The 56,531-nt window shown below is 63.5% G+C and carries 51 protein-coding genes; 22 read left to right on the forward strand and 29 right to left on the reverse strand.

Translation table 11 applies throughout. The annotated features are described in order from the left end of the window. Window positions 1-306: 306 nt before the first annotated feature. Window positions 307-1,518 carry a tyrosine--tRNA ligase gene (gene tyrS, locus OUZ45_RS03655; protein ID WP_266168570.1) on the reverse strand — a complete coding sequence of 404 codons (1,212 nt, stop codon included), beginning with the start codon at window positions 1,516-1,518 and terminating at the stop codon, window positions 307-309. Between the two features lie 180 nt (window positions 1,519-1,698). On the opposite strand from tyrS, the gene OUZ45_RS03660 reads away from it, so the two are divergent. Beyond that, window positions 1,699-3,141 (forward strand): OapA family protein, encoded by a 1,443-nt coding sequence (locus OUZ45_RS03660; protein ID WP_266168571.1) that lies wholly within the window; start codon window positions 1,699-1,701, stop codon window positions 3,139-3,141. 13 nt (window positions 3,142-3,154) lie between these two features. Next, window positions 3,155-4,273 (forward strand): anhydro-N-acetylmuramic acid kinase, encoded by a 1,119-nt coding sequence (locus OUZ45_RS03665; protein WP_266168572.1) that lies wholly within the window; start codon window positions 3,155-3,157, stop codon window positions 4,271-4,273. Here the strand turns inward: OUZ45_RS03665 and OUZ45_RS03670 are convergent. From OUZ45_RS03670 to OUZ45_RS03680, 3 genes are all read right to left on the reverse strand, one after another. Beyond that, window positions 4,265-4,531: a hypothetical protein gene (locus OUZ45_RS03670; protein ID WP_266168573.1), complete on the reverse strand. Its 267-nt coding sequence runs from the start codon at window positions 4,529-4,531 to the stop codon at window positions 4,265-4,267. The two genes, OUZ45_RS03665 and OUZ45_RS03670, sit on opposite strands and share 9 nt — an antisense overlap. A 185-nt stretch (window positions 4,532-4,716) precedes the next feature. Next, complete coding sequence (locus OUZ45_RS03675) at window positions 4,717-6,030, reverse strand: AmpG family muropeptide MFS transporter (RefSeq protein ID WP_266168574.1); 1,314 nt, start codon at window positions 6,028-6,030, stop codon at window positions 4,717-4,719. 1 nt (window position 6,031) lies between these two features. Continuing rightward, on the reverse strand, window positions 6,032-6,802 hold the full coding sequence (locus OUZ45_RS03680) for an exodeoxyribonuclease III (protein ID WP_266168575.1): 771 nt from the start codon (window positions 6,800-6,802) through the stop codon (window positions 6,032-6,034). Window positions 6,803-6,837: 35 nt separating this feature from the next. Here OUZ45_RS03680 and OUZ45_RS03685 point away from each other — a divergent pair, with 35 nt between their 5' ends. From OUZ45_RS03685 to OUZ45_RS03695, 3 genes are all read left to right on the forward strand, one after another. Next, entirely contained in the window at window positions 6,838-7,332 is a 495-nt protein-coding gene (locus tag OUZ45_RS03685; protein WP_266168576.1) for a GNAT family N-acetyltransferase, read from the forward strand. A gap of 24 nt (window positions 7,333-7,356) precedes the next feature. Further along, window positions 7,357-8,004: an orotate phosphoribosyltransferase gene (gene pyrE / locus OUZ45_RS03690; RefSeq protein ID WP_266168577.1), complete on the forward strand. Its 648-nt coding sequence runs from the start codon at window positions 7,357-7,359 to the stop codon at window positions 8,002-8,004. A gap of 106 nt (window positions 8,005-8,110) precedes the next feature. Beyond that, window positions 8,111-8,752 carry a DUF4124 domain-containing protein gene (locus OUZ45_RS03695; RefSeq protein ID WP_266168578.1) on the forward strand — a complete coding sequence of 214 codons (642 nt, stop codon included), beginning with the start codon at window positions 8,111-8,113 and terminating at the stop codon, window positions 8,750-8,752. A gap of 56 nt (window positions 8,753-8,808) precedes the next feature. On the opposite strand, the gene OUZ45_RS03700 is transcribed toward OUZ45_RS03695, so the two are convergent. The 3 genes from OUZ45_RS03700 to coaBC are packed head-to-tail and all read right to left on the reverse strand — an operon-like array spanning window position 8,809 to window position 12,829. Beyond that, window positions 8,809-11,130 carry a phosphomannomutase/phosphoglucomutase gene (locus tag OUZ45_RS03700; RefSeq protein ID WP_266168579.1) on the reverse strand — a complete coding sequence of 774 codons (2,322 nt, stop codon included), beginning with the start codon at window positions 11,128-11,130 and terminating at the stop codon, window positions 8,809-8,811. 23 nt (window positions 11,131-11,153) lie between these two features. Further along, window positions 11,154-11,627: a dUTP diphosphatase gene (dut, locus tag OUZ45_RS03705; protein ID WP_266168580.1), complete on the reverse strand. Its 474-nt coding sequence runs from the start codon at window positions 11,625-11,627 to the stop codon at window positions 11,154-11,156. After that, window positions 11,624-12,829, reverse strand: a complete 1,206-nt coding sequence (gene coaBC, locus OUZ45_RS03710) for a bifunctional phosphopantothenoylcysteine decarboxylase/phosphopantothenate--cysteine ligase CoaBC (protein ID WP_266168581.1) — start codon at window positions 12,827-12,829, stop codon at window positions 11,624-11,626. Before coaBC ends, dut begins: the two co-directional genes overlap by 4 nt. 96 nt (window positions 12,830-12,925) lie before the next feature. Between coaBC and radC the strand changes: the two genes are divergently transcribed. The 3 genes from radC to OUZ45_RS03725 all read left to right on the forward strand — a co-directional run bounded on the left by radC (window position 12,926) and on the right by OUZ45_RS03725 (window position 16,548). Next, entirely contained in the window at window positions 12,926-13,597 is a 672-nt protein-coding gene (radC, locus tag OUZ45_RS03715) for a RadC family protein (protein ID WP_266168582.1), read from the forward strand. 539 nt (window positions 13,598-14,136) lie between these two features. Continuing rightward, window positions 14,137-15,825, forward strand: a complete 1,689-nt coding sequence (gene argS / locus OUZ45_RS03720; protein ID WP_266168583.1) for an arginine--tRNA ligase — start codon at window positions 14,137-14,139, stop codon at window positions 15,823-15,825. Next, on the forward strand, window positions 15,826-16,548 hold the full coding sequence (locus tag OUZ45_RS03725; RefSeq protein ID WP_266168584.1) for an SPOR domain-containing protein: 723 nt from the start codon (window positions 15,826-15,828) through the stop codon (window positions 16,546-16,548). It begins immediately after the preceding gene. Between the two features lie 144 nt (window positions 16,549-16,692). Here the strand turns inward: OUZ45_RS03725 and OUZ45_RS03730 are convergent, their stop codons facing one another. The 5 genes from OUZ45_RS03730 to speA form a co-directional block, all read right to left on the reverse strand. After that, on the reverse strand, window positions 16,693-17,553 hold the full coding sequence (locus OUZ45_RS03730; RefSeq protein WP_266168585.1) for an NAD(P)-dependent oxidoreductase: 861 nt from the start codon (window positions 17,551-17,553) through the stop codon (window positions 16,693-16,695). 165 nt (window positions 17,554-17,718) lie between these two features. Continuing rightward, window positions 17,719-18,894, reverse strand: a complete 1,176-nt coding sequence (locus tag OUZ45_RS03735) for a patatin-like phospholipase family protein (protein ID WP_266168586.1) — start codon at window positions 18,892-18,894, stop codon at window positions 17,719-17,721. A 4-nt stretch (window positions 18,895-18,898) separates the two neighbouring features. Next, entirely contained in the window at window positions 18,899-19,642 is a 744-nt protein-coding gene (locus OUZ45_RS03740; protein WP_266168587.1) for an acetoacetate decarboxylase, read from the reverse strand. Window positions 19,643-19,747: 105 nt separating this feature from the next. Then, entirely contained in the window at window positions 19,748-20,548 is an 801-nt protein-coding gene (locus tag OUZ45_RS03745) for a 3-hydroxybutyrate dehydrogenase (RefSeq protein ID WP_266168588.1), read from the reverse strand. A 51-nt stretch (window positions 20,549-20,599) separates the two neighbouring features. Next, a complete protein-coding gene (speA, locus tag OUZ45_RS03750) occupies window positions 20,600-22,489 on the reverse strand; it encodes a biosynthetic arginine decarboxylase (RefSeq protein WP_266168589.1) in 1,890 nt (629 codons plus the stop codon). 276 nt (window positions 22,490-22,765) lie between these two features. Between speA and speE the strand changes: the two genes are divergently transcribed. Continuing rightward, window positions 22,766-23,617, forward strand: coding sequence for a polyamine aminopropyltransferase (speE, locus tag OUZ45_RS03755; RefSeq protein ID WP_266168590.1), 852 nt, complete (start codon window positions 22,766-22,768; stop codon window positions 23,615-23,617). A 68-nt stretch (window positions 23,618-23,685) separates the two neighbouring features. Here speE and OUZ45_RS03760 read toward each other — a convergent pair whose 3' ends face one another. After that, window positions 23,686-23,883, reverse strand: coding sequence for an antitermination protein NusB (locus OUZ45_RS03760; protein WP_266168591.1), 198 nt, complete (start codon window positions 23,881-23,883; stop codon window positions 23,686-23,688). 170 nt (window positions 23,884-24,053) lie between these two features. Between OUZ45_RS03760 and OUZ45_RS03765 the strand changes: the two genes are divergently transcribed. The 5 genes from OUZ45_RS03765 (at window position 24,054) to OUZ45_RS03785 (ending at window position 28,890) form a co-directional block, all read left to right on the forward strand. Next, complete coding sequence (locus OUZ45_RS03765) at window positions 24,054-25,088, forward strand: hypothetical protein (RefSeq protein ID WP_266168592.1); 1,035 nt, start codon at window positions 24,054-24,056, stop codon at window positions 25,086-25,088. Window positions 25,089-25,225: 137 nt separating this feature from the next. Next, window positions 25,226-25,858, forward strand: coding sequence for a ParA family protein (locus OUZ45_RS03770; RefSeq protein ID WP_266168593.1), 633 nt, complete (start codon window positions 25,226-25,228; stop codon window positions 25,856-25,858). A gap of 37 nt (window positions 25,859-25,895) precedes the next feature. Continuing rightward, the gene (locus tag OUZ45_RS03775; RefSeq protein WP_266168594.1) at window positions 25,896-26,369 is read left to right on the forward strand and encodes a SixA phosphatase family protein; all 474 of its coding nucleotides are present in this window, start codon (window positions 25,896-25,898) and stop codon (window positions 26,367-26,369) included. A gap of 2 nt (window positions 26,370-26,371) precedes the next feature. Continuing rightward, the gene (locus OUZ45_RS03780; protein ID WP_266168595.1) at window positions 26,372-26,935 is read left to right on the forward strand and encodes a YceI family protein; all 564 of its coding nucleotides are present in this window, start codon (window positions 26,372-26,374) and stop codon (window positions 26,933-26,935) included. 53 nt (window positions 26,936-26,988) lie between these two features. After that, a complete protein-coding gene (locus tag OUZ45_RS03785; protein WP_425601667.1) occupies window positions 26,989-28,890 on the forward strand; it encodes a phospholipase D-like domain-containing protein in 1,902 nt (633 codons plus the stop codon). Window positions 28,891-28,916: 26 nt separating this feature from the next. On the opposite strand, the gene OUZ45_RS03790 is transcribed toward OUZ45_RS03785, so the two are convergent. Both OUZ45_RS03790 and OUZ45_RS03795 read right to left on the reverse strand, forming a co-directional pair. Further along, entirely contained in the window at window positions 28,917-29,468 is a 552-nt protein-coding gene (locus OUZ45_RS03790) for an energy transducer TonB family protein (protein WP_266168596.1), read from the reverse strand. 28 nt (window positions 29,469-29,496) lie between these two features. After that, complete coding sequence (locus OUZ45_RS03795) at window positions 29,497-30,783, reverse strand: acetyl-CoA C-acetyltransferase (RefSeq protein ID WP_266168597.1); 1,287 nt, start codon at window positions 30,781-30,783, stop codon at window positions 29,497-29,499. Window positions 30,784-30,900: 117 nt separating this feature from the next. Between OUZ45_RS03795 and OUZ45_RS03800 the strand changes: the two genes are divergently transcribed. Together OUZ45_RS03800 and OUZ45_RS03805 are read left to right on the forward strand one after the other, a co-directional pair. Beyond that, window positions 30,901-32,043 carry a hypothetical protein gene (locus OUZ45_RS03800; protein WP_266168598.1) on the forward strand — a complete coding sequence of 381 codons (1,143 nt, stop codon included), beginning with the start codon at window positions 30,901-30,903 and terminating at the stop codon, window positions 32,041-32,043. 207 nt (window positions 32,044-32,250) lie between these two features. Next, entirely contained in the window at window positions 32,251-34,719 is a 2,469-nt protein-coding gene (locus OUZ45_RS03805; RefSeq protein ID WP_266168599.1) for a sensor domain-containing protein, read from the forward strand. Between the two features lie 226 nt (window positions 34,720-34,945). Here the strand turns inward: OUZ45_RS03805 and OUZ45_RS03810 are convergent, their stop codons facing one another. The 6 genes from OUZ45_RS03810 to OUZ45_RS03835 form a co-directional block, all read right to left on the reverse strand. Next, entirely contained in the window at window positions 34,946-35,395 is a 450-nt protein-coding gene (locus OUZ45_RS03810; RefSeq protein WP_266168600.1) for a GNAT family N-acetyltransferase, read from the reverse strand. Window positions 35,396-35,411: 16 nt separating this feature from the next. Continuing rightward, on the reverse strand, window positions 35,412-36,800 hold the full coding sequence (ntrC, locus tag OUZ45_RS03815; protein ID WP_425601669.1) for a nitrogen regulation protein NR(I): 1,389 nt from the start codon (window positions 36,798-36,800) through the stop codon (window positions 35,412-35,414). Between the two features lie 7 nt (window positions 36,801-36,807). Next, window positions 36,808-37,818, reverse strand: coding sequence for a two-component system sensor histidine kinase NtrB (locus OUZ45_RS03820; RefSeq protein WP_266168602.1), 1,011 nt, complete (start codon window positions 37,816-37,818; stop codon window positions 36,808-36,810). A 110-nt stretch (window positions 37,819-37,928) separates the two neighbouring features. Then, entirely contained in the window at window positions 37,929-39,077 is a 1,149-nt protein-coding gene (locus OUZ45_RS03825) for a Fic family protein (protein ID WP_266168603.1), read from the reverse strand. A 533-nt stretch (window positions 39,078-39,610) separates the two neighbouring features. After that, window positions 39,611-40,057, reverse strand: coding sequence for an SRPBCC family protein (locus tag OUZ45_RS03830; RefSeq protein ID WP_266168604.1), 447 nt, complete (start codon window positions 40,055-40,057; stop codon window positions 39,611-39,613). Between the two features lie 399 nt (window positions 40,058-40,456). Beyond that, window positions 40,457-41,011, reverse strand: a complete 555-nt coding sequence (locus tag OUZ45_RS03835) for a hypothetical protein (RefSeq protein WP_266168605.1) — start codon at window positions 41,009-41,011, stop codon at window positions 40,457-40,459. A 506-nt stretch (window positions 41,012-41,517) separates the two neighbouring features. On the opposite strand from OUZ45_RS03835, the gene OUZ45_RS03840 reads away from it, so the two are divergent. The 3 genes from OUZ45_RS03840 (at window position 41,518) to OUZ45_RS03850 (ending at window position 44,629) form a co-directional block, all read left to right on the forward strand. Further along, complete coding sequence (locus OUZ45_RS03840) at window positions 41,518-42,354, forward strand: SAM-dependent methyltransferase (protein WP_266168785.1); 837 nt, start codon at window positions 41,518-41,520, stop codon at window positions 42,352-42,354. A 199-nt stretch (window positions 42,355-42,553) separates the two neighbouring features. Next, window positions 42,554-42,841 carry a hypothetical protein gene (locus OUZ45_RS03845; protein ID WP_266168606.1) on the forward strand — a complete coding sequence of 96 codons (288 nt, stop codon included), beginning with the start codon at window positions 42,554-42,556 and terminating at the stop codon, window positions 42,839-42,841. A 78-nt stretch (window positions 42,842-42,919) separates the two neighbouring features. Continuing rightward, window positions 42,920-44,629: a tetratricopeptide repeat-containing diguanylate cyclase gene (locus tag OUZ45_RS03850; protein ID WP_266168786.1), complete on the forward strand. Its 1,710-nt coding sequence runs from the start codon at window positions 42,920-42,922 to the stop codon at window positions 44,627-44,629. A gap of 96 nt (window positions 44,630-44,725) precedes the next feature. On the opposite strand, the gene OUZ45_RS03855 is transcribed toward OUZ45_RS03850, so the two are convergent. Continuing rightward, on the reverse strand, window positions 44,726-45,088 hold the full coding sequence (locus tag OUZ45_RS03855) for a VOC family protein (protein ID WP_266168607.1): 363 nt from the start codon (window positions 45,086-45,088) through the stop codon (window positions 44,726-44,728). 74 nt (window positions 45,089-45,162) lie between these two features. Next, window positions 45,163-45,840, reverse strand: a complete 678-nt coding sequence (locus OUZ45_RS03860; protein ID WP_266168608.1) for a TetR/AcrR family transcriptional regulator — start codon at window positions 45,838-45,840, stop codon at window positions 45,163-45,165. A gap of 64 nt (window positions 45,841-45,904) precedes the next feature. On the opposite strand from OUZ45_RS03860, the gene OUZ45_RS03865 reads away from it, so the two are divergent. Next, window positions 45,905-46,540: a glutathione binding-like protein gene (locus OUZ45_RS03865; RefSeq protein WP_266168609.1), complete on the forward strand. Its 636-nt coding sequence runs from the start codon at window positions 45,905-45,907 to the stop codon at window positions 46,538-46,540. Window positions 46,541-46,617: 77 nt separating this feature from the next. Here OUZ45_RS03865 and OUZ45_RS03870 read toward each other — a convergent pair whose 3' ends face one another. The 4 genes from OUZ45_RS03870 to OUZ45_RS03885 form a co-directional block, all read right to left on the reverse strand. Next, a complete protein-coding gene (locus OUZ45_RS03870) occupies window positions 46,618-47,445 on the reverse strand; it encodes a helix-turn-helix domain-containing protein (RefSeq protein ID WP_266168610.1) in 828 nt (275 codons plus the stop codon). A 106-nt stretch (window positions 47,446-47,551) separates the two neighbouring features. Continuing rightward, entirely contained in the window at window positions 47,552-48,961 is a 1,410-nt protein-coding gene (gene glnA / locus OUZ45_RS03875) for a type I glutamate--ammonia ligase (protein WP_266168611.1), read from the reverse strand. Window positions 48,962-49,250: 289 nt separating this feature from the next. Then, window positions 49,251-50,828, reverse strand: coding sequence for an MBL fold metallo-hydrolase (locus OUZ45_RS03880; protein WP_266168612.1), 1,578 nt, complete (start codon window positions 50,826-50,828; stop codon window positions 49,251-49,253). A gap of 176 nt (window positions 50,829-51,004) precedes the next feature. After that, window positions 51,005-51,517 (reverse strand): nuclear transport factor 2 family protein, encoded by a 513-nt coding sequence (locus tag OUZ45_RS03885; RefSeq protein ID WP_266168613.1) that lies wholly within the window; start codon window positions 51,515-51,517, stop codon window positions 51,005-51,007. Between the two features lie 272 nt (window positions 51,518-51,789). On the opposite strand from OUZ45_RS03885, the gene OUZ45_RS03890 reads away from it, so the two are divergent. Together OUZ45_RS03890 and OUZ45_RS03895 are read left to right on the forward strand one after the other, a co-directional pair. Further along, window positions 51,790-52,587: an undecaprenyl-diphosphate phosphatase gene (locus tag OUZ45_RS03890; RefSeq protein WP_266168614.1), complete on the forward strand. Its 798-nt coding sequence runs from the start codon at window positions 51,790-51,792 to the stop codon at window positions 52,585-52,587. 59 nt (window positions 52,588-52,646) lie between these two features. Beyond that, entirely contained in the window at window positions 52,647-54,233 is a 1,587-nt protein-coding gene (locus OUZ45_RS03895; protein ID WP_266168615.1) for a winged helix-turn-helix transcriptional regulator, read from the forward strand. Between the two features lie 91 nt (window positions 54,234-54,324). Here the strand turns inward: OUZ45_RS03895 and OUZ45_RS03900 are convergent, their stop codons facing one another. Beyond that, window positions 54,325-55,455, reverse strand: a complete 1,131-nt coding sequence (locus tag OUZ45_RS03900; protein WP_345781257.1) for a serine hydrolase domain-containing protein — start codon at window positions 55,453-55,455, stop codon at window positions 54,325-54,327. Between the two features lie 103 nt (window positions 55,456-55,558). Next, window positions 55,559-56,515, reverse strand: a complete 957-nt coding sequence (locus OUZ45_RS03905) for a LysR family transcriptional regulator (RefSeq protein WP_266168616.1) — start codon at window positions 56,513-56,515, stop codon at window positions 55,559-55,561. Window positions 56,516-56,531 lie beyond the last annotated feature (16 nt).

Consider the following 56,531-nt stretch of genomic DNA (forward strand, 5'->3'; position numbering starts at 1 on the left):
GCACACTGTCAAAGATCAATCACTTGCGACTCTTTCTTCAAGTCGCCCCGAAACGTTTCGTCCCGGGTGAGCCGCCCATTCTACATCGTCTTTCCATCTCGTCAACACCTGCAGCGAAGAAATTTTTTGCTGTGGTTGTTGCCGTGCTGTGACGCTGCAGCGGCGGGGAGGCGAATACTAAGGATGGCCCCCATGTTTGGCAAGCGAAATCGTGAAACTTTTTTGAAGTTTTTCGTAAGCGCTTGTTATTCCTCGTAGCGTGGCACGACGCTGCGGGGAGCGACGGCATGCGTCGCCGCCTTTGGCTCACGCAAGCTTCAAAGATACGCGCGCGAAGTTACGCTTGCCCACCTGCAGCACGGCCTCAAAGCCTGCCTCGAACACGCGTTGCGCGTCCTCCACCACTTCAGCGTCGATGCGAACCGCACGCTCTTTGAGCTTGCGGTTCGCTTCCGAGTTACTAGCAGTGAGCCCTGCCGCCGTGAGCAGCGCGGGCAGACGCAGGCCCTCTGCTGGCACAACGATCTCACTAAGCGGAAGCAGGCCGGTATCGCCTTCGCCACGCACGACGGCGTGCCAGCCGGCAATCGCCTGCTCGGCGGCCTCCGCACCGTGGAAGCGCACCGTCAATTCACGCGCCAGTCGCAGTTTGGCGTCGCGCGGATTGAGTGCCCCGCTGTCGATATCACGCTTCATCTGGGCGAGCTCATCGAGCGACACCTCGAAGCTCAGCAGCTCAAACCAACGCCACATCAGCTCATCGCCGATCTTCATGGTCTTGGTGACGATGTCGATCGCCGGCTCGTTGATGCCGATGTAGTTGCCGAGTGACTTGGACATCTTGTTGACGCCGTCCAGCCCCTCCAACAGGGGCATGGTCAACACGATCTGCGGTGGCTGGCCGTGGTGCTCCTGCAGGGCGCGGCCCATCAGCAAATTGAATTTCTGGTCGGTGCCACCGAGTTCGACGTCGCACTTGAGCGCTACGGAGTCGTAGCCCTGAACCAGCGGATAGAGGAACTCATGGATGGCGATGGGCTGCTGCCCGGCATAACGCTTGGCGAAGTCGTCACGCTCAAGCATGCGCGCCACCGTATGCTGTGCGGCGAGCTTGATCATGTCGGCCGCGGTCATCTGGCCGAACCATTCGGAGTTGAAGCGCAGCTCGGTCTTGTCGCGATCAAGCACCTTATAGACCTGCTCGGCGTAGGTCTCGGCATTGGCCAGTACATCCTCGCGCGTGAGCGGCTTACGCGTGATGTTCTTGCCGGTGGGATCACCAATCATGCCGGTGAAATCGCCAATCAGAAAAATCACCTGGTGCCCCAGATCCTGGAACTGGCGCATCTTGTTCAACAGCACCGTGTGGCCGAGGTGGAGATCCGGCGCGGTCGGGTCGAAGCCAGCCTTGATGCGCAGCGGACGCCCACTCTTGAGGCGTTCGACCAAATCCTCTCGCTTGATGATTTCGTCGGCGCCGCGCGCGATAGTGGTCAGCGCCTGCTCAAGCTCGTTCATGCAATCCTCAAATCATTGTTGTCTAGACAGCCAAAGAGTCGACGGCCGTCACGTCGCGGCGTTAATTGTGCGTTAACCGCAAACATCACGCAAACCCTTGATGGAAAAGGCGTTGACGCCATTTACACAGGGCCGTTATGGTACGCGGCATTACATAATTTGTACCGGGGCGCGCTGGGCATGGGTGAGGGAACGCAGATCGCGCGTGCAGCGCGCAAACAAGCTATCCGCCGCAAGGCGCAGCGTCGGCACTCTCACTTTTACGAGCGTTTTTCGCACTGGTCCTTTTGCAATCACAACGATGCCGAGCCGATCCGCTGGCATCGTGAGCGCTGGATGCTCGCCGGCACGGCCCTGCTGATCACCGCGCTTTCTGGCTTCATCATTCCCGCCTGGGCCAGCGCGATGCGTCCCGACCCAGTGCCCACTGCCCACGCGATGCTGCCGCTGGCGCTGCCCAAGGCCCTGCCAGAAACCGCCGTACGTGCGCCGACCGTCGAGGACTGGCATATCGTACAGGTGCAGCCCGGCCAGACGCTCTCCGACATCTTTCAGAGCCAGGGTCTTAGCCTTACCGATCTCCAGCGCGTCATGGACGAAGCCGGCGACGCGAAAGCGCTGCATAACATCCGCCCGGGCCAGGAGTTCGACTTCCTTCTAGGCACCGACGGCAGCTTGCGCGGCATTCGTTTCGACAAGGATGAAGCGAGCCGCGCCATCGTCCGCTTCGACGGCGACAAGCCCACCGTTACCGCGCAGACGCGCGAGGTGGAACGTCGCGAGCACGTATCGCACGGCATCATCGACAGCTCGCTGTTCGCCGCTGGCTCCAAGGCAGGCATGAGCAACGCGATGGTGCTCAAGCTCGCCGAACTCTTCAAATACGACATCGACTTCGTGCAGGACCTGCGCGAAGGCGATAGCTTCACCGTGATCTACGACGACGTGTACCGCGACGGCGCGTATTTGCACGAAGGCGAGATCGTCGCCGCTGAGTTCGTCAACCAGGGCGAGCGCTACACGGCCTACCGCTTCAAGAAAGACGACGGCAGCTACGGCTGGTTTAGTGAGGACGGCCGCCCCATCCAGAAGTCGTTCCTGCGCATCCCGGTGGACTTCACCCGCATCTCCTCACAGTTCAGCGCGGCACGCATGCATCCGATCCTGGGCCGCATGCGCGCGCATCAGGGCGTGGATTACGCCGCCCCCACCGGCACGCCGATTCACGCGGCCGGCGACGGCGTGGTGAAATACAAGGGCTGGATGAACGGCTACGGCAACTTCGTGATCCTCCAGCACAACAGCTCGATCAGCACGGCCTATGGGCACATGTCCAAATTCGCCAACGTCAAGTTGGGGCAGCGCGTCAGCCAGGGCTCGGTGATCGGTTTCGTCGGCATGACCGGCCTCGCCACTGGCCCGCATCTGCACTACGAATTCCGCGTCAACAATGTGCAACGCGACCCACAGAAGGTCACCTTGCCCAAGCCGGAGCCGCTGCCCGGCGCGCAGATGGCGAAGTTCAAGTCGCAGGTGGTCCAGCCGCAGCTGGCTCGCCTCAAAGCGCTGGACGCGAACATCAAGCTGGCCCGCGTCGGCGGCACTTCGCGCAACGACGACTGAGCCGCCGCCTCACGTGAATGAAGCCGCAGCGCTCTATATCGGCCTGATTTCCGGCACCAGCGCCGACGGCATCGACGCCGCGCTGGTGCGCTTCGAGCAGGACCGGCCGCAGTTGCTTGCGGCACTTACCCATCCGTGGCCGGAGACACTGCGCGCGCGCATTCTCGCCGTGGCACAGGACGAAACCCGCCTCGATCTCGATGCCTATGGGCAGCTGGATGTAGCCATCGGCCAATGCTTCGCCGAGGCCACGCAACGGTTGCTGGAGAGCAGTGGCACAGCGGCATCCGCCGTGCGCGCCGTGGGCTCGCACGGTCAGACCTTGCGGCATCGCCCGCAGGGCGACTACCCCTTCACTTTGCAGGTGGGCGACCCCTCGGTCATCGCCGAGCGTTGCGGTATCGACGTGATCGCGGATTTCCGCCGTGCCGATGTCGCCGCCGGCGGCCAGGGTGCACCTCTATTGCCCGCCGTACACGCCATGCTGCTTTCCCTTACAGGGAAAACCCGTGTGGTGCTCAACCTCGGCGGCATCGCGAACATCACCGTACTCGGCGCCGACGGCCGCGTAGTTGGCTTCGATACCGGCCCAGCCAATGGACTGATGGATGCATGGTGCCTGCGCCATCGCGGCGAGGCCTTCGACCACGACGGCGCCTTCGCGCGCAGCGGCGCGGTGGACGATGTGTTGCTGACCGGGCTATTGGCCGATCCCTATTTCGCCCTGCCCCCGCCCAAGAGCACCGGGCGCGAGCACTTCCACCTGGCCTGGCTGGATGCGCATCCACGCGTGGCTACGTTGGCAGCGGCAGACGTGCAGGCGACGCTTCTGGAGTTTTCCGCGCGCAGTGTGGCCGAGGCCATCCTGCGTCATGCTCCGGACGTGGTCGACGTCCTGGCCTGCGGCGGCGGCGTACACAATAGTGTGCTGATGCAGCGACTGACGGAGCTGTTGGCGCCGCGGGCGACGCGCAGCACCGCGGATTTCGGCATCGATCCGGATTACCTCGAAGCCACGGCGTTCGCCTGGCTGGCCCGACAACGCTTGCTCGGCCTGCCCGGCAACTTGCCGGCGGTGACCGGTGCGCGCGGTCCGCGTGTGTTGGGCGGGATCTATCCCGCTTCAGCCTAACGACTCGTCCAGTGACAAGTTGGCCGGCGACAACTGCGTCGGCCTCGTCAATGACAAGGCCTGAATAGCCTCCTGCAAGGCGGCCTTCTCCCTGGCATCCCATTGACCGCTCAGCACGGTCAGCTCGTCCGGATTGAGCATGGTTTCGGCGAAAATGTTGCCCGAAGCCATACCCAGGCCATGCCGTAACGCATGCAGTACCACATCATTGATCGACCACTGCCGGTCTTTGGCCAGTGACTTGATTCGCTCAGCCATGAGGCCGTCGATATGGCGTATGACGATGTCTGGCACAGGCGTTGTGCTCCCTGATCACGCATGGCCCCCTGACGAAGGCATGGTGATCACGGCGCGGCCGGCTGGCAAGTCGGTTGTTCGGCCAAATTCGCGGCATGGTTGGCAATCTCGAAACGCGGCCTCGCAGGGCCCGCCCGAAGCTGGACTTACTCTCCTTCTCTCGCTCGCTCGGTGCCGCGATGAAAGGGCCACAGATACAGGAACAATGCCGTGGCAGGCAGGATCGCCACCACGGTGATGACGAAATAGGCCCCGTACCCAGTGGACATGGCGATGCCGCCAGCGAAGAAGCCCAACAACTTGCCTGGCAGGTTCACCAGGGAACTCAGCAGCGCGTACTGCGTCGCCGTGTGTTGGCGATTCACCAGCGAGGACAGGAAGGCCACTGTCGGCGGCCCGAGAATGCCCAGCGTGAGATTCTCTCCGGAAATCACCAAGGTGAGTACGAGCAAGTTACCCGGATGCCCGATCACCAGCAGGTATAACAGATTGCTCGCTCCACAGAGCACGATGGTCACACCCAACGTACGCCATGCACCCCAACGCGCCACTGCCGCGCCACCGATGAACACGCCGACGATGCCAATCCAGATGCCGTAGATCTTGGTGATGGTGCCGATCTCGGTCTTGGAGAACCCCATGTCGCGGTAGAACGGGCTCATCACGCCGCCGATGGTGGCCTGTTCCGGAATCTTGAACAGCAGGATGAACAGCAGCGTCACACCCGCTATATGCCAGCCGTAGCGACGGAAGAAATCGGCGAAAGGGTCGACCACCGCCTCGCGCATCGCATCACCCCAGCTGCGAGGGACAGCGCGGATCACATCCGGCTCGCGCGAGATCAGGGTGGTGGCCACCGGCAAGCCCATGCCAATCGCCATCGCCACATACACCCAGCTCCAGGGAACGTGATCCGCCATGATCAAGGCCAGCGCGCCGGCCGCGATCAGCGCGATGCGGTAGCCCAGTGAATAAGTCGCGACCAAAGCACCTTGCGCTTCCACCGGCGCGATCTCGATGCGATAAGCGTCCACCGCGATATCCTGGGTGGCACCGAAGAACGCCACCGCGAGCGTCGCCACGACAAACGGCACCAGCTGCGCCGGCGTCAACACCGCCATCGCGAGCAGGCCAGCAGCCACACCCAACTGCGCGAACAACAACCAACCGCGGCGCTGCCCCAGCCGGCGAAACCCGGGAAGCTTCCAATGATCGAGCAATGGCGCCCAGACGAACTTGAACGCGTAAGTCATCCCCGCGCTCGCGATCATCGTGATGTCCTTCAGCTCAATGCCCTTCTCCTTCAGCCAGTAGGCGAGCGTGCCGGCCACCAGCAAGAACGGCAGGCCCGATGAGAAGCCGAGCAGGAACATGGTCCAGGCCGCAGGCTGGGAGAAGGCTTTCCATACCGACAGGTGCGCGGGTTTAGCCACTGCGTCAGCCGGTTTTGTTGCCGACATCTCAGTCGGCATAGTCGACCGTATACGGCGCATGGTCGGAGAAGCGCTCGTCACGGTAGACCGAACAAGCCTTCAGACGGTCGCGCAGCGAAGGTGTTACCACCTGGTAGTCGATGCGCCACCCCACATTGTTCGCTCGGGCCTGCCCGCGGTTAGACCACCACGTGTATTCCACTGCATCGGGCTTGATGACGCGGAAGCTATCTACCCATCCGCGCTGCTGGAACAGCAGGTCAAGCCAGGCGCGCTCATCCGGCAGACAGCCGGAATTCTTCTGATTGGAGCTCCAGTTCTTGATGTCGTTCTTGGTATGAACGATGTTCCAGTCGCCACAAATCACGTAGTCGCGGCCGCTTTCCAGCCATTGCTGGAAGATCGGGGTGATCCATTCCATCACTTTGAACTTGAACTGCTGGCGCTCGTCGCCGGACGAGCCGGACGGCACGTACAGCGACACCACGCTCAAGTTGCCGAAACGCGCCTCGATATAGCGCCCTTCGTTGTCGAACTCGTCCCAGCCCAGCTCCGTCAGCACCTGGTCCGGCTCGCGCTTCGCATAGATCGCTACGCCGCTGTAGCCCTTCTTGCTGGTGGCATCGCGGTAGAAGCAGTGGTGACCATCGGGGCGGAACATGGGGTCGCTGAGCTGATCTTCCTGCGCCTTGGTTTCCTGCAGGCAGACCACGTCGGCCTGTTGCTTGCGTAACCATTCGAACACGCCCTTGTTCGCGGCCGAGCGGATGCCATTGGCGTTGAGGCTGATGATGCGCATGCGAAATCCTTGAGTGATGCGCCATCATAGCAACCATGCCCGAGCCACCCGCCATTCGCGTCGCCCCCGTCACGGCCGAACTCCGCTCTGCCGTACTGGGTCTGCGCGTGCAACCCGAACAGTATGCTTTTGTCAGTCCCATCGATGTCTCACTGGCCGACGCGGAACAGTGCCCCGGCAGCACGCCGATGACGATCCTGTTCGGCGGCACGCCCGTGGGTTATTACCGCATCGAACACAGCGCACGCAGCGTGGCGGACCGCGATTTCGATGTGCCCGCGCTGGGTCTGCGATCGCTCTTTATCGACATGAACTGGCAGGGGCGCGGCTTCGGCACGCCGGCGCTCGCCGCCTTGAACGACGATCTTGCGATGCGCCACGCCGAAGCCCGCCTGCTGGTATTGACCGTGAACTGCCGCAACCTTGCTGCGCGGGCGCTTTATCTGCGAGCCGGCTTCGTGGACAGCGGCGAGCTGTACCATGGCGGGCGTTCCGGGCCACAACATTTGATGTGGTGCCCGCTTCCTTAGCATCCTGACCTTGCGAGACCTGCCGTGCACGACTACCAGCGCGATTTCATCGAACTTACCCTGCAGCGCGAAGTGCTGTGCTTTGGCGAGTTCACGCTCAAATCCGGCCGACAGAGCCCGTACTTCTTCAATATGGGTCGCATCGATTCCGGCGCCGCGCTGGCTCGCCTGGGCCGTGCCTATGCGTCGGCGGTGGCGAACGCCGATCTCGGGGTCGACATGCTGTTCGGCCCCGCCTACAAAGGCATCGCATTGGCGGCGGCTACGGCGATTGCACTAGCCGACCAGCATGACCGCGACCTGCCCTGGGCCTACAACCGCAAGGAAGCCAAGGATCATGGCGAAGGCGGCGTGTTGGTAGGTGCCCCGCTCAAAGGGCACGTGCTGATCGTGGACGATGTGATGACAGCTGGCACCGCGGTGCGCGAATCACTGGCGCTGATCCGCGCCCACGGTGCGACACCGGCCGGCGTGCTGATCGCGCTGGATCGTCAGGAGCGCGGGCAGGGTTCACTGTCGGCAGCGCAGGAAGTCACTGCTGAGTTCGGTATTCCAGTAATCGCCATCACCAGCCTCGCCGACGTGATGGCTTACGCAGGCGAACACCCGGAGCTGGCCGGCGAGCATGCACGCCTGCGGGCTTATCGGGAACGCTACGGCGTGAGTGCATGAATCGCCTACCCGGCCGGTAGGAGAACCGCATCACGGCGGCTGTGATATACCGTCGCCGAAGCGTGCATCTGCGAGGGCTATACTCCCGCCCTCAAGGGGGAAGTCCATGCGTAAAACCAGTCTCATCTTAGTCACCGCCATCATGGCGACGGGTACGCTCACCTGTGCCGCGCAGAGCAGCCAGAACAACAACGGCATGCGCTACAAATGGCACGACAGCCAGGGCCTGCCGCATTACAGCGACAGCCTCAGCACCGATGCCATCAAATATGGCTACGACGTGGTCAACGACCGCGGCCTGGTCATCCAGCACGTCGAGCGGCAGCTCAATCCCGAGGAACGCGCCGCCGCGCACAAACAGGCGGATGAACTGGCGGCACAGCAGCGCGCCGCTCAGGAGCGGGCCCGCAACGATTCTCAGATGTTGTCGGCCTATCCCACCGAGGATGCCTACAAAGCCACGCTGCAGCAGGAGCTGGACAACATCGACCAGCAGATCCACACCACGCAAATCAACCTGCGCAGTCAGGAGAAGGCGTTAACGGATCTGCTGAGCCGCGCCGGTGATCTTGAGCATGCCAAGCAGCCAGTGCCCAAAGTTCTCAGCGACAGCATCGCCAAGCAGCGCAGCATCGTTGCCGGGCAACGCGCCACGCTGGATCGCGAGCAAGCCACACGAGACGTCACCAGTCAGAAGATGGTGCAGCAACTTCAACATTATCGTGAGTTGAAGGCGGCGCAGAAGTAAGGGTTAGTGGTCTGCGAGCCTTGCACCCCGTGCAAGGCTCGCGAAAAACCACTGGCTCAGAACGGCAGCTTCAACCCCGCATCCACTGCCAGAAGCTGCTCGCGGAATACGTGCTGAATGCGCTTGAGCGCAGCGTCGTTGTCTGCATCGAATCGCAGCACCAAAATCGGCGTGGTGTTGGACGGGCGCACCAGGCCCCAGCCATCCGGCCAGTCCGCACGCACGCCATCGATGGTGGTGAGCGCGACATCGCCGAAGGTCGCGCTCTGGCGGAACTTCTCGATGAACTTGTAGTGCTCGCCTTCCTCCATCTCGATCTTCAGCTCGGGCGTGGAGACGCCTTTCGGGCAGGTAGCGAAGATCGCGTCCGGCGTACGTTCCTCCGGATCGCTGGCGAGGATTTCCAGCAAACGAGCGCAGGCATAAATGCCGTCATCGAAGCCGTACCAACGCTCCTTGAAGAAGAAGTGACCGCTCATCTCGCCAGCCAGCTCAGCGCCGGTCTCGCGCATCTTGCTCTTGATTAGTGAATGGCCGGTGCGCCACATCAGCGGGCTGCCGCCAGCGTCGAGGATCTGCCCCTTGAGGTGACCCGTGCACTTCACGTCGTAGATGATGGTGGCACCTGGCTGACGCGACAGCACGTCACGTGCGAACAGCATCAGGGTGCGATCCGGGAAGATGATCTCTCCGGCCTTGGTCACCACGCCAAGGCGGTCGCCATCGCCGTCGAAGGCCACGCCGAGGTCGGCGCCGGTGCTCTTCACCGCGAGGATCAGGTCTTCCAGGTTATGCGGATCGGACGGGTCCGGATGGTGGTTCGGGAAGGTGCCGTCCACATCGCAATACAACGGAATCACTTCGCATCCGATGCCTTCGAGCACCTGCGGCGCCACCGCGCCGGGGATGCCGTTGCCGCAGTCGACCACAATCTTCATGCGGCGCTCGGCCTGCACGTCGGAAGTGATGCGCTCGATGTAATCCGGCACCACGTCGATATGGCGCAAGCTGCCCCTGCCGCCGCGCTCCAGTTCGTTGGAGGCGATGCGGTGATAGAGATCCTGGATGGCACCTTCGGACAGCGTCTCGCCGCCCACCACGATCTTGAAGCCGTTGTAGTCCGGCGGGTTGTGGCTACCGGTCACCGCCACGCCGCTACCGGTGTTGAAGCGGTAAGCGGCGTAGTACACCACCGGGGTCGGCACCGCACCGATGTCGATGACATCGATGCCCGCCTCGCGCAAGCCATCGGACAACGCGCCAGCCAGCTCAGGACCGGACAGGCGACCATCGCGACCCACCACGATCTCGCGCAGGCCCTTCTCGCGCATCACCGTACCGATCGCCTGACCCAGCAGTTGGGCGACATCCTTGGTCAGGCTCTTGCCGACCACGCCGCGCACGTCATACGCGCGGAAGATCGTCGGGTCCACGCTGACCGGAGCGGCGGGCGCCGCCGCGGCCGGCTTGGCGGGACGGGCTGACGCCGGCTTGGCCGGCTCGGGGGTGTTCTCAATCACGTCGGACAAAATCGGTTCCTCAAGTTCGGTCTTGCGTCGGCCGGGCGAGTGATCGCGCAGCCAGATCAGGTAAGCGCCGCCACCCAGTCCCAGCAATGCTAGCAGTGCGGTGAACGGCCAGAATCGCGGCAAAAGGATAAAGGCATCAGGAAGGCCCGCCACCACGCTCAACGTGCTGCCCACGATGGGCTTGCCCCGCATCTCGCTCATGGCAGAAGCCGCGCCGTGGGCCAACAGCTGCATGCTGTGGTCATTGCCCTGATGAAGCTCCAGTCTGCCCCCTGCAGGCGGAATAGCGTCGAAACGCTGTTGAACCAGTGCAAACGGCAGCTCGAACCAGACCCAGGCCAGGGGGCGCTGCGGCTGTCCAATGGGCAATGCCAGGGTCAGTCGCCGCTCGCCGCTCATCATTCGCACGGTCTGGAACAACGTGATGCCATCCACCGTCTGCGAGGTCATCAGCTGGGCGGCCTTCGCGTAGCCGAACTCGCGGTAGTTGGCATGCAGCACTTCATCGAGGTTGCCGCTGAAGAATTCCAACGCCAGCACCTGGGGCAACTGGCCGCGGAGCGCTGTGGCAGCGGCGGCGGGGTCGGTCTGCCATGCATCTGGAGGCATGGCGGCCACCGCTTGTTCCAGTGCAGCCCGCTGTTGCGCCATATCGCTGCCTAGCGCCTGCACCGCTTGATCCTGTGCCTGACGCACGCGCTCGATCGCGCTGCTTTCGTCGGCGATTTGCCAGGTCTGCCAAGCGCAAAACAGACCCAGCACCATCAACAGCGTGCCCGCAGCAAATGGCAGCAGACGCTGCCATTCGATCTGCCGGCCGCGCGGCCCCCTCGCGATGTCTATCGCCATGCCTGTCCCCTCCAACAGGTCGTTCAGTTGACGCCGGTCGATCCGAAGCCACCTTCGCCCCGATGCGAAGGCGCAAATTCCGTCACTACGTTCAAGCGCGCCTGCGCCACCGGCACCAGCAGCAGCTGGGCGATGCGATCGCCCACCGCGATGGTGTACGGCTGCGTGCCGCGGTTCCAGCAGGAAATCATCAACGGCCCCTGGTAATCGGCGTCGATCACGCCCACCAAGTTGCCCATCACCAAGCCGTGCTTATGGCCCAGACCGGAGCGCGGCACGATCAGCGCGCACCAGCCCGGGTCGCCGATGTGGATGGCGATGCCGCTGGGAACCAGCGCGCTTTCCCCCGGCGCCAAGGTCAGCGGCTCATCGACGGCGGCGCGCAGATCCATACCGGCGCTGCCAAGCGTGGCCGTTTGCGGCAACGGGATGCTGTCGCCCAGGCGAGGATCGAGGATCTTCAGTTCGACGTCGACCGCCGACGATCGGCCCGTCACTGGCGCACCGCTTTGTAGCGCTGTGCGACCTGGGCGACCAATTGATGCGCCAGCACCGTCTTGCTGGCGCGCGGCAGCTCCACCGAGCCGCCGGCCCAGTACAGGTGCAATGCATTGTCGGCAGCCTCGAAGCCGAGGCCGTCTCCCACTTGGTTGGCGGCGATCATGTCCAATCCTTTGCGCTGAAGTTTGTCCTGCGCATATGACGCCACATCATGCGTTTCCGCGGCGAATCCGACCAGGAAGGGGTGCACGGTTTGCGCAGACAGACTGGTCAGGATGTCCGGATTCTCGGCCAGCTCCAAAATCAGCCCGGCTCCGTCGTGCTTCTTGAGCTTGTGGCTGGCGACCACCGAAGGGCGATAGTCGCCCACGGCCGCCGCGCCCACATAAATATCCGCCTTCGCGGCGGCCGCCAACACAGCCGCATGCATGTCCGCCGCGGTGCGCACGTCGACGCGGCGCACTACGCCAGGCGGCGTGGCCAGGCCCACGGGACCTGCCACGAGGGTCACCTCCGCACCGGCCTGCGCGGCGGCTTCAGCCACCGCGAAGCCCATGCGGCCGGAACTGCGATTGCCGATGAAGCGCACCGGGTCGATGTCCTCATAGGTCGGCCCCGCGCTCACTACCACTTTCAGCCCATGCAGGACTGCGCTGCCGAAGGACGCCACCAATGCCTCGCGCAGCTCCAGCGGTTCGAGCATGCGACCGGAGCCGATGTCGCCACAGGCCTGATCGCCCGAGGCCGGCCCGAGCAGATGCACGCCGCGGCGGCGCAAGATATCGACGTTCTCCTGCACGGCAGGATGCGCCCACATCTGCTGGTTCATCGCTGGCGCGACATACAGCGGCGCAGGGCTGGCCAGGCACAAGGTGGTCAGCAGGTCATTGGCAAAACCATGCGCGAGGCGGGCCATCAGATCGGCGCTGGCGGGCGCGATGATGATCCGCTCGGCCCAGCGCGCCAGCTCGATATGACCCATCGCCATCTCGGCCTGTTCGTCCCATAGGCTCACCCGCACGCTCTCACCAGACAGCGCCTGGAACGTCGTGGGGCTGACGAAATGGGTGGCGCCTTCGGTCATCACGACGCGCACTTCGGCGCCGAGGTCGCGCAGGCGGCGAACCAGTTCGCAGGACTTGTAGGCGGCGATGCCGCCCGACACGCCGAGCAGGATGCGACGGTGGGCAAGTTGCATGTAAGACGGGCCTGACAAACGGGCAGACGTCTAGCTTACCGGATTCACCTGTCTCCACCGCTGCCCCTGCGCGCGGCGATCCGACAATCTGCGCGGATGAGTATTCGTGACTGGCCGGAGGGCGAACGCCCCCGCGAAAAACTGCTGCGCCGCGGTACCCGCGGGCTCTCCGATGCCGAGCTGATCGCCGTGCTGCTGGGCAGTGGCGTCCGCGGGAAGGACGCCATCACTCTGGCGCGGGAACTGATCATGGCCGCTGGCGGCCTGCATGCCCTGCTGGCCGATCCCGACAACACCACACGCCACCCTGGCATCGGCCCCGCCAAACGGGCCCGCCTGATTGCCTCGCTGGAACTGGCGCGCCGCTCGTTGGGCGAGCAACTGACGGCGGGTACCAGTCTGCGCAATCCCCGCGACAGCGGCGACTACCTTCGCGCCCAGCTGCGCCACCTGCCCTACGAAGTGTTTGCCTGCCTGTACCTGGACAACCGCCACCGTGTGCTGGCCTTCGAAGAGCTGTTCCGTGGCACCGTGGACGGCGCCAGCGTGCATCCGCGCGAGGTGGTTCGCGCCTGCCTGAAGCACAACGCCTGCGCGGTGATTCTCGCCCACAACCACCCGTCCGGGGTGGCCGAACCCAGCAACGCAGACCGCGCCATCACCCACGCCCTGCGCGATGCCCTGCAGTTGGTGGATGTACGCGTACTCGATCATCTGGTGATCGGCGCGGAGGAGCCGGTGTCGATGGCTGCGCTGGGAATGCTTTGAGCGCCCCCAAAAAAACAACGGCGCGGTAGGGACCGCGCCGTTAGGCCGTTTTCTTGGGGAGAGTGAGAGTGACGGCGTCTCGTATACCTCTTCAGCGGGGAGGGTGCTTGGAGGTACGGGAGACATTTTCGCAGTGCCGCATGACAGGCGCGTGACGACTCGACAACGCCAACCCCGATTCCGGACGGCCCAACTTATGCACACAGGCACAAGAATGGCCCTTGCCAGCCACCTTCTGTCAACACCATCAAATTGTTCATTTAACATATTGATTTAATTCATGTATTTTCATGACATTTCCATTTCCGCTCGGAAAATCGCGCCGGCCTCGCGCGGCGTCATTGCTTTCTTCACAGACTTATCCACAGGCCCCACGCTCGCGACGCAGCATGCCTGTGCCATTGACGTATCCACGTGTCAGAGGCTTTTCCCGGTCTCCGCCTGGCCCGTGCGGAGACCTGGAACAGGCGCTTCGTACTCGGAGACCGGGAACCGGCTCTGATAGGATTGCCGGTTCCATCGAAGCCTGACCCTGCCCCGTGAAATCATCGCTGCGCGAACTGCTGCTGCAGGCCATCCGGTCCCTGCAGAACGACTCCACCCTGGCCGCCGACCTCGAAGTGCCGAACTTCGTCATCGAGCGTACGCGCAACCGCGAACACGGTGATTTCGCCAGCAACGCCGCCATGCTGCTGGCCAAGCCGGCACGCGCCAAGCCGCGCGAGCTGGCCGAAAAGTTGGTCGCTGCCCTGCCCACTAATGAACTGGTGGCCAAGGTGGAGATCGCCGGCCCGGGCTTCATCAATTTCTCCCTGGCTCCCGGCGCCTATCACGCCGAAGTGCGCCGCATCATGGCCGAGGGCGACGTCTACGGCCGCAATGCCCATGGCGGCGGCAAGACCGCAGGTGTGGAGTTTGTCTCGGCCAATCCAACCGGCCCGCTGCACGTCGGCCACGGCCGCGCGGCGGCCATCGGCGATTGCCTGAGCCGCCTGCTCGACGCCAACGGCTGGAACGTGAAGCGTGAGTTCTATTACAACGACGCAGGCGTGCAGATCCACAATCTGGCCATTTCCACCCAGGCGCGTGCGCGCGGCATCACCCCTGATGACGCTGGCTGGCCGGAGGATGGCTACAGGGGTGACTACATTGCCGAAGTGGCAAGAGCATATATGGCTGGTGAGTCAGTCGTGGCTGATGGCCACACCGTCATCGGTGCTAGGAACGTCGACGACCTTGACGCCATACGCCAATTCGCCGTGGCAAGCCTACGCCATGAGCAGGATCTGGATCTAAAGGCCTTCGGGGTCGGCTTCGACATCTACTTTCTGGAATCATCGCTGTACACCAACGGCAAAGTGGAAGAGACCGTGCGCGAGCTGGTCGCCCATGGCCACACCTACGAGGAAGGCGGCGCACTGTGGCTGCGATCCACCGATTTCGGTGACGACAAGGACCGCGTGATGCGCAAGTCCGATGGCACCTATACCTACTTCCTGCCCGACGTGGCTTACCACCGCAGCAAGTGGCAGCGTGGCTACGAGCGCGCCATCACCGAGCTGGGTTCCGACCACCATGGCAGCCTGGCCCGCGTGAAGGCCGGCTTACAAGCACTGGACTGCGGTATCCCCAAGGGCTATCCGGAATATGTGTTGCATCAGATGGTGACCGTGATGCGCGGTGGCCAAGAGGTGAAACTTGGAAAACGCGCTGGTGGTTACCTCACACTCCGGGACCTGATCGACGAGGTAGGCAAGGACGCGACGCGTTACTTCCTGATCTCGCGCAAGGCCGATTCGCAGTTGGTATTCGACATCGACCTGGCCCGTTCGCAGAGCAACGACAACCCGGTGTACTACATCCAGTACGCCCATGCCCGCGTCTGCAGCGTGCTGCGTCAGGCCGGCGAGAAAGGGTTCACCTTCGATCTGCAGAATGGGCTGGCGCAGCTTGCACGGCTGGACAACGAACACGAGCAGATCCTGCTCACTGAGCTGTCCAAGTATCCCGAGCAGGTCGAGGCCGCCGCGGCGAACCTCGAACCGCATGTGATCGCCAACTGGCTGCGCGAACTGGCGAACGCCTTCCACACGTACTACAACTCGTATCAGTTCCTGGTGGAAGACAAAGACCTGCGCGACGCGCGCCTCGCACTCGTGGTGGCGACGCGGCAGGTGCTCAGGAACGGGCTTGATTTGCTGGGCCTCAGCGCCCCGGAGAGCATGTAAATGGCACCACGCAAGGGCAAAGGCCGTCAGGCCGTGCGCAACAACAGTGGCGGTTTCCCAGCCTGGGGTTGGGCCATTGTCGGCATCCTGGTGGGTGCCGTGCTGATGTTCGCCATGCGCGGCCGCTTGCCGATGGGCGCCCGCCCCACCGATGGCCCGCAGCCGAACGCGCAAGCCACCGCACAGCACGGCAGCGACGCCGGTGCGGTCGAGCCGACTGCCAGCGAGTCCGCGCCTGCGCCGAAGAAGCCGCAGTTCGACTTCTATTCGGTGCTGTCGGAGAAGGAAGTGCGCATCCCGGATGCGGAGATCAGCGCGCAGGCCCGGGCCGAGCAACAGAAGCAGCAGCAAGCCGCGCAGCAACAGGCACAGGCTCAACAGGCCCAACAACAGGCCGCTGCCCAGCGCGCGCAGGCCAGTGCGCCTGCCGCAGTGACGGAAAACATCACGGCCGCCCCGGCTGCCGCTGCTCCACAGCCCGCCGCCGGCAGCGGCTATCTGTTGCAGGTCGGCGCGTTCCCGAGCGCCGCCGATGCGGAAAGCCTGAAGGCCAAGCTCGCCTTGCAAGGTTTCGTCGCCAACGTGGCTTCGGTCAACGTCAACGGCCAGAGCTATAACCGCGTGCGCCTGGGCCCGTTCAAGTCCGCCACCGAACTGGAATCGACCAAGCAGCGCCTCAGCTCCGCCGGCATCAATGCGATTGCGCTGAAAGAAGGCAAATAAGCCTTCCTGCTGGCCGACGAACAGGAGATATGACAAGGGCGCCGATGGCGCCCTTGTCATTTGGATCACGTGGACGATTTGCCCATCTTCGATTTGATCAGGCCGATGATGATATCGGGATGGCGCCGCCCATACCGCCGGCGCTCAGCTCTTCCGCTTCAGCCGGATCAGAGCCGAGATGTCGTCATCGCCATAACCCTGGCTCATCAACTCGGCGTAGTCGGCCAGCGACTTCTCGATCACGGTGCGGCCAGTGCCGGCATCCTCGGCGATGCCGCGCACGATGCCCAGATCCTTGTGCAGCAACGCTAGCTTGAAGCCGACGCTGAACTCGTTGCGCATCATGGTGGCGCCGCGCTTCTCCAGGAACCAGCTGCCGGCCGCGCCAGCACCGAGTGTCGGCAACAAACGTTCGGGATCCAGACCGAGGGCTTCGCCAAGAGCGAGACCCTCGCACACTGCCTGCGCGATACCAGCGACCAAGACCTGATTCACCGCCTTCGTCGCCTGGCCGGCGCCGACATCACCCAAGTGCGTCACGCGCAACGCGTAAGCCTCCAGCACCGGCCGAGCCTTTTCCAGCACCTGCGCATCGCCGCCCACCATCACGGACAGCTTGCCGTTCTTCGCACCCTCCACGCCGCCTGACACCGGTGCGTCCAGGAAGGACACGCCGATCGCGGCGAGTCGTGCCGCTGCCTGCTTCGCCGTCACGGGCGATACGGTGGAGTGATCCACCACGATGGCCCCCGGCTTGAGATGCGGCGCCAGCGCGTCGATCGTGCCGAGCACATCGGCGTCGGCTGTGACACACAGCGCGATCACATCGCACTGCGCGGCTAGCTCAGCCAACGAAGGCGCCAGCACACCAAGCTCACGCGCCAGCGCGTCGGCCTTGGACTGCGTGCGATTGGCCACAGCGTGCAACAGGCCTTTGGACTTCAGATGCCCAGCCATCGGCGCCCCCATGGCACCAAGTCCGATAAATGCTGCTTTGAGGGTCATTGCGTTTCCTTGGGGATGCTGCGAAAGCGTCGCGGCGTAGACGCGCGATATGGACGTCCATAGTAACGAGATTGAGCGATAGAAACGGTGTCGCGAGCACCCGCCCCTCACCCCAACCCTCTCCCCCGTACACAAATCTGTGAACGAGGGAGAGGGAGTACGGCGTCAAGCTCGGTGCAAGTCGTGCGTAACGAAAGGATGCTCGCCAGTCGGCGCATCCAGCCAATGCGGATGCGTCAACGTGTGGTGCATATCGCTCAAGCCGCTTTGCCAATGCGTCTGCATACTGCTCGCACTGAACTCGTAATCCTTGTAATGACCTTCATACGGCTTGTCGCGATAGATCAAGTGGATCAGGTTGGTCAGTGCGCCAGACGCCCGGGCTTCCGCACGGCGATAAGCTGGATCGTTGCGCCGCTCCGGCGGCACCAACGCCATCAGCTCGTGAACCAGGCGCTGGTTCTCCTGCGTCAGACGCATGTACTCGGTGATCAAGCGCGTACGGCTGGAGTACTGAATTTCCTTGGCGCGCTCGGCTACCCCGGAAAGATCACGCGGCAGCTGGCCGGACGCATGCCATAGATCCACCTGGAAAATCAGCGCGTCATGACAAGGCCGCTCCGACAACACTTTGTACAGCGGCGTGTTGGAAACCATGCCGCCATCCCAGTAGAACTCGCCATCGATCTCCACCGCTGGAAACCCGGGCGGCAAGGCACCCGAGGCCATGAAGTGTTCGACGCGCAGCGGCCCCTGCGTATTGTCGAAATAGGCGAAGTTGCCGGTACGCACATTCACCGCGCCTATCGACACGCGCATCGAACGCGCATCGTTGATGCGATCGAAATCCACCAGCCGCTCCAGCGTGCTGCGCAACGGCGCAGTGTCGTACCAGCTGATCGTGGCGGGCGTCGCCGCACGCTGCAGTAACGGCGGTGGAAAGCGGGGATGGAAGAAGCCGGATTGACCTTCGGTCAACGCGCGCCATGCGGCCAGCCCGCTGAAGCCATTCTGCAACGGCAACGGCCAAGCGCTGTTGTCGAAGGCAGGCGTGGCCGGGAAGAATGGCGGGCGGCAGATCGTCTCCCAGAATTCGCGCAGCCGATCCACCCGGTGCCCGATCGGATTGCCGGCGATGATCGCCGCATTGAGGGCGCCGATGGAGATGCCGGCGATCCAACTGGGCCGTAGATCCGCTTCGGCCAGCGCCTGGTACACGCCGGCCTGGTAGGCGCCAAGTGCGCCGCCGCCCTGCAGCACCAGGGCAACGGTGGGGTAGGTTTCGCGGACCGCTTTAGCCGCGGCCTGTGCGTTGGTGCTGCCGTTCTTGCCGTTGCTCATCGGATCAAGCCTCCGCAAGGTAGTCATGTACCACGGTGCCGAGATCGAGCGTGAGGTCGGTGATGAAATGCACCGCGGATTCGATCTTGAGCACCGGCAAGTCGGCCACCGGCGCCAGCGCATGCGGATGCAGCTCCAGCGAGGCCGGGCCCGCCCAGGCCCCTTTCAGCGTGACGTTGGTGGTGAAGTAACGCACCAGTTCGCAAATGCGCGGCGTTCCATCCACATGCGGGATGATCTTAAGCAGGAAGTTCGGTGCGGCCAATGAGGCGAGCACCGCGGCATGGTCCGCATCGCGATGCTTGAAGCCCATGGTGGCCTTGGCCACGCGCACCTTGCCATAGTCGAGCGTGCCGACCAGGGTATCGATCTCAGTCTCCAGCACCGGGCTGGCGAGTTTTTTCGGAAAGCCCCACAGCTCGCGTCCACCGGCGATCGGCGGGTGATCGTTGAGGTACATCGAATGCACATAGCCGCCGTGCTCGCCGCGGAAGCTGACGGGAATCACCTGCCCCGATTCGGTGTAGTCGCCGAACCCGGTGGAATCGGGCATGCGTATGAATTCGTACTTCACCAGCGGCTCGGTAACTTCCAGTGGCTCGGGCACCACTGCCCGCAGCGCATCGAGGTCGGTGCGATAGGTGATGACCAGGAACTCGCGGTTGACGAAGCGATACGGCCCGCGCGGAAACGCCGGGCTGGTCAGTGGCATGGCAAACGCGTTGGTTTTGATGTCGGCAATCTTCATCGGGCAGTCCTTGTGGCAGTTCGGTCCGGCGCGCGCCGTCGGCGCGCGCTTCATGCAACGCATTGAAGAAAGCGTCCCGTCAGGCGCGGCGGGACAGTCAAGCGTTTACTGCATGTACCAACCGTGGCTGACCACGAAGGATTGTCCGGTCAGCGCCGCCGATGGGAATGCCGCCAGGTACAGCGCGGTTTCCGCGATGTCCTCTACCGTGGTGAACACGCCGTCCACGGTGTCCTTGAGCATCACGTTCTTGATCACGTCAGCTTCGCTGATGCCCAGCTCCTTGGCCTGTTCGGGAATCTGCTTCTCCACCAGCGGCGTGCGCACGAAGCCCGGGCAGATCACATGCGAGCGCACGTTGTACGGCGCGCCTTCCTTCGCCAGCGTACGGGCCAGGCCGAGCAGGCCGTGCTTGGCGGTGACATACGCAGACTTGAGCTTGGACGCTTCGTGCGAATGCACCGAGCCCATGTAGATCACGGTGCCGCCCTGGCTCTTACCCGTGCCGTCGTCCTTGTACATGTGCTTGAGCGCGGCCTTGGTGGTGAGAAAGCCGCCGTCGAGATGGATCGCCAGCATCTTCTTCCAGTCGGCGAAGCTGAACTGGTCGATCGGGTTGATGATCTGCACACCCGCGTTGGAAATCAGGATATCCAGACGACCGAATGCCGCGACGACTTTGTCGGTCCCGGCATTCACCGCGGCTTCGTCGGTGACGTCCATGGCCACGCCGATGGCTTTGCCTCCGGCCGCATTGATCTCCGCCGCCGCCGCATCCGCCGCCTGCTGGTTGATGTCGGCGATCGCCACGGCTGCACCGTTCTTGGCGTACAGCTCGGCGATGGCCTTGCCAATGCCGCTTGCTGCTCCAGTGATCAGTGCAACCTTTCCATCGAGACTTGCCATAACCGCTCCTGCTTGGGTGGGGGGAAAACGGAAAGCACGCCCTTTAGAGGTCTAGCGGACGCCTTCCGACAGGTAGGTATATCCGGTCAATCCTTCATTCAACGTTACAAACAGCTGCTCGGCTTGCTCGCCCTGCACACCCGCTGCAGCGATGCGCTCGCGGTAGCTTTGGCGTAGCGCTTCCAGATCGTAGCCAACGTAGTCGAGCATCAAGTCGGTGGTATCGCCGCGGCGTCGATGCGCAAAGACGTACGAATCGCCATTCACACGCACGTTCACCGCGTCGGTATCGCCGAACAGGTTGTGGATGTCGCCCAGCGTTTCCTGATAGGCGCCAACCATGAAGATACCCAGGCGATAGCTTTCACCTTCGTTGAGCGCATGCAGTGGCAGGCTCACGTCTACGCCCTCGGCGTCCACGTAGTGATCGATGCGGCCATCGGAATCGCAGGTGAGGTCAACGATCACACCGCGACGTGTCGGCGCTTCGTTCAAACGCGCGATCGGCGCGATCGGGAAGATCTGCTCGATGGCCCAGATGTCCGGCACGGATTCGAACACGGAGAAGTTGACGAAGTACTTGTCCACCAGCTTCTCGTCCAACTCGTCCAGCGCCTGGCGATGCGAGCGCTCGGCCGGCAGCAGGCGAGTGCGCACGGCATTGGCGATGGCGTAGTACATCTCGTCCAACTGCGCACGGTCGGCCAGCGCCAGCTGACCCAGCGCATACAGCGTCTGGCCCTCGGCAAGATGATGCTGAGCTTCGTGGAACAGCTCCAGCGCGGGGCGCTGATCCAACTCATCGTAGGTTTCGCGCAGGCGGCGCAGCACGGCGGGTTCGTCGTGGCGCATCGGCGGGATTGTGCCGGTCGGCACCTCTTCCACCTCGGTCACGTTGACCACCATCACGGCGTGGTGCGCGGTCATGGCGCGGCCGGCCTCGGTGATGATGTGCGGCGCGGCCAGCCCTTCTTCGGCCACGGCTTCGGCCAGCGACTGCACGATGGTGGCAGCGTATTGCTCGATCGAATAATTGATGGAGTTGTGGCTGCGCGAGCGCGAGCCTTCGTAGTCCACGCCCAGGCCGCCGCCGACGTCGACGATCTCCAGCGGCACGCCCATCTGGCGCAGCTCGACGAAATAACGTGTGGCTTCGCGCATGCCGGAGGCGATGTCGCGCACGTTGGAGATCTGCGAGCCCATGTGGAAGTGCTGCAGCTTCAGCGTGTGCTTGAGGCCGGCCTCGTCCAGACGACGGATGAGCGTGAGAACCTGATTCGGCGACAACCCGAACTTGCCCTTGTCGCCGCCGGTGTTCTGCCATTTGCCGGCGCCGATGGAGGCCAGGCGCACGCGCACGCCGAGCAGCGGTTCCACACCCAGCGCCTTGGCTTCGCTGAACACGTGATCCAGCTCGGAGAGCTTTTCGATCACGATGTATACGCGCAGGCCGAGCTTGCGGCCGATCAACGCCAGCCGCACATATTCACGATCCTTGTAGCCATTGCAGATCACGATGGAGCCGGGTCGCGCCATCGCCAGCACCGCCATCAGCTCCGGCTTGGAACCCGCTTCCAAGCCAAAGCCATGCTCACCGGCAGCGACCAGCTCGCCAGCCACGCCGCGCTGCTGGTTCACCTTGATCGGATAGACGGCCGTATAACCGCCCGCGTAATTCCATTCGCCGATGGCCTTGGCGAAAGCGCCCTGCAAGCGCGCCAGGCGATCGGCCAGGATGTCGGGGAAGCGTACAAGCAACGGCAGGCGCAAGCCTTCGGCACGAGCGCGATCCACGATCTCGGGCAGCGACAGGCTCGGGCCGTTGGCGCCGCGCGGGCGCATCACGATGTGGCCGTTGGCGTCCACGTCCACATAGCCGTCGCCCCAATGCGGGACGGCGTAGGTGTGACGGGCAGCGTCAGTGTTCCAGAGCTTCGACATGGACGGGATTCCTTGTACAGCGGGTGTGTGACACCCGGAGTTCATGTCGTCGCAGCGGCGAGCCTTGACGAAGATCTATCCGACCCAGCCGGAAGCCTCGCACGCCGCGGGGCCGGAACGGACTTGTCAGCCCCGCGGGCCGCAGGCGCGGCGGGGCCAAGCGCGCATTGTAATGGCCGAGTGTGACGATGTCAGAACCGCCAGGCACCTTCACGCCCGAAGCGGCTACAATTGCGCCTCTTTACCCACACTTACGCGTCGTCAGGAACGTCCACCATGTCGCAGCTCAGCTGGTTCACCGAAGCCCATCAAGCTTCCGGCTCCTCCATCGGTTACCGCGTGGAGAAGCTGCTTCATGCCGAAAAAACGCCGTTCCAGACTATCGAGATCTACCAGACCACCGATTGGGGCAACCTGATGGTGATCGACGGCTGCGTGATGCTCACCACCCGCGACAACTTCCTCTATCACGAGATGATGACCCACCCGGCGCTGTTCACCCATGCACGCGCCAAGCGTGTGGTGATCATCGGAGGCGGCGACTGCGGCACGCTGCGTGAAGTGCTCAAGCATGAAGAAGTCGAATCGGCCGTGCAGGTGGAAATCGACGAGCGCGTCACTCGCCTCGCCGAGCAGTACTTCCCGGAACTGTGCGATGCCAACCACGATCCGCGCGCCGAGCTGCTGTTCATCGACGGCATCAAGTACATGGCCGAAGCCGAGCCGGAATCGCTGGACCTGATTATCGTCGACTCGACCGACCCGGTCGGTCCGGCCGAAGGCCTGTTCAACGCCGCGTTCTACGGCAGCTGCTTCAAAGCGCTGCGCCACGGCGGCATCCTGGTACAGCAGAGCGAATCGCCGCTGGCCCATATCGAACTGATCAAGTCGATGCGTTCGGCCATGCGCACCACCGGCTTCAATGCGGTCAAGACGTTGCCGTTCCCGCAGCCGTGCTACCCCACCGGCTGGTGGAGCTGCACCATGGCTCGCAAGGGTGGCGATTTGGCCGGCTTCCGCGAGCGCGGCGCCATCAGCAAGAACTTCGCGACGCGCTACTACAACGCCGAGATCCACAAGGGTGCGCTGGCGCAGCCGGAATTCATGCGCGAAGCGCTGGGCGAGTAATCCGCCCGCGGTAGGAGCCCACAGGGTGGGCTCCTACCTATCAGAACAGGCCTATCAGAGCGGGCCCATCAGAACAGGGTCGAACGCACCTTGGGCAGCACCACCAAGACCAGCGTGGCGATGGGTCCAATCAGCAGGGAAATCAGAAACCACGCCAGCCCACTGCGGTTCTTGCCCTGGGCCAGGCCGGCATTGATCAGCGCCAGCGTGCCCCAGCCAACGAACCAGGGCGCTCGCCCGTCGGCAATGATCGAAAGCTGATCCACTGGTTTTCTCCTGTGCAGCGCACGGGGCATGAAAGTGAGCGCCAAGCGACGCCGGGAAGCGACCATGCTAACAAGTCGCGGCCGCTATGACTGTCTGATGAGGCTTGTGGATCAGGCGGGCTTAATGCTGAATCGGTATGCTGACCGCTTTGTTCCGGATGGAGAACACCATGCGCGGATGGCGCTGCCTCGCTCTGGCCCTCGCCAGTGTGCTGACGATCACCCCGGCGTTCGCCGCCAAGACGTCGACCAAACCGGATGCCAAGGCCAGCCAGGCCGCCACGCCGGACGCCGCGCATACACAGGCTCTGCTGGCTTTCCAACGCGACCTGGTGAGCGTGCTGGCGCCGCGCGCCGATGCGCTGCCGCTGCTCGGCGCGGCCCTGCTCGCACGGCCGCTGCCCAACCAGCCCAAGTACAACGATTTCCACAGCCTCATCGAGCGCGCCTCGCAAGCCGAGGACACCGGCGCCGCCATCAGCTGGACCCGCCTCAGCGACTGTGACGCCAAAGCGGACGCCTGTCCCAACACCGAAGCCATGACCAAGCTGGTCGAACAGGCGCCGGACAACGCCGCGGTTTGGCTGCTGAAACTCGCCCTGGACAGCCGCGACAACAAAAAAGATGCGGCTCGCGAGGATCTGGCCAAGGCCGCCGCGTCCAAGCTCTACGACGACTACACCGGTACCAGCCTGAAAGCGCTGGCCTCCAGCGTGACCATGCTGCCGCCGCCGTCATCCATCATCCAGCCGCTGTCGCCGACGGGTGCCACGGGCGTGCAGGTAATGATGGTGTTCGGCCTGGCGGCCACCCAGCCGCAGCCCGGCTTGCAGTCCACCTCGCGCCTTTGCGAAAGCGCCGGCGACGACCAGACGGTGAAGGACGACTGCCTCAAGCTCGGCCGCACCCTCGAATGGAGTTCCAGCCCGCTGGCCCGTTCGCTCGGCCTGCACCTGCGCGAAGTCCTCGCCGCCGACCCGGCCCAGCAGGAAGAGGCCAAACGCGCGCGCCGGAACCTGATCTGGCAGGTGCAGAACTTCGCTCAACTTTCCGCCCGCGCCCAGGGCGACACCGCCCTCGCCCAGCATCTGCTGGCTCTGGCCCGCAGCGGTGGCACCGAAATGAGCCTGGTGCTCGCCGCGTTGCGCGATTACAACATTCCGGTGGATGCCCCCAGCGACTGGGCGCCGCAGAAAGCCGGATAAATAATCAGAGAGAACGGGGAACAGGGACGCACCGGCGCACCTCGGCCTCGCCCCCATCACCCTTGTTCCCCATTCCCTGTTCCCCGTTCCCCGTTCCCTGTGTACTCTTGGTCCCACCTTGAACACAGGGGCGACGCATGCTGACGGTGCTGGTAGCAAGCAGCAAAGGCGGTTGCGGCAAGAGCACGCTGGTCACCCAGCTGGCTTCGCATTGGGCACAGGACGGCAAACACACGGCCATCGTGGACACGGACCGGCAAGGTTCCAGCTTCCGCTGGGCGGCGCGGCGCGCCGATAACGTCCCCGGCGTACTGGCCCTGGAAGGCGGCCGTAAAGCTCTGGACAAGATCCCGGCGGACACGCAGCGGGTGCTGATCGACACCCCGGCCGGCTCACACGAACGCGAGCTGGAGCCTTATCTCGAGCAGGCCGATGTCCTGCTGGTGCCGGCCCTGCCCTCGCCGTTCGACATGGACGCCACACTCGATTTCCTTCATCACCTGCAGCAGATCCCGCGTGTGAAGCGCGGCAAGCTGCCCGTCGGCGTGGTCGGCAACCGGCTCAAACCGTGGACCCACGCCAGCCAGGACGCCATGGAACAGCTGGCCAGCCAATCACCGTTCCCGCTGGTGGCACAGTTGCGTGACAGCCAGGCCTATGTGCTGCTGACCGCGCTGGGCAAAGGCATCTTTGATTACGCCTCCGAAAACGTGCGCAACCATCAGGAAGACTGGAAACAGCTCTTGCGCTGGATCAAACGTCAGCAATGAACCACCCTACTGCGCACACTCCCGGCCGGAGCTACTCATGCACGAACTGATCCTGTTACGTCACGCCGAAGCCCAGCCCGCGCACGCTGGCGGAGATGATTTGGGACGCCGCCTGAGCGGGCGCGGTGAACAAGAAGCACGCGCGGCCGGCCATTGGCTGGCTAAGCACAAGCTGCATCCCGACCGCGTGCTGTGTTCGCCCGCCGAGCGTACCAAGGCCACCGCCGCCCTGGCGCTGGCTGCCCTGGGCAAGGCACCCGAACCGCTGCTTTCCGACGACATCTACGACGCCACGCCGGGCGAACTGCTTGCCCTGCTGGACCAGCACGGCGACGCCGGCACGGTGATGCTGGTGGGCCACAATCCCGGCATCGAGCGACTGGTGGCGCTACTGGCCGAGGGACGCTCCGACGAATTCCGCGGCATGCCGCCCGGCGGGCTTGCGGTGCTGCACCTGGACCATCCGCTCGAACCGGGCCAGGCCCGTCTGGATGCCTTCTGGTCTCCGTGAGGGTGCGGCTTTTCGGATGGCTGCTCGCTCCTGTTCTGCTCGCCACATCCCCGCTTCACGCCGCTGACTACCGCATCGACCCGCTGCGCTCGCATGCCGATTTCGGTGTGCGGCTGCTATGGCTGAGCCAGGTCAGCGGCCGCTTCGAACAGATCAGCGGCGACGTCACCCTCGGCGCACAGCACGACATGGCCGTGGTGGACGCGCACATCGTGGTGAACAGCATCCGTATGGATTCGAATCGGGTTCGCCGCTGGGTGCTGGCGCCTGAGTTCTTCGACGTCGAGCACTACCCGACTATCCATTTCGTCTCCGAGCCTATGCCGCTGACCGCGCTGGAACAGGGTGGCGACCTGCTCGGCTCGTTGACCCTGCGCGGCGTTACCCGCCCCGCGCACTTCCGGCTGCTGCCCTCGCGCTGTTCGCCCAATGCGCTGCAGCAGTGCCGCATCGAAGTGCGTGGTGACATCCAGCGCAGCGATTTCGGCATGACCGGCCGCCGTGCCACGCTGTCGGACCAGGTCTCGCTGGGCCTGGTGATCGCGATCGATGACGCCAGGCCATGAATGGCCGCTGGATCGCCGCCGCCAAGGCGGCTGGCGAGCGCAGGACGAAAGGCATGGACGCTCCGTATCATCGCGCCATGCATTTACGCTGGACGACCATCCTCCTCCTTCTACTAGCCACGGCCCTGCTGCCGGGCTGCACCGTGTCCAAGGCCAATATCCGCCGCGCGGATGCGGTGGTGGCGGCGCAGGCCAGACGCGAACTCAACTGCACTCGCGACGACCGTTGCGCGCAGGCGTCGCCGCTGCTGGATGCAGCCACCCAAGCGCTCGCCGATTCCAGCGAAGCACATCCGGTCCATGTGGTCACCCTGCTCAGCGATAGCGAGGCGGCAATGGTGGCGCGGATCAACCTGATTCGCGCGGCACGGCAATCGATCGACGTGCAAACCTATATCTGGGATCAGGACGACGCCGGCCAGCTGATCCTCGATGAGTTGATACAGGCCGCGCGGCGCGGCGTGAAGGTGCGCATCCTGGCCGACCAGTTGTTTTCCTTCAACGACCCCAGCTGGCTCGACCGGATTGCCCGCGCGCACGCCAATCTGGAGGTGCGGCTGTACAACCCGACCTTCCACAAGGCGCAAACCTCGCCGGTGGAATTCGCCGCCGGCATCGTGTGCTGCTTCGTCAAGTTCAACCAGCGCATGCACAACAAGGTCCTGCTGGTGGACAACCGCATCGGCATCACCGGCGGGCGCAATTACCAGGACCGCTACTTCGACTGGGACAACGACTTCGACTATGTCGACCGTGACGTGATGGTGGGCGGCCCCGCGGCGCAGGCCATGGGCGCCAGCTTCGAATTGTTCTGGAAACACAAACGCTCGGTGCCGCTGACCCACCTGCGCGACGTCAACCGCCTACTGCTTTCCGCCCCGGCCCAAGCCTGGCCCACACCGAGCTACTCGCATCCGGAGCGCGTCGCACGCGTGCAAGAAGAGGCCGACGATGCGGAATGGCTGGACGAAAACCTCGTCACCGACAGTTTGCGCACCTCGCTGGTGGAGTTCTTCAGCGACCTGCCGGCCAAGACCGACGGGCCGCAGAAACGCGAGGCCCGCGATTTCACCGCCCATGTGATGCGCATGGTGGGGGCGGCCAAGCGAGAGGTCGTACTGCAAACGCCGTACCTGGTGATGAGCAAACGCGCGCGCTCCATCTTCATGCGCCTGCACCAGCAGGAAGCACCGCCGCGCATCGTCGTCTCCACCAATTCGCTGGCCTCGACCGATGCGTTCGCGGTGTATGCGCTCTCATACAAGCATCGCAAACAATATCTGGAAGACTACAGCTTCGAAATTTACGAGATGAAGCCGCATGCCGTCGGCCCCGCCGAAGACAACGCCTTCGCCAGCGCGGACGACGGCCCGGAGAGCAAACCAAAAGCAACGGTCGGCAAACGCATCATGGGCACGGAGAGCCGCAGCGTGCTCAGCATCCGTCGCGGCAGTAAACGCAATCGGCCCGCACCGCTGGTCAGCGCGGGCCGCCGCTTCGGCCTGCATGCCAAGTCGATCGTCGTGGACGACAGCTTCGCCATGGTCGGCTCGCACAACTTCGACCCGCGTTCGGACCGCTACAACACCGAAGCGGGCGTGATCGTCTACGACCGCGATTTTGCGGGCCAACTGCGCGACGCGATCATGCGCGAGACGCAACCGGAAAATGCTTGGGTGATCGGCCCGCGCCAGCGCTCCATCCCACTGCTTTCCAGTCTAAACGCAGCCATCGGCGATATCTCCGCCAGCCTGCCGCTGTTCGATTTCTGGCCGTACCGCTACGCCACCAGCTACGACCTCAAACCCGGCTGCACACCGATGCGCCCCAGCGACCCAGCTTTCTTCAGCTGCTACACACCCGTCGGCGACTTCCCCGACGTGGCATTGTCACCAAAGCTGATCTATACGCGGCTGATCACGGCGTTTGGCGCGGGCGGGGCAGGCATTCTTTAAGAGCCCCGTCTAAGCGGCGGAAACGGTTAGAAACCGTCCGCCGCCTTGGCATCGGCATCGAAGCGCATCGGCAAGTCGCCGCTGATGCCATCGGGATGATCCGCCGGTACAGCGAAACGCCAACCCTTTACCGTGCGAACGGCTTCGTCGTCGAGCTGGGTGTCGCCGCTGGATTCGCCTACGGCGGCGCGAGTCACGTTGCCTTGTCCATCGACCGCAAGGCGCAGCACCACCCGGCCCGCTCTCGCCACGCGGCGACTGAACAGGGACATCGGTGCAGCTGGCATTTCGATCGGAGTCAGCGTTGGCGCGACCACGCTATCTTCCGGCACTGTGGCCGCCTGCGCATGATCGATCGGCGGCCAATGAACGGCATGCGAAGTCACGGATGAAACCTTCGCTTGGGCGGCGTGCCTCGCGCGCGCCATGGCCGGGACATGTCGTGGCGCGCCTGCCTGCACCATGCGCTTCTCCGGTCCAGCCCAGCCCGCGGTCTGCTCACTGAGCCAGGCGGTGCCTGCCACGCCCACCACCAGTGCGAGCAGGCTCAGACCGGTGGTGGTTCGTAGGCGGAACATCGGAGATAGACGTCTGTACGGCCGACGCTTACGGCCGTTCGAGAATCGCGGTGACGCCCATGCCACCGGCCGTGCAGATGGAAATCAGGCCACGACCGGAACCCTTCTGCTCCAGCATGCGCGCCAACGTGGCGATGATGCGCGCACCGGTGGCGGCGAAGGGATGTCCTGCTGCCAGGCTGGAACCGTGGATGTTGAGCTTGGCCGGATCGATGCTGCCCAGCGGCTTATCGCGGCCCAGGCGGTTCTTGCAATACGTCTCGCTCTCCCACGCGCGCAGCGTGCACAGCACCTGCGCGGCGAAAGCTTCGTGGATCTCGTAGAAATCGAAATCCTGCAGGGTGAGGCCGTGACGGTCGAGCATGCGCGGCACGGCAATGGTCGGCGCCATCAGTAGCCCCTCGCCATGCACGAAATCCACCGCGGCCACTTCGGCATCACGGAAATACGCTTGCACGCTGAGGCCACGCTTGGCCGCCCATTCATCCGTTCCCAACAGCACCGCAGCGGCGCCGTCGGACAAACCGGTGGAATTGCCGGCGGTCAGCGTGCCGTGGCCGGAGATTTTGTCGAAGGCCGGCTTGAGCGTAGCGAGCTTTTCCAGGGTGGAATCCGGACGCAGGAAACCGTCGCGCTTCAGGCCGCGGAACGGCACCACCAGATCCTCGAAGAAGCCTGCCTCATAAGCGGCGGCAAGCTTGAGATGACTATCCAGCGCGAGCTGATCCTGCGCCTCACGGCTGATGTGCCACTCCTTGGCCATCTTTTCGCAGTGGTCGCCCATCGACATGCCGGTGCGCGGCTCGGCCACGCCCGGAAACGCCGGTTTGAGTTCCTTCAGCGAGAAACCGCGGGTGAACGCCGCCATCTTGTCCTGCCAGCCCTTGGCGCGGTTGACTGCCAGCAGGCGCTTGCGAAAGCGTTCGCCCAGCACGATCGGCACGTCGCTGGTGGTGTCCGAGCCGCCGGCAATGCCCGCTTCGATCTGCCCAGCGGCGATCTTGTTGGCGATGATGATGGCGTTATCCAGCGAGGTGCCGCAGGCGCGCGCCGTCGTGATGCCCGGGGTGGTCGGCGCCAGGCCGGAAGAAAGCACCGCCTCGCGCGCCAGGTTCCATTCCGAGGAATGCCTGATCACCGCACCCATCGCCACTTCGCCCAACTCCTCGCCATGCAGGCGGAAGCGTTCGACCAAGGAGCCGAGCACCTTGACCGACATGCCGAAATTGCCGACGTCGGCATAGGCGGTGTTGTTGCGGCAGAACGGAATGCGTACGCCACCAATCACACCGACGCGATTCTGGGTGTTTTCCATGTCTTTGGGGATCCAACCGAGCTTGAGCCGTCAAGGCTAACGCGCCCCGCCACCTGACGAAAGCCCGTCAGGTCCCAATGTTAGACTTTCGGTTCTTTGCTGTTCGGGTTTGTACACGTGGAAGCACAATCGCTGGTTGCCCTACCCATCGTGCTGGCGCTCGAACTGTCACCCGGTGAAACGCCGGACCGCATGACGCTGGATCGCGACGAGGCCGCCGAGCTGGCCGCCCTGGCCGCTGCCGACCTGCATACCCTGCTGCCCCAGGTCGACCAGGCCCGTCTGGCCTTGGCCGGCGCGCTGTTCGACACCGCGGAGCTGCTGCGTCCCGGGTTTCCGGTATGGGCCACCTTGGACGAACTGGCCCGGCGCGTGCCGCGCGGCCATCTCGACAACGTCGTCGCGTTCGGCACCCACGAAGGCCGCATGCCAGCCCAGCCGCTGGAACCGGGGCGCGCCTTCGCGGATGGCCCGATGCGCCTGCTGCCGCTGAGCCTGCTGGCGCCCGCGTCGCTAGCCGACACGTTGTCCGAACAGCTGGAAGTGGAACTGGTGGGCCGCGGCGAGGCGGGTGCGCGCACCGCCGACTGGCTGATGCGTACGCTTGGCATAAAGCTGGAACATGTGCGCTACCTGAGCCGCAATGATCTGCTGGCGATGACCTGTGTGCAGTACGAGCACGTCAACCTGGCCGCCTTGTGGACCCTGCTGGAAGCAGCGCTGCTGACACCCTATCGCGAGGAATCTGCGCTAAGCGCCCGCGGCCTCTCCCTGCGCTACGCACAAGGCAAGGTCAGCGTGCAGTCGCCGGCCGATTGGGTACAAAGCCAACCCAGCGAACCTGCCCAACGCGCCCACGACCTGGCCGGCATCCTGTTCGAACTGCGCCAATACGCCGCCTTGCTGGAAGCCCACCACCTGCCGCTGGAACTGCAATCCAGCCAAGCCAGCGCCACCGCCGCCGAACACGGCTATCTGTTGGAAGTACTCGGCTCACTCGAACCCGCCTACGGCCCACCGACCCTGCACGCCCATGAAGCACCCGGCCTAGGCGTCGTCGCCGTCACCCTCGCCCAACGCAGCGACGGCGGGCGCGCCCGCGTACTGGCACACGGCTACCCCCTGCACCCCAAGGCACTCGGCCCATTGGTAGCCGCCCTGGCCGAACGCTGCGACATCCCCGCCGAACTGCACGCACTGGGTCGCATCGTGCTGGACGAAAACGGCCGCCTCGCAGCTCCCGCCCAAGCGCTTCACTAAAGACACCACCCCAGCCTAAGCCAACGCCGCTTTCGCTCTTGACGTTGCTCGTGAACTTCAGGGCTCCTGTGCCGCGGTGAGGGCTGGACGATCAGGCACCGCAGGGGCGTAGCAGACGGCGAACCAAGCCCCACCCCACTGCCCAGCTCACCTGACTTAGCGCATGATGCGCCCCTAGCGTCCTCCTGCAAGGGTGGTCACCGCCGTATGACGATGCAGCAGATCGAATCCGATCACGAGCCTCGGCCGGCATCGCCCGAATCCGGCTGGCCACACCACGTCGTGCACGGCGCCCCGGCACTGATTACCTATATCGATGGCGAACAACGCTTCCGCTTCGCCAACGCTGTGCACCACAGCTGGCTGGGTGTGAAGCCGGAACGGATCGTCGGTCGCCTGGTCCACGAAGTGCTCGACATCGACAGCCTCCAGCGCGCAGGCCATTGTCTGGAACAAGCCTTGCGCGGCGACCCTGCGGTGTACGAAGGCGAGATGTTCAGCGGTCACGCGCGCTGCTATGTGCATGGCAGCTTTCAGCCCGACATCGACGCCGACGGTACCGTGCGCGGCGTGTTCACCGTATTCATCGACATCACCGAACGCCATGCGTTGGAAACCCGCCTGCGTGAAAGCGAACAGCGCTTCTTCGGCGCGTTCCAGCACGCCGCCATCGGCATGGGCCTGGTGGCGCCGGACGGGCGCCTGTTGCGCGTCAATGCCGCGCTGTGCGGCATGCTCGGCTACCGCGAGGCCGAACTGCTCGACCTCAACATCCGTGAACTCACCCATCCCGATGACGTAGGCAAGAGCCAGACCATGGCGACGGAGCTCATGAGCGGCCTGCGCGATGCCTATCAGCTGGAGAAGCGTTATTTCCATCGCGAAGGCCACGTGGTGCACGTGTTGCTCAGTGTGTCGCTGGTGCGCGCGCCGGACGGCACCCCGTTCCACGCCGTGGCGCAGATTCAAGACATCAGTCAGCGCAAGGCCTACGAAGAAGCGCTGTTCCGCGAGCGCGAACTGGCTGAAGTCACGCTGCGCTCGATCGGCGATGCGGTGATCACCACCGACCTGCAGCTGGGCATCACCTCGCTCAATCCCATCGCCGAAGCGATGACTGGCTGGAGCCATGGCGAGGCGCTGGGTCAACCGATCGACGACGTCTTCCGCCTGATCGACGGCGAAACGCACGACACCTTGCGCAACCCGCTACTTGACGCGATCACCCGCGACACCATCGTCGAACTGAGAGGCAACGCGATGCTGGTGCATCGCAATGGTTTCGAAACGCCCATTGAGGATTCAGCCGCGTCCATCCACGACCATGCCGGCAACGTGATCGGCGGCGTGCTGGTGTTCCACGATGTCAGCGCCACCCGCGCGCTGGTGTTGAAGATGGCGCACATGGCGCAGCACGACACGCTTACCGGCCTGCCCAACCGCAACCTGCTGCAATCGCGACTGGCGCAAGTGGTCGCCGCCGCCAGACGCCGACGCGGGCGGGCGGCCCTGCTCTTCATCAACCTGGATCACTTCAAACAGATCAACGACACGCTGGGCCACAAGACCGGCGACCAACTGTTGCGCATGTTCGCCGCACACCTGCGCAGCCACCTGCGCATCGAAGACACCGTCAGCCGCACTGCCGGCGACGAGTTCATGGTGGTGCTCCCTCACGTGGACAGCGCCAACGAGGCCGGCAAGGCCTGCGATCTGCTGATGCGCCGCTGGCAGGAGTTGCCGCCGGTGGAGCTCGCCGAGTTCACCCTGAGTTTCAGTGCGGGCATCAGCCTCTATCCCGACGACGCGGAGGATGTGGAAAGCATGATGCGCCACGCCGACGCGGCGATGTACGAGGCGAAGATGCAGGGCCGCAACAGCTACCGCCTGTTCACCCCTGCCATGACCGAACGGCCGGCCGCGCAAATGCGGATCGAACGCGATCTGCGCAAGGCGATGCGTCGCGGCGATCTGCAACTGCACTACCAGCCAAAAGTCGATGCGCACACTGGCAGCGTGGTAGGCGCCGAAGCCTTGCTGCGCTGGCAAGTGGACGGCCGCGACGTGTATCGCCCGGACCAGTTCGTGCCGGTCGCCGAAGAGAGTGGCCTGATCGGCACCCTGGGTCAGTGGGCATTGCAGGAAGCCTGCCGCCAGGCCGCCGAATGGCACCGTACCGGCCGCAGCGTCGCCATCGCCGTGAACGTGGCGCCGCCGCAATTCCTGCAACCGGGCTTTCACGAGGCCCTGCGCTCCATACTGCACGAGAGCGAATTGCCTCCCGGCCTGATCGAGCTGGAGCTCACCGAGCGCATGGTGATGTCTGGTGGCGACCACAGCCGCGTCCTGATGCACCGGATCAAGGAACTCGGCATCAGCCTCGCCTTGGACGACTTCGGCACCGGCTACAGCAGCCTTTCCTACCTCAAGCATTTCCCCATCGACGTGTTGAAGATCCCGCGCGCCTTCGTGCGCGACATCGCCACCGACACCGACAGCGCCGCCATCGCCGACGCCATCATCACCATGGCCCAGAGCCTGGAGATGAGCGTGGTGGCCGAGGGCGTGGAAACCCAGGAGCAAGCCGAATACTTACGCCAGGCCGGTTGCGCCTTGCTGCAGGGTTTTCTCTATGGGGCGCCTATGCCGGCCGAGGAATTCGCGCTGTTGCTGTAGGACGCGTCGATTGCACTCCTGTCGGGAAGGTCGTCGCAAGGGCTTACCCCTCCCCAGCCCTCACTGCGACCGAAGGAAGTCCCTGTGGGACAAGCAAGGGAGGGAGCAGGTCGTTGCGAGCTTCTAGCTCCTCCCCTTGCTTGCGACGCGAAGCTAGTCCCGTGGGACAGGGGAGGTTGGGAGGGGGTAAGCCCTTGCGACAACTCCGCCAGCTCCTCGCACCCCCCTACAACATCGCCTCATACATAAAATAGTGGCAGCGGCTCATGCCCAAGTCCGCATATGTCCCCTGCGCGCGCTGGTTCTCGGTTTCCACATACAACCGCAGCCCCACCGCCGCCGCCTCACGCGCGCGCTTCGCCACGTCGTCGTACAGCGTGCGAAACACGCCGCCGCGACGCGCCTCTGCCGTCACGTAAACACTCTGGATCCACCAGAAATCGCCGCAGCGCCAGTCGCTCCATTCGTAGGTCACCAACAAGCAACCCACGGCCACACCATCGCGCTCCGCCATCAAATAGAAGCCGCGTCGCGGCTCGTCGAACACCGCCGCTACGCCACGCTCCAGCACTGCCGGATCGAGCCGCTTCTGCTCGGTCTCCCATGCCATCGCCGCGTTCCAGGCAACCAGGTGGGGAATGTCGCCGCGCTCTGCGGCACGTACAGCGAGAGACATCGTCATGACTCCAACATCAGGATTTCGAGGGGCGTCGCGTACGCGACGCGCCCAGCTTACGCGTCAACGTATTGCGGCCCACGCCCAGCGCCAGCGCCGCGTGCTGGCGATGACCGCCATGCGCGGCCAGCGCCGCCTGGAGCAAGGTGTGATCGAGCGCTTCGCGAGCACGGGTATGGATGTCGCTTTCGCCATCGACCAGCGCCTGCGTCGCCCAGTCGCGCAAGGCGTCAGTCCAGTCGCCGAGCGCAGGCACCGCGGCTTCGCTGCCGAGGTCTGCCGGCAGGATCTCGGCGCCCGGTGCGATCACCGCGAGACGACGACTGAGATTCTCCAGCTCTCGTACGTTGCCGGGGAAATCGCGCTGCGCAACCGCCTTCAGCGCCGCCTTGGAAAAGCGCTTCGGCGGCAGCTTCAGTTCCTGCGCCGCGGTGGCGAGGAAGTGTTGCGCCAGCAGCGGGATGTCGCTGCGTCGCTGCCGCAGTGATGGCAGCTCGATGCGCACCACGTCCAGCCGGTGCTTGAGGTCAGCGCGGAACAAGCCCGCGGCGACACGCGCGTCCAGATCCTGATGGGTGGCCGCCACGATGCGCACATTGCCGCGAATCAACTCACGCCCACCGACACGGTAGAACTCGCCGCCTGCCAACACTCGTAACAGGCGCGTTTGCAGTGCCAGTGGCATGTCGCCGATTTCGTCCAAAAACAACGTGCCGCCCTCGGCCTGCTCGAAACGGCCAGGATGTCGGCGGGTGGCGCCGGTGAAGGCACCGGCTTCGTGGCCGAACAGCTCGCTCTCCAGCAACTCGCTGGGTATCGCCGCCGTGTTCAACGCCACGAAGGGTTTGTCGCGACGCGCGCTTTCTTCATGCAGCGCGCGCGCCACCAGTTCCTTGCCGGTGCCGGTTTCGCCCGTAATGAGCACGTTGAGATCACTGGCCGCCACGCGGCCGATCAGCCGGAACACTTCGCGCATGGCAGCGCTTTCGCCAAGCAACGCATGAGTCGGCGCCACCAGCGCGGGTGCCGGCGCAGACGCTGCGGGCACATCGGCCAGCGCGCGTTGCACGGCGGCCACCGCCTGGTCCAGGTCGAAGGGCTTGGCGAGATAGTCCGCCGCACCGGCGCGGTAGGCTGCCGCCGTCGTCGCCACGTCGGTGAACGCGCTCATCACGATTACCGGGCCGATGCCCTGCGTCTTCAGCTCGTTCAACAAGGCGAGACCATCTTCGCCAGGCATGCGTACATCGGTGAGCAACAGCGCCGGTCGCGCCTCGCGAAATGCCTCGCGCACCGACGCCGCATCGCCGAACTCGCGCACCGGCAGGCCAGCATCGCGCAGCGCCTCCGCCAGCACGAAGCGCACGCCGCGGTCGTCATCGGCGATCCAGATCTCGTCAATCATGAACTCGTCAGCCATGCAGGCGCTCCAGCGGGAGGTACAACGAAAACACCGTTTCGCCCGGCCGGCTGACGAAACGCAACTCGCCACCGTGCTCGCGCGCAATCTCGCGCGCCAAGGCCAGACCCAGACCACTGCCATCGGCGCGACCGGAGACCAACGGTTCGAACAAGCTATCGCGCAGGGCTGGCGGCACACCGGGGCCATCGTCGATCACATCCACGCGCAAGGCCGTGCGCACCACGCGCTCACCCAGGCGAAGGCCGTGCTCGACGCGAGTACGCAACGTCAGCATGCGCGCACCGGCCTCGATAGCGTTGCGGGCAAGGTTAAGCAAGATCTGTTGCAGGCGATCGGCATCGCCCATCACGTCCGGCAAGCTGGGGTCGTAGTCGTGGCGCAACTGCGGCGGCTCGGGCTCGGCCTGCAGCAAGTCGCATAGCCATTCCAGCCGCTCATGGATATTCACCGGCGCCAGCCGCGCCGCGCCATCGTGATGCAGCAAGCGGTTCGCCAGCGAAGTGAGCCGGTCGGCCTCGGCAATCACCAGGCCAGCAAGCGATTTCAGGTCTTCGTCGCCTACTCGCCGCTGCAACAACTGCGCGGCACCGCGCAAACCGGCCAGAGGGTTCTTCACCTCATGCGCAAAGCCGCGCAGGGTGGCGGAGAGCGGCGAGTTCATGGACTGCGGCTCAGCCAGCACGTGCACTTCCAGCAGCAGCTGATCATCGCCCAGCGGCTGCAGGCTGACGTCCGCCGACACCTCCCGCCCACGTGCGGAAACCAGTGCCACCCCACGCCACTGCATCGCCCGCTGCTCCCCCAACACCCGCCCCGCCTGCGCCAACCAGTCCGGCTCATGCAGCAACAGGCCCAACGGCTGCCCTACCGCACTGCGCGGCCCGGTCTCCAGCCATTCGGCCAACGCCGGATTGATCCACGCCACGCGCAATTGCGCATCGACCACCGCCAACCCGGTCGACATCTGTTCCGCCCAAGCGCGCCACGGCATCGTGTCCATTGCACCATCATGGGCAATGCCTTTGATTGGTGCAATCTGTTCGGGCACAGTCAGGCGCAGCTGGATGCCGTCGCCTGGGAGCTCAATGGTGTGCGACGGATCCCATCGCATCACCTACGCATGAGGTCGATATAGCCCTGATAGGCGTAGGTCCGGTTGGACGCCTTGCCGCTCGTTTCGCGCACGATTCCCGCCTCCTCAAGCACCCTCACTGCGGCGCTCGCAGTCGGAAAGGTGGTGCTGAGCGCAGCGCGCACGCGTTCAACGGTAAATTTCGGCATGGTCGCCAGCAGCTCGAAGAGGCGATAGGCCGCGGCGCTGCTTTTGGGGACGGCAAGCACCCGCGTACGGTCGTTGTTGATGAGCGACGCAATGTCGATGATGTTGCTCTGTGCCGTCTGCGCTGCAACGTCCACCGCCTCGAGAAAGAAGCTCACCCATCCTTCCCAGTCGCCATCCGTGCGAATCGCCGACAGACGGCGGTAGTACTCCGCCTGGTGTTCTTTCAGGTAGCCGGAGACGTAGAGCAGCGGTTGCGGCAGCAACCTCCACTCCTCAAGCAGGGCGGCGATCAAAAGACGCCCGATGCGTCCGTTGCCATCCAGGAACGGGTGGATCGTCTCGAACTGCGCATGCACGAGTGCGATCCGGACGAGCGGCGGCAGGGAGGGCTCCGGGTCGTGGATGAAGTGTTCGACGTTGCTCAGCAGGTCTTGCACACGGTCGGCCGGTGGGGGCACGAATGCGGCATTGCCCGGTCGGGTGCCGCCGATCCAGTTCTGGGTTTGGCGGATCTCGCCGGGCTGGCGGCCGTGACCGCGCACACCGTCCAGCAACCGGGCATGCGCCTGTCGCAGAAGGCGCATGCTGAGCGGCAGGCCGTTGGGCATTTGCAGCTGCTCGCGAACAAACCTGTAGGCCGCCAGGTAATTGGTGACCTCCTCGACGTCATCGGCGTTGGCCACCGGCAAGCCAGCCTCCTCGTCAAACAAATCGGTGATGGTGGCCTGGGTACCCTCGATCAGGGAGGTCAGCAAGGCTTCCTTGCGGACCGCGCTGTAAAGGAGCCAGTCGATCGAAGCGACGAGTCCGGACACGCCAGCGAGTCGAGCCACACTGATCTCGGCCTGCCGGTTCAATACCTCGTAGGACGCAGGGTCAAGGGGAGGCGCCGCCGGCGGGAGGTCGGCAGGTATGAAGGCCCGCACCGATTCGCCGGTGGTGGTCGCGATCGCGTAGGTTCCGGTCTGCCTGGCCATGAGCACCTCTTGGGGCGAGCCGTCGGGCGCATCAAAGGGATCTTTAAGGCCGTCCAGTCCAATTCAAGATATCTTTAATCATATGCCTGGCCATTAAAGCAATCTTTAATGGTAGCCGGAGGTATGAAAGGAGCCTCGCGCCAGCACCCTACCCGTACCCCTGCCCGTGCCAGAGTCGGCGGCGGGCTTGCCAATCGAGGCAAAAGTGAAGATGCCGGCCTTCAGCAGTTAAACCAGTCGCCAGCCTTCACAAATCACTTTAACCCTGTCGCGTGCCGGTGATTGGCTGGCGGCTTTGTGCTGAAAACTAATCTATTTTTCAGCTACTTAGCATTGACGACAGGATTGGCCGGTCCCGACAATTGTGGACGGAACCCCATAGCTTTGCGCCGAGCCGATGATGACAAAAGCCCCAACGAGGACGTGAGAAAGCGCTCGATCCAGAACGCGGCGCCCATCGGGAGTCCCATGCGAGCTAACGTTCGAGGTGAGGCGGGCCTCGCCTCGACCGAGAGGTTAGGCGTCGCCGTAGCTCAGCCGGGTATCTCCGGCTCGACGAGCGTAGCCAGCTGAGCAAGCGATTCCTGCCAGCCGAGGTAGCACATCTCAAGCGGAATCGCCTCAGGTATGCCGGTTTGGGCGATGCTGATGTCGGTACCGCAAAGGACTGGTTTGAGAGACACAGTCACCTCCAGGACACCTGGAAGATGGGGGTCATCGAACTTGTCTGTGTATCGAATGAGTTCGTTGGGGATCAGCTCGAGGTACTCGCCGCCAAACGAGTGCTCGTTGCCCGATGAGAAGTTGTGGAACGACATCCGGAAGGTGCCGCCCACCCGCGCCTCCAAGTGCTGCACCTTGCAGGTGAAGCCATATGGCGGAAGCCACTTGCTCATGGCATCTGCGTCGAGGAAAGCGCGATAGACCTTCTCAGGCTTGGCGCGAAGCACTCGGTGAAGGCGAACGGTACGGTCAGACATGGCGAGCTCCTGGGTGAATTGAACAGAGTTCGAGGAGGGAAGCAGTCTCCACCTCTGACCATATGACGAACAAGCGCGCAGCCGATCGACAAGCCTAGGCTGGGGACAATCCCGGGGCGATGCGCAAGCCGATGAACGCGTATGGGGTTCTGTCCAATGGTTGGAAAGAACACCAACAGCCGGCCGCATATCTGGCAGAGCCGAGTAACCAGGGTCTGCATGTAGGCAAGCAGCGCGTGCGAGCCCTGATGGGTCGGTAGGTCAGCGACAAGCTGGGAAGCCGGTCGACCGCCATCCGATGGGATGGCTTGCGGCGCGACCACCCGATGACAAGGTCAGGCTCACTCCGGAACTCTCCGGAGCGAGCCTGACCTGTTTTTGACGAATGGACGCCTCTAACTATTTGGCATCCGTAGCATCAGCTTGCTTCTCTAGCGTCAATGTCTTCATCGGGCTCTCGTTCATGAGAGCGCAGGTGAGATTGTCATTGGCGATGAAGCTGATGGTGCTCTGGTAAGGCGGTACCGGCTTCACGATGCCTTTGCCCATCTGCGCGCTGAAGGTAACGCCATACACTTCCTTGCCGTTGAATTCCTTCCTGTACCAGTTGCCGTATTCATACTTGCCGGCAATGCCCAGCGGATGAAGGTCGAAGACAACAGGGTCATCACCCGGGCCCTTCAGCGTCCACGACGACTTGGCCCACGACTTGGCCGGCTCGGTACTGAATTCCGCCGTCATGACCGAGCCCATGAAGCTCTTGTAGAGCTGGCCGCAGTCCTTGTCTTTGGCGGGAATGCGGGCTCCATTCGCCTCGTAGGCGTAGATGCTGTTTAGCACCAGCTTGACGGGGCCGTGTACGCCTTCAGTCGTGGCTTCGGCCTGATCGGCCTGAACAAGACCCGTTGCAGCTACAGCCGCTAGAGCAGTAAGCAGTACAGAAAGACGCTTCATGAAAGCCTCCAATGGATTTCTGAGGAATGTCGACTGACGTACGTCTTTTCGGGAAATCATTTTGACGGACGTACTGGACGCTTGAGATGCCGAATAAACCCCTGATTGATGCTTCGCGGCATCGCGCCGTTAATGCTCTCCATTATTTTGTGATTTTGGCGTGACGCGCCCCATGTGGTCGCCCCCTAGGCAACGACCTTTGACTTCATTCCCCGCGAACAGCTGCTTCTTGACCACGACGTAGGTCTTGCGCGCGCTGTCACGGGGACTGAAGGCCAGTGTGCCGCGGCCAGTTTCATGCCGACACGACGGCGTTGTGGCTCAACCCGCGGAGCGATCTGAGCCTCTCGAAATGCATTCATTTGGGATGAAAAGAGGCTGCGCACTGAACTTATGTCGCAACCTGGAACGGGAGAGCATCTTGGTCCCAGGGGCAGTCCACCCCCTTACTTGGTCGTTCCTCTCCCCGGCGTGCTCCGGCCTCGGAAGTGCCCTACTATCGCGCGATGACAACACCCACTCCACCGACATCGAACGACGCGCGCCGCGGCAGCCTGGCCTGCGTCGGCATGGGCATGACCCTGGGCTCTCACCTCACGCCGCTGGCACGCAGCCATATCGAGCAGGCGGACGTGATATTCGCAGGGCTTTCCGATGGCGTCGTGGAGCTGTGGCTGCAACGCATGCATCCGGATGTACGCAGCCTTCAGCCCTACTACCGGGAGGGCAAGTCGCGGATGAAGACCTATCGGCAGTGGGTCGAGTTGATGATGACCGAGGTGCGCGCCGGCAAACGTGTCTGCGGCGTGTTCTACGGGCACCCCGGCATCTTTGCCTGGTCTCCGCACAAGGCTATCGAAATCGCCCGCGCGGAGGGTTTCGCAGCCCATATGGAGCCGGGCATTTCCGCCGAAGATTGTCTCTACGCCGACCTGGGGATCGATCCTGGCCGCTTCGGGTGCCAGCACTTCGAGGCCAGCCAGCTGCTTTTCTATGAGCGGCGCATCGACCCGACCGGCTATCTGGTGCTGTGGCAGGTCGGGCTGGTCGGCGACCGTTCGCTGGCGCGCTTTCAGACCGGGCCAGCATACCGGCAGGTGCTGGTGGATCTGCTGAGCCGGGACTATCCGCTCGACCATGAGGTGATCATCTACCGCGGGGCAACGCTGCCAATCGAGAAACCGCGCACCCGCCGCCTCACCCTACGCGATCTGCCCCATGTCCCGTTGACCGCCGAGGAAACGGTGGTGTTGCCGCCGGCTCAAGCTCTGAAGCCGAACCTCGCTATGCAAGAGCGATTGGAAGCACTGGACAAGCTCGACAGGGCAGGTGCCCTCGCGTGAGGTGGGAGACACCATGAGGGGAGCGATCTTTCATGCGATGAACACCTCGGGGGAGAGGCAAGCCCTGGTGGCGCCCCGCGCCATCCATAAGTACTGATGACGACCGTCATCAGGCTTTACTAAGCTGATGACCGCATGCCATCGGCCTGCTGAAACCATCAAGCTGCTGCACGACCATCAAAGAAAACAGGGGAAACACATGTCGGACACGATTGATTTGCTGGAAGCCATCGGTCGGGATGCCTCGCTGCGCTATGCCTCACCCGGGGAGCTGACCGAGCTGCTCGAAAAGGCACAAGCGTCGGAGGCCCTTACCGATGCGGTGGCATCGGGCGATAGCTCTCGGTTGTCCGCGGAATTCGGTCACCTGGACAACGAACCGCCTCAGTCCGGCCAAACGCCCGGCTTCGAAGAAGACGAAGAAGAGGAAGAGGCGCCGCTCGATATGCCGGGGCCGAATAAAGGCAACTTGCCGTCCCAGTCGTAAGGCAGACCTCGCGTGCCTCGGCCGCCGAGTCGTATCCAGCCATGGGCCGCCTTGGCGGCCATGGCTTTGTGCGTGCTCATGCCATGCGGCCGAGCGCCCGCGCATGATACGACTCGCGCGCAACTCCTTAACCAGGCCGAAAGCCTGCGCACAGAAGATCACCCGCGATTCGTCCAGATACTGGAACAGATTCACCGTGAAGCCCCCTACCTGACCGGCGCAGAGCAATGGCGCCTGCGTTACCTGGATGCGTGGGAAATCATGTTCGAGGGTGACTATGCCAAGGCCGAGGCCGCGCTTCGCGAGATCATCGACCACTCCGGTGACGAGACCTTGGCGGCCAAGGCATCGGCGCAGCTCTTGAGCAATCTGGGGGCCAATCGCCGCTATGCGGAGGCCTTCGCGCTGGCCAATCGTCTGACGTCCAGCCTTCCACAGGTCAAAGATCCGCAGGCTCGCTTCGCACTGCTGATGAACATATCGCAGATGCTCGATTATGCCGGCCAAACCGACCTGGCCATCCATTACGCCCGCATGGCGGAGGATGTCATTCCTGCTGGCGAAACATTGTGCCGCCCGCTCTCCATGCAAGTCGCGGCGCTCTACAACAGTAAGCGGCTGACATCCGACAGCCCCGAGGTGCAACGAGCCATCGACACCTGCGAAGCCGCCAAAGAGCCGGTTTTCACCAACATCATGTGGCTCACACTGAGCAGCCTCTACCTGGACGAGAACAAGCCAGGCAAGGCCATGGCCTTGCTTGACCGGATCGGCCCCAGCATCCGCATCAACCATTACTACCCCCACATGCTGTCGGAGCAGGCGGAGCGCGCACAAGGCTACGCCAAGCTAGGCAACGACAACGACGCCAGGAAGGCGGCTCTGGCCGCGGTGGCCATGAGCCACCCAGGCGACATCAGTGAGTGGCTGATGGTGGCCTATGAGGTGCTCTACCAAGTTGAGAAGAGGCAAGGCCATAGCGCCGCCGCACTCTCGTACTACGAGAACTACGTCACCCAGGACAAGGGTTATCTCAACGACATCAGTGCCAGGACCGTGGCCTACGAGGCTGCCCAGCAGCACATGCTTGTCCAGAAACTCGAAACGGAAAAGCTAAGCAAGCAGAACAACATCCTGCGATTGCAGCAGGCACTGAACACCAAGGCGGTCGAGACCAGCCGGCTTTATATCGTTCTGTTGCTCATGGTTCTGGTGTCTGTCGTCTTCTGGCTGTTCCGGCTCAAGCGCTCGCAGCTTCGTTTCAAGAAACTGTCCTGTCACGACGGGCTTACCGGCATCTTCAACCACCAGCATTTCATCAGTGAGGCCGATCACGCCCTGCGCCTGCTGGAGAAAAAGCACGGCACCGCCTGCCTGATATTCATCGATCTGGACCATTTCAAGCAGGTCAACGATACCCATGGCCACGCCACAGGAGATGCCGTGCTGAGGCGTACCGTTGCCATCTGCCAACAACACTTGCGCCCAACCGACTTGTTCGGCCGCCTGGGCGGCGAGGAATTCGGCATCCTGCTACTCGAGTCCTCTCGCGACAAGGGCATGGTTATGGCCGATCGCATCCGGAAGGCCATTGAAGCCACGCCCATGGATGGAGACGGGTATGTCATTTCGGTTTCCGCCAGCGTCGGCCTGGCCTCCATCGACACGTCCGGCTACAGGCTGCAACGGTTGTGCAGGGAAGCGGATGCCGCGCTCTATCGAGCCAAGCGCACCGGGCGCAATCGCGTTGTCGCCGATACCGAGAACGGCAGTCTGGTCGAAGCCTGAAACGCCGGAAAGCGGGGCTATTCCGTGGGCAAAGCTTGTACGACTGAGGAGTCAGTCGCACAGACTTTGATGCATTACCCGCCACCTACTTTGACGTTATGTCCCATAGACCGCCTCGACATTGTTGCCATCGGGATCGAGCAGAAAAGCGGCGTAGTAGGTAGGGCTGTAGTCGGCGCGCAGGTCGGGGGCTCCGTGGTCACGGCCACCGGCGGCGATGCCTGCGGCATGGAAGCGATCGACCGCGGCGCGGTTGTCGGCGCGAAAGGCTACGTGCATGCCTGGTCCGGTAGCGCCATCCGCTGGGTAGAGCCACAGAGCGGGAGCATTGGGCGGGCCGAAGCCTGCACCTGATGCGTCATGCGAGCAGAGTCCGTAGCCACAAGCTTCCAAAGCCGCCGTATAGAAGCGCACGGCCGCGTCGAGGTCGCGGACTTTCAAACCGATGTGATCGAACATGAGGGTCTCCTTGGTGGGGAGGCCAGTCTCAACTCCTGATCGTGCGGATACTTGGAGAATCTTGCGCCTTGCCGTCAGCTGCCGCCGCTGCGCTTGCGGGTTCGGTTTGCCGCGCCGCCTTTCTCCGCGGCCTTGCCGCAGATCAGCTGCACGCCCGCCGCGGCGGTCGCCCTCAAAGCAGCCCGCGAATCGCCGGCGCGCGAACGCAGCGCCAGCGTGTGCAGGATCGCCGAGGCGATACCGGCAAGCGCGGCCGGGTCCGCGTCCGCATCCAGCTCACCGAGCGCTTTCGCCCGCTGCAGGCGCGCCTCGATGCCGTGATCGAACAAGCGCAGGCCAGCGCCCAGTTTCTCGCGCACCTCCACGTCGTCCTTCGCCTCGGTGACGGCCGTGCCGATCAGGAAGCAGCCGCGCGCGTCGTCGTCAGGCGGGTAGTACATGGCTAGCGCACTGTCGTACATGCGCTTTAGGGCTCGCGGCAATGGCACGTCATCGCCGAGCGCGGCGTCGATGGCGGCGCGACCTGCGGCGATATAGCGATCCAGCGCGGCCAGATAGAGCGCGTGCTTGTCGCCAAAGGCGGCATACAGGCTGGGGCGGTTCATGCCAGTCGCTTCGCTCAATGCATCCAGCGAGGTTGCCGCATAACCGGCATGCCAGAACGCCTCCGTCGCATGGGCGATGGCCTGTTCCGGTTCGTAAGCGCGCGGCCTGCCGCGAGGCTTTGCAGGTGTTTTTGTACTTGATCGCATAAAAACATTGACGCCTGTTAATTTTGTTCAATATAGTACAAAAACATTCTACGGAGCGCCTGCCATGAACCTGTACTTCTCGCCGCTTGCCTGCTCGATGTCCTCTCGCATTGCTCTATACGAAGCCGGCGCACCCGCCGAATTCACCCAGGTCAACACCAAGACCAAGCACGTGGCCGACGGCTCGGACTTCTTCGCCATCAACCCACTCGGCCAGGTTCCTGCGTTGCGCACCGATGACGGCTGGCTGCTGACCGAGAACACCGCCATCCTGCCGTACATCGCCGATTGCTTTCCGGAAGCGCAGCTGGCTCCCGCAGACCGTGCCAGCCGCGCGCGGCTGCAGCAATGGCTCGGCTTTATCAGCACCGAGCTGCACAAGGCTGTGTTCGTGCCCTTGCTCGATGCTTCCGCACCGGAGGGCGCCAAGGCCTACGCTCGGGAAAAGACCGCGCTGCGCATGGATTTTCTGCAGGACCATCTCGCGCAACACGACTTCGTGCTTGATCAGTTCAGCGTGGCCGATGCCTATCTCGTCACCATACTGAACTGGGCCGTCTATAGCGGCGTGGATCTCGTGCAGTGGCCGGCCGTGGCCGCGTATTTTCAGCGCCTGCTGCAGCGACCCAGCGTGACCAAAGCGTTTGGTGAGGAGATGGCTTTGTACAAGGAAGAGCTGCAGCGCCGCGCCCAAGCCTGAGCGGCCCAGCACGTTTTTCCAAGATCGCTGCCCGGTGGGGTGACGGCACGGGTCACCCCACTGGAGATACGACCATGTCAGCGATCACGGCCTGAGCGTGGCCCTTGCGCACGCTGGCGGAAGCGCCTCGGCGATACGCCGGCGGCACGATGGAAACTGCGCACGAAATTCGAAAGGTCGGCAAAGCCCACGTCGAACGCGATGTCCGTGATCGCACGCGGCGTCTCCACCAATTGGCGAGCCGCGCGACGCAGGCGTGAGCGGATCAGGTACTGATGCGGCGTCACGCCAAGTACGTTGGCGAACAGTCGCAGGAAGTGAAACGCGCTGAGGCCTGCCTCGCGCGCAGCCATGTCCAGATCGATCGGCTGCTCGGCATGGGCATCGATCCACAGTGCCACCTCCACCGCGCGACGCCGATCGACCGCACTGGGTCTGGGCGACTTGCGCTCATAGCCGCCCACCAGATCGACAAAGCGTGTCGCGAAGGTCAACCCCACCTCGTCGATGGCCATGTCGTTGCTGCCATCGACAACCGATTGCGCCAGCTCACCCAGCACCATCAGCTCGGCCAGGGGCGGCACGGCACCCACGCGCCAGGTCGCGCTGCGATCTCCGATGGTCTCCACCAGCGCGGGTGCCAGATGAAAGGAAAGACACTCGTCACCACCGTCGTGATGTTCATGCACGCACATGAACTCGTCGCCACGATGCCCTACCAGTACCGAACCCGCGACCAGCTCGAACGACCGTCCGCGGCTGCGGCAACCGAAGCTGCCGCGTCGCACATACGACACCGAGTGATCGCGGAACGCTTCCGCATACGGCACATCGCCGGGCCCGGCCGTGCAGCGATAGTCGAGGATGGTAAGCGCATCGCTGCGCCAGAGCGTGGTGGCGGCCATGCGCGGAGTTTATTCCCGCGCATGTGACCAGACATGTGCCAAACAACGTACCAAACAAAGCGGGCGCCCAAGGCGCCCGTTTTGTCCCTCCCACGTTCTGATGCGATCAGAGCGCGTAGTACATCTGGAATTCCAGCGGGTGCGTACTGGCGCGGTAACGGGTGACTTCCTGCATCTTCAGCGAGATGTAGGCGTCGATGAAGTCGTCGGTGAACACGCCGCCGGCCTTGAGGAAGTCGCGGTCCTTGTCGAGCGCAACCAGCGCTTCGTCGAGGCTGGCGCAAACCTGCGGGATGTTCTTCTCTTCTTCCGGCGGCAGGTCGTACAGATCCTTGTCGGCCGGCGCACCCGGGTCGATCTTGTTGAGGATGCCGTCGAGGCCGGCCATCATCAGCGCGGTGAACACCAGGTAGCCGGAGTTCATCGGATCGGGGAAGCGCACTTCGATGCGGCGGCCCTTCGGGCTCGACACGTACGGAATGCGGCAGCTCGCCGAGCGGTTGCGCGCCGAGTAGGCCAGCATCACCGGCGCTTCGAAGCCCGGCACCAGGCGCTTGTAGCTGTTGGTGGTGGAGTTGGCGAACGCGTTGATGGCCTTGGCATGCTTGAAGATGCCGCCGATGTACCACAGCGCGGTCTGGCTCAGGCCGCCGTACAGGTCGCCAGCGAACAGGTTGTTGCCGTCCTTCGCCAGCGACTGGTGCACGTGCATGCCGCTGCCGTTGTCGCCCACGATGGGCTTGGGCATGAAGGTGACGGTCTTGCCGTTCTGGTGGGCGACGTTCTTGATGACGTACTTCATCGTCATCAGCTCGTCGGCCTTCTGCACCAGCGTGTTGAAACGCACGCCGATTTCGCACTGGCCGGCGTTGGCCACTTCATGGTGATGCACTTCGACCTTCTGGCCGAGCGATTCCAGCACCTTGCACATGTCGGCACGCAGGTCGCCCAGCGAGTCGACCGGGCTGACCGGGAAGTAGCCGCCCTTCACGCCCGGACGGTGGCCGGTGTTGTTGTCTTCGTACTTGTAGCGCGACGACCACGCGGCTTCTTCGGAACCGATTTCGTAGAACACGCGGCCCATGTCGTTCTGCCAGCGCACCGAATCGAAAATGAAGAACTCCGGCTCCGGACCGAAGAAAGCGGTGTCGGCGATGCCGGTGGACTTGAGGTACGCCTCGCCGCGCTTGGCGATGGAGCGCGGATCGCGGCCGTAGGCCTGCATGGTGCTCGGTTCCAGCACGTCGCAATGCAGCACCAGCTGGGTGTGCGCGCTGAACGGATCGAGGTAGGCGGTAGCCGGGTCCGGCAGCAGGATCATGTCCGACTCATTGATGCCCTTCCAGCCCGAGATCGAGGAGCCGTCGAACATCTTGCCGTCCTCGAAGGTCGACTCGTCGATGGTGTGCGACGGGAACGTGACGTGATGGTGCTTGCCGAGCATGTCGGCAAAGCGGAAGTCGACGAACTCGACGTCATGTTCCTGGATCAGGTCGAGCACTTTCTGGGCGGACATGGGAAACCTCGGCGGGATGTAAGTGGAGAAACCAAACGCTTCACAGCAAACCCCGTGCCAAACGGCAAAGCGACGCCAGATCAGTCGCTTGCGGGCGAAGTGGAAGGCAACGGCGCGCCAGTTTGCACCATCAGAATTGAGCTATCAACACAAAAAGCACCATGCTGGTGCGAAACAAGAAGTCAATCAGCATACGCTGATCCATGTTGATGGCAGGACAAGACAGAGATGTTGCGGGAGCTCACCCCATCCCCCCCTGCGAGCAGGCGGAGGAATGAAGCACGCCACATCAACCGCCAGCCGCCCTCAACGTCTCCTCCAACGTCGACCACGGCGTGGGGCTCATGTGCATACCGATCATGCGCAGCTGGTCGGTCGCTATGCCCGCCTCCTGGGCGGTCTGCTTCAGCTCATACAAAGCCTCCGGGAACAATAGCGACCCGTTGGGACCCAGCGGTTGGACCATCTCCGCGGTGTGCAGCAGGTTCGCATCGCCTATCCATGTCATCAGCATGGGCTGCTCACCGTGGCGGACGGGTAGCAGCACGATGGCATGGCTCCCCGTACCGATGACGGTGCGTTCGGAAATGGGGCGAAGGATCGGCCGCTTAGGCGCGCGTGCGAGATCGTCCGGCGCGATGGTGTGCGGTGCGGCCACCACCTGGCGAATGATCGGCTCGTTGCGATCACGCATGTAGATGGGAATGCCCTTCGCCGCGTATTCGCGCACACCGGCGATGTGCCAGTAGTAGCCCGTGGAGGTGATCACTGCCTTGACCGGGAGGCCTGGGAAGCGGCGCGCGGCTTCGGCAAGCACCCGCGCGGAATAACCCGCCGAAATGGGTGCATCGATGATCACCACGCCATCGTCCTGCCGCACCAGCGTGGTGTACCAGGAGTTCGGTATCTGCACGATGCCCGGAGCGATCTCCTCGGTCGCACGCTTGGGATTCGGAGCACCGCCGACCGGCTGGCCCAACGCCAGCTCGTCGGCATAAGGAGGCAGCGCGATACTGGGCGGCGTGCCCATCGCAAAGTGATCATCGGTCAACGGCGCATCCAAACGCACATCGGCATAAGCAAAGCTGCGAAACAGCGCGTCGTTGCGATACATATCCCATTGCAGCGGATAGCGCACGCCGTTACTCAACTCCCAGTTCATGTATTCGGCACGTTCGACAACATCGCCCCAGCCATTCCATGCGATGTCAGAGCTGACGGCACGACGGAACGCCACGGTAGCTTCGGTCGCGGTGGGTAACTCGGTGAGCGCGTCGATGAATATCCGAACCTGATAGGGCCCGTTGTGAAACGCGACCACATGCTGCGTTGATTCGTGGCGAACCGTATCTGGCTCGCGCTTAAGGTCACTGGCGTTCTCAGCGAGCAGCAGCGCGCGAAACGGGTTCTGGGTTTCCCACGACGGCGGAGCGGTCATCGGTGGCGCCGCCTTGAGCTTGCCATCGGACGTAGTTTCCACCTGCTGCGAATCGCGGGTAAACAAGGTGCGGGTGGTTGGCGCAGGTTTGTCCGGCGCCCCTGCCGGGGATGTCTCGACGAGCAGGCGGCGCGCGCCTTGAAGATCGTCGGTCACGCTGGCGTGCGTCGAACCGGTGAGAAAGAACGGCGGCCCGAGGTGATCGCTTTCAACGACGTCGTAGGAAACGATTTGCGCGGACGCCTGCATGGATTTGATCCCGTGCAGATCTTGCTTCTCGCCGATCGTGGCGATGGTGTGCGCTACGAGTTCGCGCGCGGTCATGCCGGGCACACCATTGGCTGCCGCGTTCGCCGTGGATGCTTCCAGACTGACGATGGCCGCAAGCATCATGGCCAATGGAAGCAACAGGGGCTTCGAAGTTCTCATGGAAGTTGGTGATCCCGAGTGATGTAGTGATGTGAAGAACTACTTCGAATGGGTGACCGTGTGGGCATTGCCTCAGCACTTCCTTGTAGGAGCGCACAGGGTGCGCTCCTACTGGGTTTCGCTTGGGTGCAAGCAAGGGCTTGGCCTTGGCGACCAAGCCCCCGAAGGAGCTGCCCTTAGCTCTTACCGACTTCCGTATGCTGCGAATACACCGCGTGCCAGCCACTGTTGCGGTAGACGAAGATGTCCGAGGACCTCACGCCCTTTTGGGGGCCGAGGGCCGGGTCGTAGAACGAGACGATGGCCACGTCGCCGCTCATCACTACGGTATGTCCGATGGGGTGCGCTTTGAGATAGGCCTCGATCTCCTTCATACCTTTGTCGGACCCGCGATTCTTCGCCGCATGGGCAAGAATGTCGGCCTTGGCGTGAGCGCTTCCGTTGGAACCGACCGAGCGGTACTCGGGGAGCAGCAACTGCTCTATATACGTCAGGTCGCCGGAGCCTTCGGCCTGCTCCCAATGATCTTCCACCGCAAGCACGGCGGCTTCGGTGTGACCGGTTTCATCGGCTTTGGCGCGCATGGCGTCGCCGGCATGCCCGGCCACACTGACCAGGCCGATGGTGAGCGACGTCAGCAGCGTGCCTGCGCGGCGGGCGAGGAGGGATTTCGATGGAGTGTTGCTCATGGCAAAGGTGGCCCTAGTTGGATGGCGGACGTGTAGGTACGCGGCCTCAGACTGGCGCCAGCCGGCATGGGTGACATGCCATTTGTGATGGGTGGGCTTTGGGCCGTGACGAACGGTTGCCGCGTCAGGTCAGGCGGTCGGCGCAGACCTGGCGCATGGCACGCGCCTTCGCATGACGCCCCACATTCGCCTCTTTCAGCCCTTAAGCTATGCCGCTTACCGTCGGCATGGCTGGCGGGCCATTCGTACCAACATCCGGAGTCCGCATTCCTGTGAGCGACCTGATCAACGTCATCCTGCTTGGCATCATCGAAGGCATTACCGAGTTCCTGCCCATCTCCAGCACGGGCCACCTGCTGATCGCCGAGAAGTTCGGCTTGGGCGAGCGCTCGGATCTGTTCAACGTGGGCATCCAGGCAGGCGCGATCCTCGCGGTCACCTTCATCTATTGGAAGCGCATCTGGCAGCTGTTCACGCAGTGGCGCGAGCCAGCCAATCGCGACTATCTGGCCAAACTTTTTGTCGCTTTCATGATCACCGCCGCACTCGGTTTCGTGGTGACCCATATGGGCTTCAAGCTGCCGGAAGCGGTAACGCCGGTGGCGTGGGCGCTGGTGATCGGCGGCGTGTGGATGCTCGGTGCCGAGCGCCTGGCTGCGCGACAAGTGGACCGCACTGAAGTGACCTGGCGTGTGGCGATCCTGGTCGGCATCGCTCAGATCGTGGCTGGGGTATTCCCCGGTACCTCACGCTCGGCGGCCACCATCTTCACCGCCATGCTGGCCGGCACCAGCAGCCGTGCCGCCGCGACCGAGTTCGCCTTCCTGGTCGGCATTCCCACCATGTACGCGGCGACCGGCTATGAGCTGTTGAAAGTGGTCAAGAGCGGCGGCGTGGCGCATGAGGACTGGACCGCGCTGGTGGTCGGCTTCATCGTCTCGGCCATCGTCGCTTTCATCGCAGTGAAGTGGCTGCTCGGCTATATCCGCAGCCACCACTTCACGCCGTTTGCGATCTATCGCATCGTGCTGGGTATCGCGCTGTTGCTGTTGATGCCGGCTGGCGCCTGAGCGCGCCGGCGCGATCCGTGAAACCATAGTCGCCAGGCTTTCATCGGCGACATCACGGCATGAGTCAGCCGCAACGCTATCGACTGCTCGACCTCCAGATCGACCTGGCTCGTCAGCGGGTGAGCCGCGATGGCGTTCCGCTCGACGTCCAGGGCCTGAGCTTTCAACTGCTCGCTTGCCTGTTGCGCCACAGCCACGCCGTGGTCGACTTCGACAGCCTGATCACCGAAGTGTGGTCGCCCGCGGTTGTGAACGAGGAAACCGTCACCCAGCGCGTGAAGCTGCTGCGCCAATCGCTGGGCGACGACGGACGGCAACCGCGCTATATCCGCTCAGTGCGCGGGCGCGGCTATCAGTTGTGCGAACCCCCGCAAGCGCTGGACGAACCCACTCGTGATGCGCCAGCCGTCCCGCTGCACCGCAGTCGCCTCGCACTGATCGCGCTAGTCGCTTTTGCCATTCTGCTGGGCGGTACGGGCTGGTGGCTGCATCGTCCTCCCGCCACCGGCGCCACACCAATGTCGGCGACGCAGGAGCTGCTGCAACGCGCGGCTTACTACGCCGGCATCGGCCAGTCCGACAACAACGAACGGGCCATTACGCTGTACCAGCAAGTACTGACGGCTGCGCCGGGGAATGCAGCCGCGCAGGTCGGTCTCAGTCGGGCATATAGCGCTCGCGTCTGTCTTTATAACTTTCCCTACGAGTGGAGCACCTCCGCGCAGCAGCTTGCGGAGTCCGTGCTGAAAGCCCGTCCACGCGATGCCGGTGCCTGGTCTGCGCTGGCCTATGCGCACGACTGCCGCGGCGAAATGCAGCCGGCCATCAATGCCTATCAACGCGCCGCAGCCCTCGATCCCATGGACGATGCCAGCCGTGCATCGGCGGCCTATCTGTTCCAAGAGCGTGGCCAGCTGGTCGAAGCGCTGCACACCAACCTGGATATGCGCGGCGATGCGTCCAAGGTGCGTTTTCGCGATGTGCAGATCGCGCGCGAACTGGATCTGCTGGGATTCACCGAAGCGGCCGAGCAGCGCTTTCGCCGCAGCTTCCAACTCAATCCCGACAATGTGTTCTCGAATATCGCCTGGCCGCAGCACCTGTTCCTGCAAGGACGTTTTGCGGAGGCCCAGACCGCGCTCGACCAGGCACTGACGCGCCACACACCGCACGTGGGCTTGTACATGCTGGCCGGCGAACTGGCGCTGCTGCGAGGCGATCGCGCCAGTGCTCATGCGGCGTTCGACAAGGCCGTGCAGCTGCGTCCGCAGATGGGCCTGCCCACCACGCTGGCGATGCTTTACGGCGATACCCCGCCATCATCGTCATGGCTCGATGAGCGCATCGCGAACATGACATCGCAGATGACCGCCGGCGCTGGCTATCCGTCGGACCGCCTCGAACTGGCGATGCTGCAATTGGCGCGCGGCCACCGCACGGAGGCGTTGACCGCCATCACCACAGCCGTGCAGCTCGGTTACAACGACCGGGCCTATTTGCAAACCTCGCCCCTGCTGCGCCCCTTGGCCAATGAACCGGCCTATGCGGCGGCGATCGATGCGATCGGCCGCCGCACGGCGGAGCAACGCGCGCAGGTATTGGCCGCATCCTGGCGACCCGATGAGTTGCGGAGTTCTGCGCCCTGAGTCTAAGAGCCTGTTCCATCTCTCCGCGTAGCCCGCGTTGATTCGCTGCGGGCGTCAGGTGGTGGGGCGTGGCGCAGCGCCTGACTGGCTCTTAGTGCTCAGGCAGCGCCTTGAGGATGTAGTCGCGGAAGATTTCCTGCGTCTGTGGATGCGCGTAGCGCTGGTTGTAGGCCGTGCTGGTTACCACGGCGACCAGGCGCTGCGAGGGCATCACGAACACATAGTTGCCGCCGTTGCCGGACATGGTCCATGCGGGCTGTTCGACACCCTTTACCGGAAAGCGGAAGCACCACCAGAAGTAGCCGTAGTCCGCGTCGTCGCGCGCCCGCGCATGGACGGTCAGCATGCGATGCACCCAGTCGGCGGATACGATCTGGCGCCCTTTCCAACGCCCATCATCCAGCGCCAGCTCGCCCAGTTTGGCCAGATCGCGGCTGCGATAGCGCGTGCCGCCACCACCCATGCTGATGCCCAGCGGCGAAGTGTTCCAGTGCGACTGCGTAATGCCCAAGGGCTTTTCCAATGCTTCGGCGGCAAACGCCGACAACGGTTTGTGCGTGGCGCGCTCCACTACGGCGCCAGCGACAAACGCACCGGCCGTGCAGTAAGCGAAGGCTCGCCCGTGTGGGCTATCCGCAGGCTTGGTCATCCACGGTGCGAAGCCCTTGATGGGCAGGTCGAGCGCGAACTGCAGCCAGTCTTCGCTGACATACATGCGCTCCTCGTTGCCGGAGGAGAACTGGTTTTCATCGTCGCATTCCCATAGCGAGCTCATGGTCAGCAGTTCTTCCAGCGTGATCGCCTGCTTGCGCGCGTCCGGATGTTGTACCGGCTGCTTATCGGGGAAGTAGCTGTACACCTTGGCCTGCGCGTTCGGAATCAGACCACGGTCGATGGCCGCTCCGACCAGCCACGCCGTCACGCTCTTGCTGGCCGAACGGATGTCGTTCAACTGCTCGGCGTTACCGCCGTTGAAGTAGCCCTCGTAGACCAGCTTGCCGTCCTGCGCCACCAGGATGCTGGTGATGCCTTTGTAGGTGTTGTCGGCCAGCTTGCCCTCCAGCGCGGCGAAGCGGGAGACATCCCAGTGGGTGGCGCGTGCATCGATGATGGCCCAGCCATCGTCGTGGGTCGCGGGTGGTTGATAGTCCGCCGCTGCCAGCGGCAACGACAGGCCAGCCAGCAGGCTGGCCACCAACAAACATAAAGGCTTCGAGGACACGTGAGATTCTCCGCAGCGTGGGTGCGGAGACAGCTCAACAGGCCTGCGAATGAAGGGCCTGAAATTGGAATGAAGAATTCTGAAGGCGTGCTATCAGGCGCCCTCAGGCACTAAGCCGCTGCGCCACGGGCGCGTCGACGCCCGGCAACTTCTTCTTTTGGCCGGGCTCGTTGGTGCGTTCGAACAATTCACGTACCCATTCGATGAACGCCTGCACGCGGGCGGACAGGTGCTTCTTCTGCGGGTAGACGATCCACACGGGCTTGCCGGTGGAGATGGTGTCGGTCATCACCAGATCGAGCATGCCCTTGTCCATCAAGCAGGCCACGAGCATATGCGGCGCCTGAGTGATGCCTAGTCCCGCAGCCACCGCTTGGATCACCGATTCACCGTCATTGATCAGCATGTGCGCGTCGATATCCACGCCCACCTGCCCGCTTGGCGTGTCGAACTGCCATTGGCGCGGCCGGCCGTTGGCATAGACATAGTTGATGCAGCGGTGATGCTTGAGATCGTCGATGCTCTTGGGCGCGCCGTACCTGCGCAGGTAGTCCGGCGAGGCGCACACCACATTGCGCAAGTAGCCGATCTTGCGGGCGATCAGGCTGGAATCTTCCAGCTCCCCCACGCGGATGGCGCAATCGATGCCCTCTTCGTTGAGGTCCGCCGGGCCGTCGCTCATCGACAGCTCCAGGCGGATGTCCGGGTAGCGCCTTTCGAACTCATCCAGCCGTGGAATCAGCGCGGCTCGCCCCACCGCCAGCGAAATACCCACCCGCAGCTTGCCGGTGGGCTTGCGCGTGGCGTAGTTCAGCGCTTCGGTAGCCTCGGTGAGATCGGCGAGGATTTCCTTGCATCGTGCATGGAACGCGGCCCCATCGTCGGTTAAACGCAGAGATCGTGTCGAACGGAACAAGAGCCGGGCTCCCAGCCGCTCTTCCAGCCGCGACACCGCGCGGCTCACCCCGGAGGGGGTCATACCCAGCTGGGCGGCGGCGGCGGCGAAGCTCTTGGCTTCCACGACGCGGACGAAAGCCGATATTGCTGCAAAGTCTTCCATAGAGACGATTCTCTGC

Source organism: Dyella subtropica (assembly GCF_026283965.1).
GTDB lineage: Bacteria > Pseudomonadota > Gammaproteobacteria > Xanthomonadales > Rhodanobacteraceae > Dyella_D > Dyella_D subtropica.

What these genes read in the sequence shown, in the direction of transcription:
- tyrS (WP_266168570.1), bottom strand. Translation starts at nt 1,518, where the DNA reads ATGAACGAGCTTGAGCAGGCGCTGACCACTATCGCGCGCGGCGCCGAC.
- OUZ45_RS03660 (WP_266168571.1), top strand. Translation starts at nt 1,699, where the DNA reads ATGGGTGAGGGAACGCAGATCGCGCGTGCAGCGCGCAAACAAGCTATC.
- OUZ45_RS03670 (WP_266168573.1), bottom strand. Translation starts at nt 4,531, where the DNA reads ATGGCTGAGCGAATCAAGTCACTGGCCAAAGACCGGCAGTGGTCGATC.
- OUZ45_RS03675 (WP_266168574.1), bottom strand. Translation starts at nt 6,030, where the DNA reads ATGTCGGCAACAAAACCGGCTGACGCAGTGGCTAAACCCGCGCACCTG.
- OUZ45_RS03680 (WP_266168575.1), bottom strand. Translation starts at nt 6,802, where the DNA reads ATGCGCATCATCAGCCTCAACGCCAATGGCATCCGCTCGGCCGCGAAC.
- OUZ45_RS03685 (WP_266168576.1), top strand. Translation starts at nt 6,838, where the DNA reads ATGCCCGAGCCACCCGCCATTCGCGTCGCCCCCGTCACGGCCGAACTC.
- OUZ45_RS03695 (WP_266168578.1), top strand. Translation starts at nt 8,111, where the DNA reads ATGCGTAAAACCAGTCTCATCTTAGTCACCGCCATCATGGCGACGGGT.
- OUZ45_RS03700 (WP_266168579.1), bottom strand. Translation starts at nt 11,130, where the DNA reads ATGGCGATAGACATCGCGAGGGGGCCGCGCGGCCGGCAGATCGAATGG.
- coaBC (WP_266168581.1), bottom strand. Translation starts at nt 12,829, where the DNA reads ATGCAACTTGCCCACCGTCGCATCCTGCTCGGCGTGTCGGGCGGCATC.
- radC (WP_266168582.1), top strand. Translation starts at nt 12,926, where the DNA reads ATGAGTATTCGTGACTGGCCGGAGGGCGAACGCCCCCGCGAAAAACTG.
- OUZ45_RS03725 (WP_266168584.1), top strand. Translation starts at nt 15,826, where the DNA reads ATGGCACCACGCAAGGGCAAAGGCCGTCAGGCCGTGCGCAACAACAGT.
- OUZ45_RS03730 (WP_266168585.1), bottom strand. Translation starts at nt 17,553, where the DNA reads ATGACCCTCAAAGCAGCATTTATCGGACTTGGTGCCATGGGGGCGCCG.
- OUZ45_RS03735 (WP_266168586.1), bottom strand. Translation starts at nt 18,894, where the DNA reads ATGAGCAACGGCAAGAACGGCAGCACCAACGCACAGGCCGCGGCTAAA.
- OUZ45_RS03740 (WP_266168587.1), bottom strand. Translation starts at nt 19,642, where the DNA reads ATGAAGATTGCCGACATCAAAACCAACGCGTTTGCCATGCCACTGACC.
- OUZ45_RS03745 (WP_266168588.1), bottom strand. Translation starts at nt 20,548, where the DNA reads ATGGCAAGTCTCGATGGAAAGGTTGCACTGATCACTGGAGCAGCAAGC.
- speA (WP_266168589.1), bottom strand. Translation starts at nt 22,489, where the DNA reads ATGTCGAAGCTCTGGAACACTGACGCTGCCCGTCACACCTACGCCGTC.
- speE (WP_266168590.1), top strand. Translation starts at nt 22,766, where the DNA reads ATGTCGCAGCTCAGCTGGTTCACCGAAGCCCATCAAGCTTCCGGCTCC.
- OUZ45_RS03765 (WP_266168592.1), top strand. Translation starts at nt 24,054, where the DNA reads ATGCGCGGATGGCGCTGCCTCGCTCTGGCCCTCGCCAGTGTGCTGACG.
- OUZ45_RS03770 (WP_266168593.1), top strand. Translation starts at nt 25,226, where the DNA reads ATGCTGACGGTGCTGGTAGCAAGCAGCAAAGGCGGTTGCGGCAAGAGC.
- OUZ45_RS03775 (WP_266168594.1), top strand. Translation starts at nt 25,896, where the DNA reads ATGCACGAACTGATCCTGTTACGTCACGCCGAAGCCCAGCCCGCGCAC.
- OUZ45_RS03785 (WP_425601667.1), top strand. Translation starts at nt 26,989, where the DNA reads ATGGACGCTCCGTATCATCGCGCCATGCATTTACGCTGGACGACCATC.
- OUZ45_RS03790 (WP_266168596.1), bottom strand. Translation starts at nt 29,468, where the DNA reads ATGTTCCGCCTACGAACCACCACCGGTCTGAGCCTGCTCGCACTGGTG.
- OUZ45_RS03795 (WP_266168597.1), bottom strand. Translation starts at nt 30,783, where the DNA reads ATGGAAAACACCCAGAATCGCGTCGGTGTGATTGGTGGCGTACGCATT.
- OUZ45_RS03805 (WP_266168599.1), top strand. Translation starts at nt 32,251, where the DNA reads ATGACGATGCAGCAGATCGAATCCGATCACGAGCCTCGGCCGGCATCG.
- OUZ45_RS03810 (WP_266168600.1), bottom strand. Translation starts at nt 35,395, where the DNA reads ATGTCTCTCGCTGTACGTGCCGCAGAGCGCGGCGACATTCCCCACCTG.
- ntrC (WP_425601669.1), bottom strand. Translation starts at nt 36,800, where the DNA reads ATGATTGACGAGATCTGGATCGCCGATGACGACCGCGGCGTGCGCTTC.
- OUZ45_RS03820 (WP_266168602.1), bottom strand. Translation starts at nt 37,818, where the DNA reads ATGGACACGATGCCGTGGCGCGCTTGGGCGGAACAGATGTCGACCGGG.
- OUZ45_RS03825 (WP_266168603.1), bottom strand. Translation starts at nt 39,077, where the DNA reads ATGGCCAGGCAGACCGGAACCTACGCGATCGCGACCACCACCGGCGAA.
- OUZ45_RS03830 (WP_266168604.1), bottom strand. Translation starts at nt 40,057, where the DNA reads ATGTCTGACCGTACCGTTCGCCTTCACCGAGTGCTTCGCGCCAAGCCT.
- OUZ45_RS03835 (WP_266168605.1), bottom strand. Translation starts at nt 41,011, where the DNA reads ATGAAGCGTCTTTCTGTACTGCTTACTGCTCTAGCGGCTGTAGCTGCA.
- OUZ45_RS03840 (WP_266168785.1), top strand. Translation starts at nt 41,518, where the DNA reads ATGACAACACCCACTCCACCGACATCGAACGACGCGCGCCGCGGCAGC.
- OUZ45_RS03845 (WP_266168606.1), top strand. Translation starts at nt 42,554, where the DNA reads ATGTCGGACACGATTGATTTGCTGGAAGCCATCGGTCGGGATGCCTCG.
- OUZ45_RS03850 (WP_266168786.1), top strand. Translation starts at nt 42,920, where the DNA reads ATGCCATGCGGCCGAGCGCCCGCGCATGATACGACTCGCGCGCAACTC.
- OUZ45_RS03855 (WP_266168607.1), bottom strand. Translation starts at nt 45,088, where the DNA reads ATGTTCGATCACATCGGTTTGAAAGTCCGCGACCTCGACGCGGCCGTG.
- OUZ45_RS03860 (WP_266168608.1), bottom strand. Translation starts at nt 45,840, where the DNA reads ATGCGATCAAGTACAAAAACACCTGCAAAGCCTCGCGGCAGGCCGCGC.
- OUZ45_RS03865 (WP_266168609.1), top strand. Translation starts at nt 45,905, where the DNA reads ATGAACCTGTACTTCTCGCCGCTTGCCTGCTCGATGTCCTCTCGCATT.
- OUZ45_RS03870 (WP_266168610.1), bottom strand. Translation starts at nt 47,445, where the DNA reads ATGGCCGCCACCACGCTCTGGCGCAGCGATGCGCTTACCATCCTCGAC.
- glnA (WP_266168611.1), bottom strand. Translation starts at nt 48,961, where the DNA reads ATGTCCGCCCAGAAAGTGCTCGACCTGATCCAGGAACATGACGTCGAG.
- OUZ45_RS03880 (WP_266168612.1), bottom strand. Translation starts at nt 50,828, where the DNA reads ATGAGAACTTCGAAGCCCCTGTTGCTTCCATTGGCCATGATGCTTGCG.
- OUZ45_RS03885 (WP_266168613.1), bottom strand. Translation starts at nt 51,517, where the DNA reads ATGAGCAACACTCCATCGAAATCCCTCCTCGCCCGCCGCGCAGGCACG.
- OUZ45_RS03895 (WP_266168615.1), top strand. Translation starts at nt 52,647, where the DNA reads ATGAGTCAGCCGCAACGCTATCGACTGCTCGACCTCCAGATCGACCTG.
- OUZ45_RS03905 (WP_266168616.1), bottom strand. Translation starts at nt 56,515, where the DNA reads ATGGAAGACTTTGCAGCAATATCGGCTTTCGTCCGCGTCGTGGAAGCC.